Annotated in this window: 53 protein-coding genes (1 of these 53 running past the window's edge); 35 read left to right on the forward strand and 18 right to left on the reverse strand. The window is 50.0% G+C overall.

Annotation, left to right across the window (positions count from 1 at the left end):
- Positions 1 to 2: 2 nt before the first annotated feature.
- Together ACYQ2L_RS05430 and ACYQ2L_RS05435 are read right to left on the reverse strand one after the other, a co-directional pair.
- Complete coding sequence (locus ACYQ2L_RS05430) at positions 3 to 854, reverse strand: hypothetical protein (RefSeq protein ID WP_460052168.1); 852 nt, start codon at positions 852 to 854, stop codon at positions 3 to 5.
- A 560-nt stretch (positions 855 to 1,414) separates the two neighbouring features.
- Positions 1,415 to 1,666, reverse strand: a complete 252-nt coding sequence (locus ACYQ2L_RS05435) for a DUF6364 family protein (RefSeq protein WP_460052173.1) — start codon at positions 1,664 to 1,666, stop codon at positions 1,415 to 1,417.
- A 166-nt stretch (positions 1,667 to 1,832) separates the two neighbouring features.
- On the opposite strand from ACYQ2L_RS05435, the gene ACYQ2L_RS05440 reads away from it, so the two are divergent.
- Entirely contained in the window at positions 1,833 to 3,170 is a 1,338-nt protein-coding gene (locus ACYQ2L_RS05440; protein ID WP_460052176.1) for an integron integrase, read from the forward strand.
- 137 nt (positions 3,171 to 3,307) lie between these two features.
- Here ACYQ2L_RS05440 and ACYQ2L_RS05445 read toward each other — a convergent pair whose 3' ends face one another.
- Both ACYQ2L_RS05445 and ACYQ2L_RS05450 read right to left on the reverse strand, forming a co-directional pair.
- Positions 3,308 to 3,961 (reverse strand): class I SAM-dependent methyltransferase, encoded by a 654-nt coding sequence (locus tag ACYQ2L_RS05445; RefSeq protein ID WP_460052180.1) that lies wholly within the window; start codon positions 3,959 to 3,961, stop codon positions 3,308 to 3,310.
- Entirely contained in the window at positions 3,958 to 4,485 is a 528-nt protein-coding gene (locus ACYQ2L_RS05450; protein WP_460052185.1) for an NUDIX hydrolase, read from the reverse strand. The genes ACYQ2L_RS05445 and ACYQ2L_RS05450 overlap by 4 nt, the downstream gene beginning before the upstream one ends.
- 185 nt (positions 4,486 to 4,670) lie before the next feature.
- On the opposite strand from ACYQ2L_RS05450, the gene ACYQ2L_RS05455 reads away from it, so the two are divergent.
- Positions 4,671 to 5,300 carry a lysophospholipid acyltransferase family protein gene (locus tag ACYQ2L_RS05455; protein ID WP_460052189.1) on the forward strand — a complete coding sequence of 210 codons (630 nt, stop codon included), beginning with the start codon at positions 4,671 to 4,673 and terminating at the stop codon, positions 5,298 to 5,300.
- Positions 5,301 to 5,353: 53 nt separating this feature from the next.
- On the opposite strand, the gene ACYQ2L_RS05460 is transcribed toward ACYQ2L_RS05455, so the two are convergent.
- Both ACYQ2L_RS05460 and ACYQ2L_RS05465 read right to left on the reverse strand, forming a co-directional pair.
- Positions 5,354 to 5,845: a flavodoxin domain-containing protein gene (locus ACYQ2L_RS05460; RefSeq protein ID WP_460052193.1), complete on the reverse strand. Its 492-nt coding sequence runs from the start codon at positions 5,843 to 5,845 to the stop codon at positions 5,354 to 5,356.
- Positions 5,846 to 5,855: 10 nt separating this feature from the next.
- The gene (locus tag ACYQ2L_RS05465) at positions 5,856 to 6,236 is read right to left on the reverse strand and encodes a Rid family detoxifying hydrolase (protein WP_460052197.1); all 381 of its coding nucleotides are present in this window, start codon (positions 6,234 to 6,236) and stop codon (positions 5,856 to 5,858) included.
- Positions 6,237 to 6,297: 61 nt separating this feature from the next.
- Between ACYQ2L_RS05465 and ACYQ2L_RS05470 the strand changes: the two genes are divergently transcribed.
- From ACYQ2L_RS05470 to ACYQ2L_RS05485, 4 genes are all read left to right on the forward strand, one after another.
- Positions 6,298 to 7,536 carry an NAD(P)/FAD-dependent oxidoreductase gene (locus tag ACYQ2L_RS05470; RefSeq protein ID WP_460052200.1) on the forward strand — a complete coding sequence of 413 codons (1,239 nt, stop codon included), beginning with the start codon at positions 6,298 to 6,300 and terminating at the stop codon, positions 7,534 to 7,536.
- Positions 7,537 to 7,580: 44 nt separating this feature from the next.
- Positions 7,581 to 8,192, forward strand: coding sequence for a superoxide dismutase (locus tag ACYQ2L_RS05475; RefSeq protein WP_460052203.1), 612 nt, complete (start codon positions 7,581 to 7,583; stop codon positions 8,190 to 8,192).
- Between the two features lie 157 nt (positions 8,193 to 8,349).
- Positions 8,350 to 9,585 (forward strand): aminotransferase class V-fold PLP-dependent enzyme, encoded by a 1,236-nt coding sequence (locus ACYQ2L_RS05480; protein WP_460052207.1) that lies wholly within the window; start codon positions 8,350 to 8,352, stop codon positions 9,583 to 9,585.
- A complete protein-coding gene (locus tag ACYQ2L_RS05485; RefSeq protein WP_460052210.1) occupies positions 9,585 to 10,064 on the forward strand; it encodes an iron-sulfur cluster assembly scaffold protein in 480 nt (159 codons plus the stop codon). Before ACYQ2L_RS05480 ends, ACYQ2L_RS05485 begins: the two co-directional genes overlap by 1 nt.
- Positions 10,065 to 10,086: 22 nt before the next feature.
- Here the strand turns inward: ACYQ2L_RS05485 and ACYQ2L_RS05490 are convergent, their stop codons facing one another.
- The 3 genes from ACYQ2L_RS05490 to ACYQ2L_RS05500 all read right to left on the reverse strand — a co-directional run bounded on the left by ACYQ2L_RS05490 (position 10,087) and on the right by ACYQ2L_RS05500 (position 13,989).
- The gene (locus ACYQ2L_RS05490) at positions 10,087 to 12,345 is read right to left on the reverse strand and encodes a heavy metal translocating P-type ATPase (RefSeq protein ID WP_460052214.1); all 2,259 of its coding nucleotides are present in this window, start codon (positions 12,343 to 12,345) and stop codon (positions 10,087 to 10,089) included.
- A gap of 85 nt (positions 12,346 to 12,430) precedes the next feature.
- Positions 12,431 to 12,949, reverse strand: coding sequence for a hypothetical protein (locus ACYQ2L_RS05495; RefSeq protein WP_460052217.1), 519 nt, complete (start codon positions 12,947 to 12,949; stop codon positions 12,431 to 12,433).
- A gap of 32 nt (positions 12,950 to 12,981) precedes the next feature.
- Positions 12,982 to 13,989, reverse strand: a complete 1,008-nt coding sequence (locus tag ACYQ2L_RS05500) for a glycoside hydrolase family 3 N-terminal domain-containing protein (protein ID WP_460052221.1) — start codon at positions 13,987 to 13,989, stop codon at positions 12,982 to 12,984.
- A 269-nt stretch (positions 13,990 to 14,258) separates the two neighbouring features.
- On the opposite strand from ACYQ2L_RS05500, the gene ACYQ2L_RS05505 reads away from it, so the two are divergent.
- Positions 14,259 to 15,188 carry a tetratricopeptide repeat protein gene (locus ACYQ2L_RS05505; protein ID WP_460052225.1) on the forward strand — a complete coding sequence of 310 codons (930 nt, stop codon included), beginning with the start codon at positions 14,259 to 14,261 and terminating at the stop codon, positions 15,186 to 15,188.
- Positions 15,189 to 15,289: 101 nt separating this feature from the next.
- Here the strand turns inward: ACYQ2L_RS05505 and ACYQ2L_RS05510 are convergent, their stop codons facing one another.
- Genes ACYQ2L_RS05510 through ACYQ2L_RS05525 form a run of 4 tightly spaced genes read right to left on the reverse strand, consistent with a single transcriptional unit; the run spans position 15,290 to position 21,132 of the window.
- Positions 15,290 to 16,024, reverse strand: a complete 735-nt coding sequence (locus ACYQ2L_RS05510) for a lysophospholipid acyltransferase family protein (protein WP_460052229.1) — start codon at positions 16,022 to 16,024, stop codon at positions 15,290 to 15,292.
- Positions 16,025 to 16,073: 49 nt separating this feature from the next.
- Positions 16,074 to 19,736: a CotH kinase family protein gene (locus tag ACYQ2L_RS05515; RefSeq protein ID WP_460052232.1), complete on the reverse strand. Its 3,663-nt coding sequence runs from the start codon at positions 19,734 to 19,736 to the stop codon at positions 16,074 to 16,076.
- Complete coding sequence (locus tag ACYQ2L_RS05520; protein WP_460052236.1) at positions 19,733 to 20,455, reverse strand: polyphosphate polymerase domain-containing protein; 723 nt, start codon at positions 20,453 to 20,455, stop codon at positions 19,733 to 19,735. Before ACYQ2L_RS05520 ends, ACYQ2L_RS05515 begins: the two co-directional genes overlap by 4 nt.
- Positions 20,455 to 21,132, reverse strand: coding sequence for a DUF4956 domain-containing protein (locus ACYQ2L_RS05525; RefSeq protein ID WP_460052238.1), 678 nt, complete (start codon positions 21,130 to 21,132; stop codon positions 20,455 to 20,457). The genes ACYQ2L_RS05520 and ACYQ2L_RS05525 overlap by 1 nt, the downstream gene beginning before the upstream one ends.
- A gap of 146 nt (positions 21,133 to 21,278) precedes the next feature.
- Between ACYQ2L_RS05525 and ACYQ2L_RS05530 the strand changes: the two genes are divergently transcribed.
- Genes ACYQ2L_RS05530 through ACYQ2L_RS05540 form a run of 3 tightly spaced genes read left to right on the forward strand, consistent with a single transcriptional unit; the run spans position 21,279 to position 25,439 of the window.
- Positions 21,279 to 21,758: a divergent PAP2 family protein gene (locus ACYQ2L_RS05530; RefSeq protein ID WP_460052241.1), complete on the forward strand. Its 480-nt coding sequence runs from the start codon at positions 21,279 to 21,281 to the stop codon at positions 21,756 to 21,758.
- A gap of 10 nt (positions 21,759 to 21,768) precedes the next feature.
- Positions 21,769 to 23,403: a hypothetical protein gene (locus ACYQ2L_RS05535; RefSeq protein WP_460052246.1), complete on the forward strand. Its 1,635-nt coding sequence runs from the start codon at positions 21,769 to 21,771 to the stop codon at positions 23,401 to 23,403.
- A gap of 50 nt (positions 23,404 to 23,453) precedes the next feature.
- Positions 23,454 to 25,439 (forward strand): alpha-amylase/4-alpha-glucanotransferase domain-containing protein, encoded by a 1,986-nt coding sequence (locus ACYQ2L_RS05540; RefSeq protein ID WP_460052250.1) that lies wholly within the window; start codon positions 23,454 to 23,456, stop codon positions 25,437 to 25,439.
- Positions 25,440 to 25,473: 34 nt separating this feature from the next.
- On the opposite strand, the gene ACYQ2L_RS05545 is transcribed toward ACYQ2L_RS05540, so the two are convergent.
- Positions 25,474 to 26,832 carry a tetratricopeptide repeat protein gene (locus tag ACYQ2L_RS05545; RefSeq protein ID WP_460052253.1) on the reverse strand — a complete coding sequence of 453 codons (1,359 nt, stop codon included), beginning with the start codon at positions 26,830 to 26,832 and terminating at the stop codon, positions 25,474 to 25,476.
- Positions 26,833 to 26,912: 80 nt separating this feature from the next.
- On the opposite strand from ACYQ2L_RS05545, the gene prfB reads away from it, so the two are divergent.
- The 12 genes from prfB (at position 26,913) to ACYQ2L_RS05605 (ending at position 41,178) form a co-directional block, all read left to right on the forward strand.
- A protein-coding gene (gene prfB, locus ACYQ2L_RS05550) for a peptide chain release factor 2 (RefSeq protein ID WP_460052256.1) occupies positions 26,913 to 28,002 on the forward strand; the annotation gives its coding sequence in 2 pieces (ribosomal slippage) (positions 26,913 to 26,981 and positions 26,983 to 28,002; 1,089 coding nt in all).
- 23 nt (positions 28,003 to 28,025) lie between these two features.
- Positions 28,026 to 28,403, forward strand: a complete 378-nt coding sequence (locus ACYQ2L_RS05555) for a response regulator (RefSeq protein ID WP_460052261.1) — start codon at positions 28,026 to 28,028, stop codon at positions 28,401 to 28,403.
- Entirely contained in the window at positions 28,403 to 29,896 is a 1,494-nt protein-coding gene (locus tag ACYQ2L_RS05560) for a hypothetical protein (protein WP_460052264.1), read from the forward strand. The genes ACYQ2L_RS05555 and ACYQ2L_RS05560 overlap by 1 nt, the downstream gene beginning before the upstream one ends.
- Positions 29,897 to 29,923: 27 nt before the next feature.
- A complete protein-coding gene (gene ftsY / locus ACYQ2L_RS05565; RefSeq protein ID WP_460052266.1) occupies positions 29,924 to 30,808 on the forward strand; it encodes a signal recognition particle-docking protein FtsY in 885 nt (294 codons plus the stop codon).
- Complete coding sequence (locus tag ACYQ2L_RS05570) at positions 30,801 to 32,027, forward strand: hypothetical protein (RefSeq protein WP_460052268.1); 1,227 nt, start codon at positions 30,801 to 30,803, stop codon at positions 32,025 to 32,027. Before ftsY ends, ACYQ2L_RS05570 begins: the two co-directional genes overlap by 8 nt.
- Positions 31,990 to 33,249 (forward strand): ABC transporter permease, encoded by a 1,260-nt coding sequence (locus tag ACYQ2L_RS05575; RefSeq protein ID WP_460052270.1) that lies wholly within the window; start codon positions 31,990 to 31,992, stop codon positions 33,247 to 33,249. Before ACYQ2L_RS05570 ends, ACYQ2L_RS05575 begins: the two co-directional genes overlap by 38 nt.
- Positions 33,242 to 33,931, forward strand: coding sequence for an ABC transporter ATP-binding protein (locus ACYQ2L_RS05580; RefSeq protein WP_460052273.1), 690 nt, complete (start codon positions 33,242 to 33,244; stop codon positions 33,929 to 33,931). Before ACYQ2L_RS05575 ends, ACYQ2L_RS05580 begins: the two co-directional genes overlap by 8 nt.
- Entirely contained in the window at positions 33,928 to 35,250 is a 1,323-nt protein-coding gene (locus tag ACYQ2L_RS05585) for an ABC transporter permease (protein ID WP_460052276.1), read from the forward strand. Before ACYQ2L_RS05580 ends, ACYQ2L_RS05585 begins: the two co-directional genes overlap by 4 nt.
- Before the next feature lie 18 nt (positions 35,251 to 35,268).
- The gene (locus ACYQ2L_RS05590; protein ID WP_460052280.1) at positions 35,269 to 36,654 is read left to right on the forward strand and encodes a hypothetical protein; all 1,386 of its coding nucleotides are present in this window, start codon (positions 35,269 to 35,271) and stop codon (positions 36,652 to 36,654) included.
- Positions 36,647 to 39,175 carry an ATP-dependent Clp protease ATP-binding subunit gene (locus tag ACYQ2L_RS05595; protein WP_460052284.1) on the forward strand — a complete coding sequence of 843 codons (2,529 nt, stop codon included), beginning with the start codon at positions 36,647 to 36,649 and terminating at the stop codon, positions 39,173 to 39,175. The genes ACYQ2L_RS05590 and ACYQ2L_RS05595 overlap by 8 nt, the downstream gene beginning before the upstream one ends.
- Positions 39,176 to 39,192: 17 nt before the next feature.
- On the forward strand, positions 39,193 to 40,671 hold the full coding sequence (locus ACYQ2L_RS05600) for an NAD(P)/FAD-dependent oxidoreductase (RefSeq protein ID WP_460052287.1): 1,479 nt from the start codon (positions 39,193 to 39,195) through the stop codon (positions 40,669 to 40,671).
- 84 nt (positions 40,672 to 40,755) lie between these two features.
- On the forward strand, positions 40,756 to 41,178 hold the full coding sequence (locus tag ACYQ2L_RS05605) for a response regulator (protein ID WP_460052291.1): 423 nt from the start codon (positions 40,756 to 40,758) through the stop codon (positions 41,176 to 41,178).
- On the opposite strand, the gene ACYQ2L_RS05610 is transcribed toward ACYQ2L_RS05605, so the two are convergent.
- Complete coding sequence (locus ACYQ2L_RS05610; RefSeq protein ID WP_460052294.1) at positions 41,147 to 42,856, reverse strand: ABC1 kinase family protein; 1,710 nt, start codon at positions 42,854 to 42,856, stop codon at positions 41,147 to 41,149. The two genes, ACYQ2L_RS05605 and ACYQ2L_RS05610, sit on opposite strands and share 32 nt — an antisense overlap.
- A gap of 96 nt (positions 42,857 to 42,952) precedes the next feature.
- On the opposite strand from ACYQ2L_RS05610, the gene ACYQ2L_RS05615 reads away from it, so the two are divergent.
- The 13 genes from ACYQ2L_RS05615 to ACYQ2L_RS05675 all read left to right on the forward strand — a co-directional run bounded on the left by ACYQ2L_RS05615 (position 42,953) and on the right by ACYQ2L_RS05675 (position 54,755).
- Entirely contained in the window at positions 42,953 to 43,504 is a 552-nt protein-coding gene (locus ACYQ2L_RS05615; RefSeq protein WP_460052298.1) for a hypothetical protein, read from the forward strand.
- A 60-nt stretch (positions 43,505 to 43,564) separates the two neighbouring features.
- Positions 43,565 to 43,756 carry a DNA-directed RNA polymerase subunit omega gene (locus tag ACYQ2L_RS05620; RefSeq protein ID WP_460052303.1) on the forward strand — a complete coding sequence of 64 codons (192 nt, stop codon included), beginning with the start codon at positions 43,565 to 43,567 and terminating at the stop codon, positions 43,754 to 43,756.
- Positions 43,734 to 44,693: a tRNA (adenosine(37)-N6)-dimethylallyltransferase MiaA gene (miaA, locus tag ACYQ2L_RS05625; RefSeq protein ID WP_460052307.1), complete on the forward strand. Its 960-nt coding sequence runs from the start codon at positions 43,734 to 43,736 to the stop codon at positions 44,691 to 44,693. Before ACYQ2L_RS05620 ends, miaA begins: the two co-directional genes overlap by 23 nt.
- A gap of 365 nt (positions 44,694 to 45,058) precedes the next feature.
- A complete protein-coding gene (gene folP / locus ACYQ2L_RS05630; protein ID WP_460052310.1) occupies positions 45,059 to 45,895 on the forward strand; it encodes a dihydropteroate synthase in 837 nt (278 codons plus the stop codon).
- A complete protein-coding gene (gene cdaA, locus ACYQ2L_RS05635; RefSeq protein ID WP_460052313.1) occupies positions 45,892 to 46,692 on the forward strand; it encodes a diadenylate cyclase CdaA in 801 nt (266 codons plus the stop codon). Before folP ends, cdaA begins: the two co-directional genes overlap by 4 nt.
- Entirely contained in the window at positions 46,682 to 47,665 is a 984-nt protein-coding gene (locus ACYQ2L_RS05640) for a CdaR family protein (protein ID WP_460052317.1), read from the forward strand. The genes cdaA and ACYQ2L_RS05640 overlap by 11 nt, the downstream gene beginning before the upstream one ends.
- Positions 47,662 to 48,030: a holo-ACP synthase gene (gene acpS / locus ACYQ2L_RS05645; protein WP_460052321.1), complete on the forward strand. Its 369-nt coding sequence runs from the start codon at positions 47,662 to 47,664 to the stop codon at positions 48,028 to 48,030. Before ACYQ2L_RS05640 ends, acpS begins: the two co-directional genes overlap by 4 nt.
- Positions 48,031 to 48,921, forward strand: coding sequence for a DUF2225 domain-containing protein (locus ACYQ2L_RS05650; RefSeq protein ID WP_460052326.1), 891 nt, complete (start codon positions 48,031 to 48,033; stop codon positions 48,919 to 48,921).
- Positions 48,918 to 49,688, forward strand: coding sequence for a tRNA pseudouridine(38-40) synthase TruA (truA, locus tag ACYQ2L_RS05655; RefSeq protein ID WP_460052329.1), 771 nt, complete (start codon positions 48,918 to 48,920; stop codon positions 49,686 to 49,688). Before ACYQ2L_RS05650 ends, truA begins: the two co-directional genes overlap by 4 nt.
- Positions 49,685 to 50,515 (forward strand): uracil-DNA glycosylase, encoded by an 831-nt coding sequence (locus tag ACYQ2L_RS05660; protein WP_460052332.1) that lies wholly within the window; start codon positions 49,685 to 49,687, stop codon positions 50,513 to 50,515. Before truA ends, ACYQ2L_RS05660 begins: the two co-directional genes overlap by 4 nt.
- A 29-nt stretch (positions 50,516 to 50,544) precedes the next feature.
- A complete protein-coding gene (priA, locus tag ACYQ2L_RS05665; RefSeq protein ID WP_460052335.1) occupies positions 50,545 to 52,488 on the forward strand; it encodes a replication restart helicase PriA in 1,944 nt (647 codons plus the stop codon).
- A gap of 13 nt (positions 52,489 to 52,501) precedes the next feature.
- Entirely contained in the window at positions 52,502 to 53,398 is an 897-nt protein-coding gene (mutM, locus tag ACYQ2L_RS05670; RefSeq protein WP_460052339.1) for a bifunctional DNA-formamidopyrimidine glycosylase/DNA-(apurinic or apyrimidinic site) lyase, read from the forward strand.
- Between the two features lie 46 nt (positions 53,399 to 53,444).
- On the forward strand, positions 53,445 to 54,755 hold the full coding sequence (locus ACYQ2L_RS05675) for a PTS sugar transporter subunit IIA (RefSeq protein ID WP_460052342.1): 1,311 nt from the start codon (positions 53,445 to 53,447) through the stop codon (positions 54,753 to 54,755).
- Here the strand turns inward: ACYQ2L_RS05675 and ACYQ2L_RS05680 are convergent.
- The 3 genes in view from ACYQ2L_RS05680 to ACYQ2L_RS05690 are tightly spaced (at most 44 nt apart) and all read right to left on the reverse strand, a layout consistent with a single transcriptional unit that may run on beyond the window.
- Positions 54,742 to 55,851, reverse strand: coding sequence for a sensor histidine kinase (locus ACYQ2L_RS05680; RefSeq protein ID WP_460052346.1), 1,110 nt, complete (start codon positions 55,849 to 55,851; stop codon positions 54,742 to 54,744). The genes ACYQ2L_RS05675 and ACYQ2L_RS05680 overlap by 14 nt on opposite strands.
- The gene (locus tag ACYQ2L_RS05685; protein WP_460052350.1) at positions 55,848 to 56,501 is read right to left on the reverse strand and encodes a cobalamin B12-binding domain-containing protein; all 654 of its coding nucleotides are present in this window, start codon (positions 56,499 to 56,501) and stop codon (positions 55,848 to 55,850) included. Before ACYQ2L_RS05685 ends, ACYQ2L_RS05680 begins: the two co-directional genes overlap by 4 nt.
- Before the next feature lie 44 nt (positions 56,502 to 56,545).
- A protein-coding gene (locus ACYQ2L_RS05690) for an adenylate/guanylate cyclase domain-containing protein (RefSeq protein ID WP_460052354.1) crosses the window boundary here: on the reverse strand, positions 56,546 to 57,671 show its 3' portion. 737 nt of this gene lie beyond the right edge of the window; the window shows 1,126 of its 1,863 coding nt (coding positions 738-1,863); its start codon lies off the right edge, out of view; it ends in the stop codon at positions 56,546 to 56,548.

Consider the following 57,671-nt stretch of genomic DNA (forward strand, 5'->3'; position numbering starts at 1 on the left):
ATTTATTCTCTTCTTCCAATATTAAACAATCCATTAGTTCTTACAGGATATATTTTGTCATCATACATTTTAAGTAGTTTTAAACTTATTTCTTTATCTAAATTCAATATTTTTTCATAAATAAAAACAGAGTATTTTAATACATCAACATCATAATTAAATTCAAATCTAGTAATGTCTCTTTCATTGGGATTTATGGGTAGTTTTCCGTAAATAAACCATTTGTTTTTTAGCTTTATTGCTTCAATCGATAACACAGTATCAACTGGAGTATAATGAATAAAACAATCCCTATAATCCTTCATTTTCGAAACCCAACCATCCTTTTCAGAATTTAGAAAACTGATAATTCCATAAGTATCATTTTTATTCTTACAAGCTTTATTAAAATTCGGTGGTAATTGTTCCTTAAATGCTGTACTTAATATTCTTGCCGTTATGTCCAAAGAAATATTAGCTGATGATAACAAGGATTCAAATTCCCAATACATTACTTTCGTTTTAATATTAGACAACGCCATTCCATTTAGTTTAGATTTTTTTAATTTCCCATATTCTTCACACGTAAGATTGCAATTTGATACATCAGGTAGTTCAGCATCATGGTTATTTAATCTATTGGTAAATTCTTTATGAGCTTCAACATAAATTGCGTGAACATTACCAAGTCGATATACAAAACATTCTAAATGGTGTCTAAATATTCTTGGATATTCTCGTAGAAACCAACAAATCTCATTATATTGATCATCATTCCTTTTTTCTAATTCAAACCTAATTTTATTCAAAGATAATACTATATCTGGTGATCTATTAATAATATTTAATGGTTGAATCGCTTGTATAGTTTTCATTTCTTTCTCTTCTGCCCGAAGGGTCAATCTAACATATTTGCTTGCAAGATTCTAATAAAAAAAATCAATTTGTCATTTCTCATTATGGTGAAGGAATATAAGCTATTTCAACATCAGTAAATGTTGTAAGAATGCAATCATCAGTGCAAATACGGGCAGAATAATAGAAATCTTCTGCTTATTACTACCAAGCCCAGTAGAATATGTTTTCGACACGGACGATCTCTTAATCAGCTCGCCCTTAAGCTGGCGCGATTTTTTGGCCGGCGAAAGCCGGAAACAACAAAAATCATGACATTAGGCGAGTGTATTTAATGTACTTGTTATCCTGCTTTTATTATAGTTATAAACTCTTCTGCATCCACAATAGTAATAGTATTTGATCGAAAATCTTTTTTATTTCTTGTGATAATAAATTCTACATTTTGTTTTTCAGCTATTACAATATGCAAATCGTCCTCAAAATCTTTATATCTATTGGCTAGTGCAGATTTAATTATTTGGATATTATATAATAACAATTGGCTAATGTTAATGGAGAAATAAATCTTAATATTGTATCATTTTGCATGCTTCTCAAATAAATAATTTTTCTTTGTATTATCAATTTCAGTATTATATTTTATTATATCTTTATACTTTTTTGTAATAGACGAGTAATTGTCTTCTTGCAGGGCATAATTCTCTTTAACCAAATACATTTTGTATAGTTTTTCAGCTAAATCACTGACTGATTGGTTATGGATAGAGGCATATATTTTTATTCTTTCAATAACGTCTTTGTCTAATCTTAAAGTTAGTTTTGTGTCCATATAGGCCTCCGTGACGTATATAAATTAAATATCCGTCATATTAGCATCATCGTCAATTAATTTATAATCAAGATAATCACCAAGAGTGAATACATAAATTCCGTTTGAGTTGTAAATTTACCCTTCCGGATGAAATTATCTGTTGTAATACCTGGTAGGGGGAATAGTGAATAACTATCTGGATCAATTCAGGTTGTATATTGCTGACTCATTGGGTCTTGGCAATAAAATAGCCGAGTATTCCTGCAATTGGGTTTCATATTATCTACGTATGGCCCCTGATCTTCCGGAGGAAAGAGAGCAGTCTATTGAGCAGTTTGCCATTGCGCTGAGTAGAAGAAAGCCGGAGACGCATGTCCAGTATGCAGTCGAAGCTCTGCAGCGTTATTTTCTGTTTATAGATCTGCTGGAGCGTTCTATAGATCCGGATACGGCTGCTGCTGACAACTGGCAACAGAGAACTGCATACCTCGAGAATCAGGTGAGGGAAGTACTCAGACTGAAGCATCGATCATACAAGACAGAAAAATCGTATATTTCCTGGCTGCATCGCTTTTTTTCATTCCTGTGTGAACACCGGGGATTCCCCGATTCACGGCAGTTTTCAGCTGCTGATCTTCGTGCATTTCTCGGGTGGCTGGCAGCTGAGCAGCATGTTGGCTCAGGAACCCAGAATCAGGCTTTCAACGCCTTGCTGGTGCTGTATCGCTCGGTAATCCAGGTGGATATTGATGGTCTCCAGTCTGCACTGCGGGCGAAACCAAAACGCAGGCTGCCGGTTGTCCTGAGTAAGCCTGAAGTTTCGACTGTGTTCTCGCTTATGTCAAACCCTTATCGTCTCATGCTACAACTTATTTATGCAGGAGGGCTCAGGCTTGAAGAATGTCTGTGTTTGAGGATCAAGGATCTGGATTTCGAGAATGCGATGTTGACTGTAAGATCCGGGAAAGGTGACAAGGATAGGCTGACTCTGTTTCCGCCTGTGCTGCATGAAGATGTACGGCATCATATAAAAAGTCAGCGTGAAATCTGGGAGCGTGATCGTCGCGAGGGAAATCCCGGTGTTGCGATTCCGCAGGCCATTGCCAGAAAATATCGTGGCGTCGACAAGGACTGGAACTGGTTCTGGTTGTTTCCGGCATCCGGGTTCTGTACCGATCCCCGTAGTTCCAGGAAGGTTCGGTGGCATATTCATCCGTCAGTGCTGCAGCGGCAGGTTCGTAAGTCCTTGCAGGATGCTGATATTTCCAGACCTGCCTCGGTTCACAGCTTCCGACATAGTTTTGCGACGCATCTTATTGAAGACGGTTACGATATCCGTACGGTGCAGGAACTGCTTGGTCATAATAATCTGAAAACTACCATGATCTATACGCATGTGGCTGTACGTAACAAACGGGGTGTTCGAAGTCCGCTGGAAGGTGTTGCTGCCTGCAGAAGAGAATCTCCGGATCGCCCTGACCTGTATTCCGGGCACAGCGGGGCAATTCTCGAAGGTATATGAGAATTGCTTCATGCTCTCTGTCTGGAGCGCACTGCTCTGTCCGGCGGACCAGGAGGCAGAGTATGCGGTACCATTTTTAACTCAGTATAGGGGATGTTTCTCATATTGCAAGAAAATGACGGGATTTTGCATGTGGTTTATAGCTTGCGGAAAATAATTATTCTGTTTTTGACTTCCTGGATTATTTGAAGCGAGAATCTGGCGGCGACATAGTCCATTGTCTGCCGGTGGAAATATGAGCTATGGCTGGGGTCGGTGGTATAGTACCATTGCCGGAACTGCGGGAGGTCCTGCCATTGCTCGGTCATGACTGCAAGTATTCCGTCCTGTTTCAGCAATTCAGTTATCTGCTGAATGTCATGTACGGGTTCATAAAAATGCTCGAAGCACTCGGTTGAGAATATAAAGTCATAGGGTCCTTGAGGTTTCTGTGGTCTGAATAACGGATCATAATCATCACAGTGCATTCCTTCCCGGCGAAGGAGTTCGGAAAGGGTGGGGCCGGGTCCGCAGCCGTAGTCGAGTCCCCGCATGCCGGTTCTGAGCCAGGCTAAGGTAGGTGTTATAATCTGCTGCAGAAATCTGACATAGCCTGGCTGTTCTATGCTGTTCTCATGGGTTCCGTAGTACGATTTTTCGGCTTCGGGGGTGAGTCTGCTGGCAGGATCTATAAATATCAACCGGCAGGTGGGGCAGAGAAAATAGCGGCGTGTGTCTTTCCCTTGTACCTGCTGTTTTTCCTGCTGATCGGCACAGAGGGGACAGCTTATATGCGGTGACTGCGGGTTCATGCGAATAGCCTGCTCATAGTTTCAAGGGCAAGTATTTCCCGTTGCAGCCAGCTTGGGCTTTCGGTGGTCGGGTCATTCAGGATTGCATTATTGGCTGTCAGTGCTTCCTCCAGACTTACCCAGCGACTGACAAAGCCGAGTTCCTGTTCATATTTTTCCAGCTCAGGCTGAACGGTTCTGCTGCTGATGCTGCAGCTGTAGTAGGCTGATTTCATGACAAAGGCGGTGTCTGAGCTTTCACGAGCCTGGCTGAACTCTTCTATTACAAGCAGCTTTGGTCCGATTTCGGTGGTTATGCAGCCGCATTCTTCCTGTAGTTCACGGCTGAGAGCGCTGGCAGCATCCTCTCCGTATTCGATGCCACCACCGGGGAACTTGTAGTCACCTATCTGCTCTGAATACACCATAAGAAAGTTTTTTCCCTGGTGAATTACTGCCCGCACTGCACAGCGTTCGACACGTTTTCTGAGTTGTACAGCAACGGGATTGTGAATTATGTTCAGACAGTGGGAGTGTTCTTTCATGTCAGATGTATAATAGCATATACTGCGGGGTATCTAAAGGAAAACATACAGTGTGTTGTCTGTTCTCTCCTGTATCAGGGTATATTAGAAAATCAATAATAAAAATATTAAGATATTGTTGTGCCGTTTTTCGGAATCCCGTACTATAATGCCCCTGTACAGATCAGATATTTTGCGGAGGAATCATGTTTCAACTGAGTGTACGCAGGTTTTCCTGGCTTATTCAGCAGATAATGAGGGCGGATTTATTTTTCAGCCGTTATAGGGATATTAACAGGAAACAGGCAGAAGATGCTATGAAAAATGGCGGGCTGCTGCTTGTCTGGCACCAGAATTTATGGGTGGTAATACTGCAGTGGCGGAAGTCGGGCTATACTGCATTGGCTGGAATCAGTCGTGAGGGCCAGATTATCGGTCAGACTCTGGAGCGGATGCAATGGGATGTAGTACGGGGATCCAGTACAGATAATTCAGTGAGCTCGATGCGGAGTATTATCAATCTTCTGAAGAAACAGAAGATTGTTGCTATTACCCCTGACGGGCCAAGCGGCCCTCCATACAAGACCAAGCTGGGGCCGATTCTCATGCAGCAGCTGACTGGAGTTCCAATCATTCCGGTAGGGGTTCATTCTACGGTGAATTATACCAGCAGGAAGGCCTGGGACAGCTCGATTGTTCCTTTGCCCTTCAGCCGGGTTACCTTTTATTACGGTGAGCCGATAACTGGTCTGGCCGGCATGGATCGTGAAGATGCTGCTGAACTGGTTAACAAGGCGATGGAGGATGCCAGCAGGAAGGCGCGCTGGGCCAGATAGTGACTGGACTGATTGGGTCCGGTTACGTTACCGGACCCAATGATTGCAGTGGCTCAGGCTATGCTGCGAGCCCAGTCCCTGACTTCCTGGCAGTCCCGGATGTCTGCTGGTGTCTGCTTGGAAATACCGAACAGCAACCGGGCTGCTCCTGGCATCTGCTTGTCTATTCTTCCCTTGAAGTGAACGGTTCCGGCTGCTCCATACTGGTTGGCGAGGGTATCCATGCCCTTGGTCACCACGTTGTGCCAGAATTTCCGCCCACTGTGCATGACATAGCCGACACTGTACAGGTAGACCTTCCGGCTGCCGAGTTCGCTGGCATAGCTTTCCAGAAAGGTTTTTCCTTCTTCTGCCCAGTTCATTCCATGGATCGGTGCGCCGATTATCAGACTGTCAAAACCTTCAAAATCGGCGGCTGAGTGAATGTCGCTGATTGCACGGATGCTGCAGCTGTGCCCCTTTGCTTTCAGTTCCTCACAGATAAGTCCTGCTGCTTCTTCGCTGCTGCCTGTCTTGCTGTAGTAGGCAATTAATGTGTTTTCCATGTGTTCCTTTTCAATCGCGGATTGCGATAGCTTCAATTTCTATTCCGGCATTCTTCGGGAGTGCGGCGACTGCGTATGCGGCCCGTGCCGGGTAGGGTTCCTGCACGTATTCTGCATAGACTTCGTTTACTGCTGCAAAATCGTTGATGTCTGTCAGCAGTATGGTACATTTTACCAGATCTCCCCAGCAGAAGCCTGCGCGGGTCAGTATGCGTCCTATGTTCTCCAGAGCCTGTCGGGTCTGTACCTGGATGCCACCCGTCACAAGTTCGCCGCTTTCAAAGTCGAGCGGTATCTGTCCGGACACAAACAGCTGATTTCCGACCTGTACGGCGGGAGAGTACGGGCCGATTGCTGCATTATCCAGGGATATTACTTGTCGTAAACTCATGTTTTCAGTACTCCTTTAGATAGTGTATATTGTTCAGATAGTATCATGAGAGGAGCAAACCGTGAAGACTCGCTACAGCTATGTTATAGTCGGTGCTGGCGCTGCTGGAACTGCAGCAGCCCGCGCTATCCGCCAGGAAGATCCGCAGGCGCCGCTGCTGGTAATCAGCAATGAGGATCGCTTTCCGTATCATCGCACCCAGTTATCCAAGAATCTGGTCCATGGATTTGAACGCGATCAGTTTGCGCTTGAGGATGCAGGTTTCTGGGAACCGGCTGGTATCGATCTGCTGACAGATGTACAGGTAATCGGTATTGATCCCGAGACAAAAACACTGGCTTTGAGTAACGGTTCGGAGTTCTCCTATGAACGCTTGCTGCTGGCGACCGGCGGCCGTCCGAGGCTTTCCTCCCGTTACGGCATAGATACCGACGAGCTGACTGTTTTGCGTACCGCAGAGGAGGCCGAGGCTCTTATACTGACTGCATCCTCGGCTACTTCGGCTGTTGTGGCAGGTGATGGTGTTCTGGCTGTGGAGCTTGCTGATCAGCTTGCGCAGCGCGGTCTGCAGGTGGTTCTCGGGACTCGTGGCACGAGACTTATGCAGAAGCGTTTGAGTCCGCGGGCATCTGAACTGCTGCAGCAGGAACTAAGCGCACTCGAAATCAAGCTGGTGATGCAAAGCGAACTGGTCCGGGTTGAACAGAACCGCCCGGGTGTTCCGCTTCCCAAGCTTTCCGTAAGTCTCGGCGGCGGGGTGAGCCATGGTGAGGGTGAATTCCATGCCGATATTGTGGCGGTAGCCTATGGTATTGAGCCGGATGTCAGTCTGGCATCGGATGCTGGCATCGAGACAGATCGCGGTATTCAGGTTAATAAATACCTCGAGACTTCCGTTTCAGATATCTATGCTGCTGGTGACTGTGCGCAGCATCCTGACGGCAGTCTGACGGGTGTCTGGCGTGCTGCAGATGCCCAGGGTACACTGGCAGCCCGCAATATGATTGCAGATAGCAACCACGACCAGTCCGGACGCAAAGCCTGGGACAATCCGGTTTTCCGCCTGAAGTTTACTGCGAACGGAAAGCTGTTCTGTACGGTTAACGTTCCACAGAACCCTGCTGCATTCCAGCTGCATGAGGTCGAGCAAAACGGCATATACCAGGCCTGGTATGTACAGGATGGTATCGTGAAAGGCAGTGTTTCGGTTGGTGATCCGGATCGTATGCAGGACTATGAAGATGCGGTCCGTTATGAGCTTTCTCTGGATGATGCCTTGAAGAAGCTTGCCGTTTCCTGAGCAAAATCAGTATGTTTTGAGGAAGGAACATAAAGGAGATTATTATGGCTTTTACGACACCTGATTTACCATATGCTTTCAATGCGCTCGAGCCGCATATCGACGCCCAGACCATGGAAATTCACCATGACAAGCATCATGCTGGCTATGTTGCCAAACTGAATGCTGCGGTTGAGGGAACTGAATATGCTGACTGGGATGCTGAAACCCTGGTCAAGGAAGTAAATACCCTACCGGAAAACCTGCAGACAGCGGTCCGCAACAACGGTGGCGGTCATGTGAACCATAGTCTGTTCTGGACGGTTATCGGTCCCGACGGCGGTGGTAAGCCTTCCGGTGAACTCGCGAGCAGGATAGATGCGGCCTTCGGCAGTTTCGATGCCTTCAAGGATAGCTTTGCGGCAGCAGCAGCTGGCCGTTTCGGTAGCGGCTGGGCATGGCTGGTTGTGAATCAGTCCGGTGATCTTGAGGTTACCAGCACTGCCAACCAGGATAACCCGATGACCTACCACAAGACTCCGATTCTTGGTCTGGATGTTTGGGAACATGCCTATTATCTGAAGTACCAGAATCGCCGTCCCGAATACATCAATGCCTTTTTCGAGGTGGTGAACTGGAACGAAGTGGCGAAGCGTTACGCGGCAGCCAAAAAATAAGGCGCTGGCGGCTGTCCGCGTGTCGGACTGAGTCCGCCCCATGCGTTAATTATGGGCACAGCAGAGCTGTGCGCGCAATTTCTCAAAAGACCCGGTTCTACCGGGTCTTTTTTATAATAATCTTCCCTCTGAGGATAAATTAGGGTACCCTAATAGTATGTATGTAAGTGATGCGACAATAGAGAAGATTCGGGCTGATTTTCCGATTCTGCAGCGTTTGATGCGCGGCAAGCCCCTGGTGTATCTGGACAACGGGGCGACGAGTCTGACGCCGATGCAGGTGATTGAGGCGGAGTCGAGATATTACACCGAGTACAATGCCAATATTCACCGAGGCCATTATGAATACAGCGAGCAGGCGACGGTTGCTTTTGACGAGACGCGATCGCTGCTGAAGGAATTTCTGCATGTTCCGGACGATGGTCATATAATTTTTACCAAGAGTGCGACCGAGAGCAGTAATCTGGTAGCCTACAGCTGGGCGCGGAAGTTTCTGAAACCGGGGGATGTGGTGGTGACGACCGAGCTTGAGCACCACGCGAATCTGGTGCCCTGGCAGGCGGCGGTGCAGGCGACGGGGGCTGAACTGCGTTTTATTCCCCTGACGGCGTCGGGTGAGCTGGATATTTCCGATCTCGATTCCTTGTTTACAGATAAGGTGCGGCTGGTTGCGCTGAGTGCGATGTCGAATGTGACCGGGTATATGCCGCCGCTTGAACCGATTATTGCGGCCGCCCGTGCGGTCGGGGCGCTGGTTTTCCTGGATGGGGCGCAGCTGGTGAGTCATTATCCGGTAGATCTGCGGAAGCTGGATGTGGATTTCCTTTCTTTCAGCGCGCACAAGATGCTGGGGCCGACGGGGGTCGGGGTGCTGTATGGCCGGGAGCAGGTGCTGGATGCCATGGATCCTTTTCTGTACGGCGGTGACATGATTGAGTCGGTGTTCCGTGATTATTCTACCTATGAGCGCTTGCCGCAGAAGTTCGAGGCGGGGACGCCGAATATTGCGGGGGTGATCGGTTTCGGGGCGGCTGTTCGTTATCTGCAGGGGGTGGGCATGGAGGCGATTGCTTCTCATGAGCATCGCTTGCTGGAGATTATGCTGCGCAAGGCTGCGGAGCGGCCCTTTATGGATGTCTATGGCTGCAAGAATCCTGCCAGGAGCGGGGGGATTTTCAGCTTTAATATTAAGGGTGTGCATCCGCACGATACGGGGGCTTTGCTGGATAGTCAGGGAGTGGCAATCCGTACGGGGACTCACTGTGCCCAGCCTTTGATGCGTCACTGGAATATTCCGGGGACCTCGCGTGCGGTGGTTTACCTGTATAATACCGTTGATGATGTCGAGCGCTTTTTTACGGCAGTTGACCGGGCGCAGAGTCTGTTTGCCTGATGTACGGTAATTCCGAGCGCAGCCGTAAGCTGATGGAGCGGTACCGGAATCCGCAGTTTGCCTGCCAGGGGAGTGAGGTCGACAGCGCCGTGGCTGCGGGGCTGAATTCGAGGCCGGCTTCGGGGGCTGTCGCTGCGGGGGCTGGATCTGCTTCGGCGGTCAATGAGCGCTGTGGGGACTCCGTAAAGCTACATGCAAGGTGGGAAGGTGAGGGGGCTGACCGTCGTCTGGCGGATCTCTGTCACGAGACCGAGGGCTGCAGTATCTGCCGGGTTTCGGCAGATATTATGTGTGCTGCGGCTATCGGGCTTGGCCCGGATGAACTGCGCTTGCTGGCCGACAGTGCCGAGGAATGGCTGCTGGGCTCGCGGGATGTTCCGCCGGCCATGGATCTGGATCTTCTGCAGGAAATGCGGACCAGCAGGGCCAGGGCGCGCTGTTTTCTGCTGCCCTGGGAGGCCCTGGCCAGGATCTGCTGATTGTTCCTGCTGATTCCGGCCCTTAGTCCCTGTCCAGCGGGACTTTTCTGAGGCGCAGGCTGTTATAAACTACATTCAGTGAACTGAGACTCATGGCGGCTGCTCCAATCATGGGGTGCAGCAGTCCGAGCATTGCTACGGGCACTGCGGCGACATTATACATCCATGCCCAGAAGTAGTTCTCCTTGATTTTCCTGAATATTGCCCGTGACAGTCGTATGGCGTGTACCAGGTTCTCGAGGTCACCGCGGACCAGGGTGACATCGGCGGCTTCGATTGCGATATCAGTACCGGTTCCAATGGCTATGCCGACGTTGGCTTGTTTGAGAGCCGGGGCGTCATTTATGCCGTCACCAACCATGGCCACGTAATCGTGGGTCTGCTGCAATCTGGTAATTTCGTTGACCTTGCCGTCAGGCAGGACTTCGGCAATTACCTGACTGATTCCGGCCTGGGCTGCGATTGCATGCGCTGTTCGCTGATTGTCGCCGGTGATCATGACGGTAGAAATTCCCATTGCCTCAAGCTCTGCGATTGCCCTGGCTGAATCCTCTTTTATGGGGTCAGCAATGGCGATTATGCCGAGAATGCGGCCGGCTCTGGCAATAATTACCGCGGTTTTGGCTTCATTTTCGAGCCGCTGCATGTCCTGCTCGAGGCTGCTGGGGTCCATTCCCTGGCTGTTCATGAGTTTTCTGGTTCCTGCCAGAATGATCTGACCCTCAGTTGTTCCCTGTACTCCGGCACCGCTGATTGCTTCGAAATCCTGTACCTGCTCGGGCTTTATGCCACGGGATTCAGCTTCCTTGATTATTGCATGTGCCAGGGGGTGCTCACTGGCGTGCTCTATGCTGGCTGCTGCCTGCAGAATATCTGATTCACTGGCTCCCGGAGAGGGGATAATATCGGTTACCGCGGGCTTTCCTTTGGTAATGGTACCTGTTTTGTCGAAGGCAATTATAGATATCGATTTAAGGGTCTGAACGGCTTCACCGTTGCGGATCAGGATTCCGTTTTCAGCACCGACTCCGCTGCCGACCATGAGGGCCGTGGGGGTTCCAAGACCAAGGGCACAGGGGCAGGCGATTACCAGCACTGCGGTTGAAGTGACGAAGGCCAGGGTGAGACGGCCGGCTTCAGGGTTAACCCAGGGCAGGAATCCTGCTCCCCAGTTCATGATCGCCAGGTGGAATTCAGGGAAAATCAGAAAGCTTGTAAAGGTCAGGGCGGTCAGGCCTAAAATGACGGGGACAAAATAGCCGGTTACGCGGTCAGCAAACTCCTGTATTGGAACCTTGCTTCCCTGGCATTCCTCGACCAGACGGATAACCTGGGAGAGGAAGCTGTCATCGCCGGTTTTACTGACCCGTACCTGAATACTGCCGTTCTGATTGACGGTAGCACCGATCACCTGGTCGCCGACCTGTTTTTTTACCGGTACCGATTCGCCGGTTGCCATGCTTTCGTCTATTGTGCTGCTGCCGCTTACAATTTCTCCGTCTCCGGGGATTTTTTCACCGGGGCGGATCAGCATTATGTCACCGACGGCAAGGTCGGCAACATCGATTTCTTTTTCTACGGATGTGCTGCCGTCCGGACCGGATACAAGAATCCGGGCGGTTTTGGCTCCAAGCTCGAGGAGTTTCTTGATTGCCTGTGAGGCGCGGCCCTTGGCGCGGACTTCCAGGTATTTCCCGATCAAATGGAATGTCATAATTGTGGCGGCCATTTCAATGAAAGTCTGTATGGGAAAGAAGAAGCCAGTGAGCCCAATAAAGAAGGGAGGCAGGGAGCCGAGTGAGACCAGCACGTCCATATTCGGTCGGCCACTCCGCATGGCGGCAAATGCTCCCTTGTGCACGTGAAATCCTGCCCATAGGACGACCGGAGCTGCCAGAATTGCAGTTATGACGAGGTAGCCGGGAATAGCCTGTATAAACATGTGAACTATCATGAGCAGCATTATGCTCGAGCTCAGGCTTGCCGAAACGATGAGTCGCATGCGTACCTGGCGGGCACGCTTCAGATCCTCTTCTTCCTGCTTCTGACTGTTGGCTTCTGTCAGCGTATAGCCGGCCCTGGCGACAGCCTTCTTGAGGTCTGACAGGCGTACCTGGCCCGGGTCAAAGCTTATACTTACCTTTTCACTGGCCAGGTTCACATTGGCCTGCTGAACACCGCTGCTGCTGTTCAATGCCTTTTCGACACTGCTTGAGCAGCTGGCACAGGTCATGCCCTGCACGTTCAGGGTGATTTTTTCTATGTTAATCGGATGATCCATACGTCCTCCTGTATCTTCTACCTAAAGGTAATATACCCCCTGGGGGTATGTCAAGGAGGAATTACGTATTTTCGGCTGTGAGCCCTTAATTATCCGATTCTATTGATTTACTGCCGACGTGGCGCATGCCGGTATTTTCGTCTGTAGTGACAGTGTGTTCCGTATTCATGCTCCCGGCATTCAGGCTTTCTGCTCGTCTGCGGTGCAGATTGCGAAGATACTGACCGCCGCCGATGGCTGCTGCAGCGATGGCTGCTCCGGCCGGGTGGATGTTTCCACCGCTGACCCAGCTGATTGCACTGCTGCCGGCAAGTACCAGTATGCATCCGCTGAACCAGAGTGCTGCGCGTCCCTGTTTGAGGTAGGCAATACCGGCTAGTCCGAAGAGTGACATAAGCAGGGAGAGTGCACTGCCTGGTTCGGTTCTGTTTGCCTGTTGACCATGCTGAAGAGAAACCCACAGCATTGAGGCCAGAGAACCGCCGATAATAAGCATGTTCCAGGTAAAAATAATAGATCCGCCAATGTAGAGGGCTTCAGTTAATCCTGCACCGCCGAGCAGGCGGGTAATAAAAAATATGGTTCCGATTATTATTCCAGTCATTAGCTGCAGTATAACATGTTTCGGATGGGCTGCTAGGACTGGTCGCTGTAGAGCAGTCCCAGTCGTATTTTTTCTGCAATGATTCGCGCATTTGCTTCAATGAGCCGTTCCCTGCGGAGCTCACCGGATTTCACTGCCTCAATAATCGACTGATGAATGAGGTCATATCTGCTCCCCATGGCAAGCAGCATGTCTGCACCGGCGGCGAGTGCCAGAACGGCTGTTTGTTCCGGTGCATAGCGAAGCGTCATACCGCGCATATACAGATCATCGGTAATAATGAGTCCGGAGAAGCCGATTTTTTTTCGCAGAAGATCCTGAATTACCGTCGCTGATATTGTTGCCGGCAGTTCCGGGTCAATGTCCGGAACCATGACATGTGCGGTCATTATTGCCGGCAGTTCAAGTTCGCGTACTGCCCGGGAGAAGGCGACCAGTTCTGTCTGCAAGGGATCGTTCATGGGTTCGCTGATTACAGGCAGCACATAATGGGGGTCTCCATCACCGCTGCCTGGAAAATGCTTTCCGACAGCGCTTACCCTTGTCTGCTGCATGGCGGTAATCATTGCGCCAGCTCTTTTATAGACTTCCTGTGGATCATGTGAGTATGAGCGGTAGCGCAGAAATTCCTGGTTTTCCTCGGTCAGGGGCTCAAGAATCGGAGCAAAATTCATATTGAATCCCAGGGAGCGGATTTTTTCCATGGACTCAAGATAGAGTGTGTGCAGTTCTTCATGACTGTACAAGTCGGTTTCAGAAGCATTGGGCAGGTTGTCGATAATACCCCGCAGGCGGAATACCGTACCACCTTCATGATCAATAGAGATAAACAGGGGAAAGGCACCTGCCGCAGCTGAAGCTTCCTGCAGTTCCCTGGTGTAGGACATGAGTTCATCTGCATTGCCGGGTATGTTGTAGCCGAGGAAAATGACTCCTCCGACGGGAATGGCTGCGAGTCCTGTTTTGAAGCTCTCGCTGGCGGATCGGCTGAAACCAGGGCTGACGATAAGGGGCTGGGCGGCCAGTTCCGGCAGGCTCATGTCTTCCACCAGCTGCTGGGCATGAGCGTTCAAACTAAGAGGGCCGTATTCAATCGGACTCGAATACAGAGGGAAATGGAGTTCGGTATTTTGCGGAGATGAACTCAATGGATTTTCTGGGTTCTCACTGCAGCCTGAGAGCGATGTGAATAGCAGACATAAAAATAAGTATAGGTAATTCTTGCACACAGCGTCTAAAATACATGCTTGCTTGATTTCTTGCAATATAATGTCTTTCCTTGCCTGGTCAGCTTGTGTACATTGAGCATATGAAGAAATATACTTTCGGCTTTCCTGCTTTTCTTTTACTGTGTGTCCTGCCGTTTTCCGTTTCTGGCTTGTCCAGGCAAGCTTTTCCGACTTCGCTTCCCGTATATCCGGAGTTGAACTCCATAGACTGGATGATTACCAATGGGGAATTCGACTCTGCAATTGCTGAACTTCGTGCTCTGTATGATTCCGGGCAGGAAACTGTACCGCTATTTGAAATCAGCTGGCGTTTGGCGCAGGCCCACATCTTTTCTGCGGAGGATGTACTTACGCGGACTAAGAACAGGGAGGAGGCTTCCCGTCGCTTTGACGAGGGTGAGTTCTGGATCCGTCGGACAATCGAACTGAATCCGGATGACCACATCGGATATTTCTGGACTGCTGCCCTGATCGGTCAGCGGGGTATGATGGATGGTGCTCTCTCATCTCTGCGCGGCGCAGGTGACATGCGTACTAATCTTCAGACTGCAGCGGCCTTGAATCCCCATGCAGCCCATGTCTATTATACGGCCTCTATTTTATACCTTGCCTTACCCAGGCTGATTTCTTTTGGTGACCGTGATGCAGCAGTTAATTTTGCCAGGGCTGGGGTGGATCTGCAGCTACGGGTATATGAACTGGGCGGAATAGTCCAGATCAAGGAAGATTTTTATCTGCAGCTGGCACGTTCACTCTGGGACAGAAACTGGAATCACCGCCGCAGGGATCGTGAGCGGACGGCTAAAATCAACAGTATAGAGTCACATGAGCATCCTTTTGACAGGGCAATGCGCTATGAGGCCAGAATAGAGCTTCGTCCACTTTCGGACCGGGAGGAGGCTCTGGAAATTCTCAGGCAGGTGGAGACCAGGCTGGCTGGCCGGGAGCTGAACTACAGTGATCAGCGGGACTGGGATGAACTGCAGAGTCTGAAGGCTGAGTGGCAATAAGCACAGCGGCTGCCCGTGCTTGTCGGCTGCCGCCTGCAAGAAGCGGCCGCCTGAACAAGCTGCCGCCGCTGGCAAACCAACGGCTCGAAATCAGGAAGAAATCAGGAGGGCAGATTGGCCTTGATCAGCTCGAACGACTTCTGTGAAAGCTCGGATGTATCCATTTCAGCTACGGCTTCCCTGCTGATTTCCGGCAGGACGCGTACCTGTATATGGGTTCTCTTGCGCATAATGAAGCTTTTTTTCGGCATGGATGTATAGGAGCCGTCAATTACAACAGGGATAATTGGTACACCGGCTTTCTTTGCAATTACGAAGGCGCCTTCCTTGAACTCCTGTATATTGCCATCCGGAGTGCGGGTACCTTCAGGAAATATAACTACCGAGCTGCCATTCTTGAGGGTTTTTATTGCGGTCTTCAGCATTTCAAACTGGCTGCGGCGATCGCTACGGTTCAGGGAGATGTAGCTGTTCAGCCGCATGTGCCAGCCAAATACAGGAATCGAGAACAATTCCTTTTTTGCCACCCACTTGAAGTGTTTGAACAGCCGGTACAGCACCAGAATATCCACAAGTGACTGGTGGTTGCTGACGATCATATATGTTTCACCCCTGCGGATGTTTTCTCTACCGCTAATGCGTATTTTCCAGAATGGATTGATCCAGGTATAGATGCTTGCCCACAGGCATGAATACTGATGAAGTAGTTTTTTCTGCCGGTCGAATGGATAGCTTACAGCCAGAAGCAGACAGGCAATTATGAATAAGGGAATGGCGATAAGTATGCAAAACAGCCAGACAAAAGATGATACGATAAGTGAAATCAAAAACTTCATGTACATTCCTCCTGAATCGTTCATATCTTCTCGATAAATACCTATTCTGTCAATTGAGGACGGTAGTCTCCTGCCGAAAAACCGGGCTCAGTCGAATGTCCCGGCTGACCTGAAGTGTTATCCGGGGCTCATTTCTTTGATTGCTGTCCAGGCGGCCTCTCCAGCTTGAGAATTCGTAATTATCATCCGGGACGGCTGTGATCTCCAGCGGAATGCCTGCAAAATAGCTGCCGCTCCAGATATGGTCTTTACTGTTCTCGGGAAATCCAGGCAGACTGGGTTCAAGATCTATGCTGTGTACCCGGATATGCCCTCCATAGACAGGGATCTCAATCTCCAGGGTATACATGCTTGAAGGATTACCGAAGCGACTGCGGAAGTAGTCAAGGATATGGCTTCGCTGAATATCCGGCCGATCACGTACAAAGTCAAGATTTGCAGCTACATGATTTTGCCAGGCATTGTGGCTGGCAGGGTAACCCCAGCGCTGAATGTGGCGATTCATTTCCTCATCGATCAAGGAAGCGGCATGCTGAATGGCTTCCGACATCTGTTCCGGCAGAAAAACAGTGTTCAGCAAATCAGCAAAACGATTGAGAAAACGGAAACGAAAACTATCGTTCTGCAGGAGTCCGGTCATAAGTGCGGTATAGTCCGGGTGACGCACGGTCATCACAGCTGCTGGTTTTCGAGCTGCTTCATCACCGAGGAGCTCGCTGTCCACTTCCTCAGAACCGTATTGCTGACGGTAGTACTCGTCTACATAGTCCTGCTGATGACGGTCATTAGCGTAATAGGTCATCATGTCATTTCTGACGAACATCAGGGCATTATCATAGTCCCAGCTGTGCCATCGCCAGCGTGTATCCAGTCCGGCTCTATCTGCTGCTTCTGTCTGCTCCCGCAGACGCCACATGGCTACATGCTTCGTCACTCCATCAGGGTCGCCGGAAAAGATCCGGCTGATGTTATAATCAATAAAACTGTCTATGTGTATCCGGCTGAGTATATGTTCATAATTTCTGGTCTGTGTCATATCACGGCGTACAACAAAGTCCAGAATTTCCCGGTAGTCCAGGTGGTCACCGGGCATACCTGCCTGCAGCTGACTTTCGTAGCCCATGGGACCTTCAAGAATAATAACATTTTCTGGATCAACATTATAACGGGCTGCGATATAATACTGATCAAAGCGTTCTCTCAGATTCTTGATCCCCCAGTACTCGCCATTGATGAAATGAATTACCGGCCGATAGTCCAGTAAATCCACTGCCAGGTGCGGTCTCAGATGAGCCTGTATGACTGCATCCTGTAGATGGCTTCTGAACATACTCTGTCCGCTGCGCAGCATAAGCCGTTTATAATCGCTGACCAGCTGATGTTCCTGATTAACTGCAGTGTCGCTGAAAAAAGGGTAATCAAAAAATCTGTCTATGTCATAGTCTTTGCGGGCATAGAGACGCAGGGATTTCATTGGGTGTGAGCGTGACCAGCCTCCATGTATGCGCATGCCGGCGTCACTCTCAACAGCCGGAAAGCCGTCCGGTTCAAAAAAAGCAAGATGTATAGGGGCTTCGATCCTTTGATGATAGTTCGCAGGGTGGCGCATCCAGTTCTCCTGGAAGGATATATTATCATCGTAAATTTTTCCTGGTACATACATCCCATCTTCATAATCGAAAAGATCACGCGGATCAGCAGCAATTGTCATAATGCCGAGTGGATAGTCATCCGCGGTGCCGGGAATGAACACGGCACTATAGACTGAACCGGCAGCTTCGCCATCCCATGCCAGGGCACGGACAACGGTGGCTCTCGGGAGATTGTCCGGAGGTTTGATCCAGAACCAGAAATCGGCTCTTGGCACCCCTGTCTGAATATCAGAAACGGCAGCTGGCAGGCCGGGTTTGTTGAAGCCGGGATCGGGAGAGATCTGCAGGGCCTCATTATAGCTGTAGGTAATGCTGCTGCGGGTTTCAAGCCGTCCGGTTTCATAATTCATAATGCGGTAGCTGCGTTGCGGGTTCACAGGATCCGGCTCAGATCCGTCGAGCGTGAAGAATATATCCACTCCGGGTCCGCTGGATAGCTTCAGCAAAAAATCATCGTCAAAAAAAGCTGATTCATGTGAGAAATGTACCGGATGATAGGCTTTCCCCAGTGAATTATCCGTTCCTGGACTGGATTCCCTGAATATGATCCAGCTGTGCTCCGGATCATCCGGATCATTTTGATCTTCCGGAATGTCAGAATTACGTCCGTAGCTGGTATTTCTGGGTATCTCCGGTACCTGTACGAAGTCAAGCAACTCCCGCCGGTCATCAGCATACAGGGATAATTCAGATCCTCTGGGTGATAGTCTGAAATCTGCGTGGATAACACCAGGGACAGTAGCCTCTGAAGTCTCACGGCCGCTGGCAGCTATCAGGAGATACGCACCGGGAAGTATCTCGGTACCCTCAGGAAATCTCCAGGGGAAAGACTGATCCTGTGAGGAGGATAAAAAAAAACCACCAACATATACCGCTTCTGTACCGGGGTTGTGGATTTCTATCCAGTCATAAAAATCTCCGTCTATTGCTACATCCCGATTAGAAGCCATCACCTCGTTGATAAGCAGCCGCCCGCTGGCGCTGCGAGGTAGTCTCTCGGGGTATCTTTCTCCAATGCGGTTCCAGTAGGGAAGCAGAAGGTCGTAGCCATATGGACCGCGGGAGGCATCGGACTGCACCGGATTATCCCGGATATCGACCGAGGCAGTCCGTCCGTTGTTTATCTCATCCTGGAGAGCGCCTCTGCGCATCAGCTCAGCCAGCACTCTCAGGTCATGCACTCCCGTATTGCGGATATTCAGTCGCATGAGTGATTCCATGCCGCTGAGCACATGTATCTGATCGCCAAGCGGCACATTGCGGAGTATGAGGGTTTCGAGTCTTGTCAGTTGCTGCAGAGGATCCAGGGAGCTTATCCCACTGTTTGAGTGCAGGTTCAGGTAACGGAGCGTTCTGAGCCGGGACAGTACGGTAATATCCTTGATACCGCTGTTCCGCAAATTCAGATATTCAAGTGAGCGCATAGCCGCGAGTGGCTCAAGGCTGCTGTTATGAAGCCTGGTTTCTCTGAGATCAAGAATCCGCAGCCCCTGTAGTTCCGATAGATAATCCAGTGTACTGATACCTGTATTCCTCAGGTGCAGTTCGCGAAGACGCTGCATGTAGCTGAAATCATTCAGGCTCCCAAGTTCCGGGTTGTGACTCAAGTCCAGACTGGTCAGCTGTGGAGGAAGATTGTCCAGGAGACTGTTGTCCTCCAGTTGAAGCTGTTCCATATTCTGAAGTGAAAGTTCCTCAAGACGACTGAGCGAGGTCAGTGGACTGAGATCATCAACCGGATTGCCCGATAAATCGAGTATTCTCAGATTGACAAGCAAATCTATCTGCTCGATGTGCTGTATGTTGCTGTTTGCAGCATCAAGGTAAGTGAGTTCACGAAGAGCTGACATAGGAATTCGCCCGTCAACTTTGCCGATAGCCCTGCGTAATGCAGTTTCCAGACCAGGGTCATGAATTCTGGCATGGTTCTCTACACGGTAGAGAAAGGAATACGCGATAGCTGTAACGGCCAGAAAAGCAGCTGCAGCAATGCAGATACGCAGTACTGGTGGTAATGCTTTTTTCTTCGGCCGGGCTTTTTTCTTTTCTTTACTGCTCATAGGTCATTCAGCTCCGTAACCAGCAAGGGGCGTACAATCTCTATACCCTGTACGTATTTGCTGTTGGATACCAGCTTGAGTCCATGCTCACGCACAATGTGCTTGAGCCAGGCAGGTTCCTGATTATTACTCGTCTTTATTTCGAGTACGATACTTTTCGGGCGGTGAGCCTTGAGTATCATAGAATCGGGAAACAGCTCGGTTGCTCTCGTGCTGCTGATGTTATGGTCAAGGGTTATCCGGATCGGTCTCCCTTCACGGCACCGGTAACCCTCACGAAGATATTGTACAAGAAGCTGCGGACGGAGACAACGGCTTCGGTACAGGCGTTCAAACTCAATGAGGACAGGGTCTGCCGGTCCAAGCCAGCTTGAATGTTTCAGAAAGTGCATATATCTCGAGTAGGGAACGAAGCTGCTGTATTTTTCCATTACAGCGCCTTTTTTGGTCTTCAGTTCGACCAGCAGCCTGGGCTCGGAATCAGCAGAATCAGTGTAACTGCGTATTCTCAGCTTGATCCTGCCGTAATTACCGTTATTGCGTTCGTGAAAAGCAGAGAAGTCAGGACTGTCATAATAAAGGCTGCGGACCAGATAGCGGCCGCCGGCAGCAAGGCTGTAGGAATCAGGAACCAGAAATGCTCTCAAGGCATTCCTGACCCGATAGGATTGTGCAAGGTCAAGATGATATTTCCGTTCAAATCTGCTGCTGATTCTCATTACATCGGCAGGGTCAGCTGTGGGCTCAGCAGTGAAACCTTGCGTACCCCCTCAACACTGTGTACATCACTGGCTATCTGCTGAATGCGGCGCTCGATTTTGACATCGAACCTGAACTCATAGGTGAGCTCCCAGCTGTCACCATCTATTTCATGACTGCGCAGCTGCACCTGTGCATCGGTATGACTTACCAGGTGATCAATTGCGCTGAAGTTATGTGGAGTACCGCCACTTATGATCAAAATATACTCATTGTGCAGCTGACGGCCGTATTTAATGTAGTGAAACAGGGTCAGCAGTAGGGTTATAAACAGGGATGCCAGAACGGTGTAGGTCCACTGCATTGTTCCGGAACCAAGACCAGCCGCAATTGACCAGAACAGGAAAACCATATCCCGCGTATCCTTGATCGGTGTGCGGAAACGAATGATTGAAAGAGATCCGACAAGACCTAATGATAAAACAAGATCTCCCTGAATAAAGAACATTACCATGGTAACAATCGGGGTAAGCAGTACCAGGGTGGACATGAAGCTGCTCTCATAGTTCATGCTTCGGTGTGTATAACGGTAGACGGTTGCCACACCAAGCCCGAGCAGGGCCGCAAGCAGCAGTGAAAAACCGAACAGCATAAGTTGATCGGCCGGAATAAGAATAACACTGATGAATCTGTGCACAGGGAACCTCTATCGACATTGTAGAGCAAGTTCCGCGATAGCTCAAGCTTTCTTGTTGTCGTGGGATGCCAGGCAGGTAAATATGAATGACTTAAACCCCGTAATATGCTTGACAAAGGATTCATGCCTGCTCCAAACTACAAGGTATGCCCGAAGCAATAACTGCTCAGATCGCTGGACTGATGCGGAACCCGGTATTCCTTTCCACTTTCTCCAGCTGGCTGACTGCTCAGATTATAAAAACATTAATAGATATCATCCGCCGGCGGACCGATTCGACGCGTGATGTTGTGGTAACCGTACTATGGAAAACCGGAGGCATGCCCTCTTCTCATTCATCAATGGTAACCTCACTTGCGCTTTCCATGGGATTCACCTATGGATTCCAGAGTCCATACTTCCTGGTAAGCTTCTTTTTCGGTTCTCTGGTCATACGTGATGCGATGGGCGTCCGTCTGGCAGCAGGCCGACAGGCCCAGGTACTCAACCGACTGGGAAATCTTCTGAAAGACCGTGATAAAATTGATTTTTCTCCTGTCAAGGAGGTGAACGGGCACACCCCGGCCGAGGTTTCTGTAGGTTGTTTTATCGGGTTCTTCATGGCAATTGCGTTCTATTTACTATAGGGGATTTTTAGTGGAAGAAAGGGGTTTCCGGGATATATCCATAGTAAAAAGACGCAGAATAAAACGCATCCTGCAGTTCCTCGGTATATTGATTACCTTGTCACTGACAATTCCGGCGCTGTATCTGCTCGCACCAGAGCCGCCCGAGAATCCTGCTGCCGGCTGGGAAGGAGCTTTTCCTTTGCTGATCCGCAGGGCCGGTATGGATGTTCCGCCGGAACAGCTTCTGCCTGCCTCTGATGACGATTTTGTGCTCAGCAGACAGAATGTCATGGTCTCTTTCACCGTGTTTGGCGGAATGGAACAGGTGTCTCTTGCAGAGCTTCCGCAACGGCTGCTGCCTGAGGATCCGAGATATGACCCCTATATGAAATCAGTTGAAAGGTTTTTCCAGTCGCCGTCACATCCAGACTGGGAGGTAGTATATTATGTCTCGGAGCTTCCCGAGCCGCAGTTCGTGCGGCATATTTCAGCTTTGCAGAGTGAATATCCTGAAGGAATTCTGTATGTCAGAAACCGCAGTCTTCCGGCATGGGTGCGTCCCTTTATTTATGTTGCAGGACTAAGCCTTCTGATTCTCAGTCTTGTCAGCTCCGGCAGGCATCGCTTCTGGGTTACATTGGCTGGCGTTCCACTGGTAGTTACGGCACATGCCGGGAATCCTGTTGTGTTCTGTAGTATTGCTGTAGCCTTCTGTATCTGGCAGCGGGGGTATATTCAGCTTGCTGAGAGATTGCGTTTCGTCCAGCACCATCCCGGCACACGATTCTCTAACCCCGGCACAAGACGGGCAATTGTGTCCGGTGTACTGCTGCTGCCTGCACTGCCTATCGGAGTCGGCTATTTCAGTGGTCAGGCCATACTTGTGGCGATTATTCTGCTCACACTGGTGCTTCAGATACTCGTAAGCATTCTCGGATTGGCATGGATTCAACTGTTGGAGCAGCGTCGGGATCATCGTATTTTTCTGCCGGTTTCAATTCGGCCGCGATACAGAATAAGGCTTGTAGAGTTTGCACCTGTGCTGCTGCTTCTCTGTGCCGGCAGCATGTTTCTGTTTATTCTCGGTGAGGGGAGAGGCAATAGTCCGGGATGGCAGGCGATGAAGATTCCTCAGCCAGTAACAGAAAGTCTCCAGGCGGAAACCGACCAAAGCCTGGAAATAGATGAACTTGTTGCAGGTATTGCCGGTCTGGCCGCACAGCAGGGACTGGTGCAGTATGGAGGAGCCGCTTTACCGGGACTTGCTGATTTTGTTGCCCACCGGGCGTATCAGACTGCATTTGCATACGGCAGGCCCTATGTATTCCCGCAGCTCGATGAATCTGTACTTCTTTCCGGCTTTCAGCGCAGCGGTTCTGGGCTTGAAATGCGTGAGGAAGTCAGATTTCAGTTTACGAACAGCTGGCTTTCCGATACAGTGCAGCAACCTTCGGGGACAATAGAGCAGCTTCTGTTGAAACAGGGGTACTCAGCGGTATTTCACAGCGAAAGGGTGGAACCGGTCTTTTTTGATGTGCCTGCGATCAGCTGGACGCTGATTCTTGCTCTTGCAGTACTGCTTTTTCACCTGCCATGGAAGGGAATTGTTTTTTTTAGCGGAATTCCACGTCTTGCAGTTGCTAAATCCAGTGCTGTCGCATAATCTGAATATGGGGGAACTTGTGAGAGGGGAAACCGATTGGTTTGGGATTGATGAAGAATAAACTAATATTTGGCACATACAATTCTCTACCGGTCGGTACTTCTGACGATGTGCTCGAGGAGCACTATCAGTCAGCATATAAACCATTCATACAGCAACTGTATACCCACAGGGAAATTCATGCCGTCGTATACTATTGCGGAATATTGCTCGACTGGCTTGCTGCCAATCATTCGGAATTTATCAATGTTCTTTCCGAAATGGTCAGTCGCCGCCAGATCGAGATAATCGGCGGCGGTTTTTACGAGCCAATTTTTACCATGATTCCAAGACAGGATCGGGTTGGTCAGATTGAGCTTATGACCACTATGATCAGAAAGCAGTTCGGCAGACGCCCGAGGGGCTGCTGGATTCCGGAGTGCGTCTGGGAACAGGGACTGACTTCGAGCCTCTGCAGCAGTGGTATGGAGTACACCTTTCTCGAGGAGTCTCAGTTCGCTCTTAGCGGCCTCCGGGGAGACAGCCTGTACAGACCAGCAATTACCGAGGACCAGGGTAAAACAGTAATCGTATTTCCCCTGCATTCGGCCGGCAAGACAGCTTTTCTGCCTGATCGTTCTCTGTTCAGCGGACTGGACAAACAGGAAAGGTTGTTTGTCCGCTTTGTACCTGGAGAAACAATCGGTCTTGAAGGCTTGAATGATGTAGTGAATGCAGTCGAGGCAGGTCAGATTCAGAGTATACTTCCCTCGCGTTATCTCCGGACCAATATCCGTCGCCAGCGAATTTATTTTCCCAGTTCGAGCTGCGAAGCCATGCAGCACTGGGCTCATGATATACAGCCGCAGCGTGAACGCCAGCAGGCCGAACAGGTGCTGCAGGAAAATGATCTCCAGAACGTATCTCTTTCCGGTGGATTCTTCAGGAACTTTCTGACGCGTTATCCAGAAGTTTCCCGGCTCTATGCCAAAATGCAGTATACCCACATCGTTGTGAATCAGATTCGTGGAGATAAGCAGAGAAAACAGGCCGCTCGTGAAGAGTTGTGGCGTGGACAACACCATTCCGCGTACTGGCATGGAAGGGGAGCAGGTGTCTACGATGCCGCCATTCGCAGCGAACTTTACCGCTCGCTGATTCAGGCAGAAAAAATGGCGCGTGAACGTGGAATTTTCAAGCCTTCAATCATCAGTCTGGATTTTGATATGGATGGCAGCGATGAGTATCTCTACCAGGGAGTCGGACTGAATGCCTATGTTCACAGCCTTGGCGGCAGCCTGTTTGAGCTTGACAGCCTGGATACCCAGCAGAATTATATTAATACCATGTCACGGCATCCTGAGGAGTATCACAAGGAAGATGCCGTTGCATACGGCTATGACGCTTACAGCAGAACAGCTTTTCTGGATCACTTTGTCGATCCTGCAGTTAATCATGAAGATTTCGAGTCAGGCAACACCGATAAATGCAGTCGCTTTCATGATAAAGCCTATGAAATGCAGGAACTTAACCGTGATCAGTTTCAGATTTCTTTTCTTATGGATGGACCGTTGTATCCGGGATCGGATCACCGAGTAGAAATCGGAAAACAGTATTCATTCACCAAAGACTCGGTACAGGTAAGTTATTCGCTTCATAACTGCGGTGACAGGTCTTTTTCTACTGTGTTTATGCCAGAGATTAATCTTTCATTTCCTGATTTGAGTACAGCCTGCCTGCGTGTGCTTGGCAGAGATTCACGGGAAAGTGAAGATATCTCCCCTGAACGGAGATTTTCCGGACGTTATACACAGGTGCAGTTCATTCATCAGCCCCTTCAACAGAATGTTATTCTTGATTTTGATGAACCTTGTGAAATATGGGGGAATCCAATGAAAACCATGTGCCGGCAGAACGGCGGAGAGATTGCTTTTTTCCAGCAGGGCTGTACGGTACTTCCCCGCTGGATCATTGAGATCCAGCCTGGTGAAAAATGGAAAACATCGGTACGGCTTCAGCTGAAAAAGAGCAAGCGATCAGGGGCTACAGATAAATAGCCCCAGTTACTGCGCTGACCAGCTCAGGTAATATTCAGCGCAGGTGATACAGTGATGAGTATATAAAAGGCATTGTTTCTGCATAATACCTGTCCCTGGCAAGAAGCAGTTCGAAAAAAGCCTCCTGGTAGTTCCCGGAAAAATACAGACTCTGACCTCTATAGAAACGTGCATAGTCCTCAAGTTCTTTTGAAATGTTACCTTTCAGATACTCTTTCAGTTTCTCCGCAGCCGCACTCCAGTTTTCCGACAAGAAATCTTCCTTGATCATCTGCTCCAGACTGGATGAGGAGTACACGGGTTCATGTTCGATTCCGAGTATATGAACTGCAGGTTCAGGAAGCGATGTCTGATATCCCCCGTTTCTGAGCAGAGTGTGCAGCTGTTCAAGCGCTTCGGGAGCTACAGGACGGGATTCTGGTATCATCTGAGGGAATCCGTCGAGGCTGAGATGCCGGGCTGCTCCACCGACAGATTGCAACCGCGGGAGCAGTCTGACCCTGGAAACTACACTTGTCTCGGGTAACCTGAAAGATGCAGTCTCGGTCTTGACTTCTGGTTCCGGTTCTGGTGCTGGTTTGGCTTCAGGTTCCGGGACTGGCTCTGGCTGTACATCCACAGGTTCTTCAGCAATGTATACCGGCTCCTGAGCCTCAATAACAATCGCTGTTTCCGTTGTATTGCTTCCGGGTATGATCTGAAGTTCATCGGAACCGACCAGATCGGCTTCAAACAATCCGTAATAATAGGCTATGCCATGAGGAGGGAAATCATAAAAAACACGCTCATCCCCGATGGAAATCAGTGTAGCAGACGCCAGCGAATCCATATCACGCAGCGGCTGAGTCGATCTGAATAAAGCCAGCCGTTTTCCCTGCTCATACGGTTCATAGCTGATTTTTATCCCTTGCTCTTCGCTTTCTTCGACCGCAATATTTTCGACAGTCCTTGAAGGTGTTTCTACCGGAATCTCGGGGACGGTTACTGTTACCGGTCTGACTGTCTGGTTCCGGAAAGGAATGAGGACAGCCAGGGGCTCACCCGAACTGCGCTCGGTAAGAACTGCGTAGTAATAGTTGCCGCTGCGTTGTGGCTTGTCGGTAAAAACCTCGCTGCCGGATGCTGTTGTTCCTGCAAGTTCCGCATATCTGAGATTGCTTTCACTTATAACCTGATGGTGTCGGTATATACGGTAATTACCGTTGTAGGCTGGGACATCCCGCCAGGTCAGCCTGACACTGTCATCACGCACAGCTACCCGAAGACTGGAAATAAACGGAAAGAAAGGTTCGTCCTGGGAGCTGCTTGTCTGCCCGGTGAGAAGGGCAGGAAGAAGACAGAAGAGGAAACCGGCTGCGACAAGGCAGCGTAATCTGAATGGTACAGCTTTCATATCCCTAACAGTATCGGTTTTTTCTGCTTCCGGGTAAAGCCTCCTTTGCATTCCTTTCCCATGTCGCTATACTGGGGAACATGATAGAAGAATTAAACACACCAATCAGCGCGTTGCGCGAAAACATCCTCGAATCATGGAGGCATCTTTGACCCGGATGCCATTGAAGCTGAAATAGCAGAGTACGAGCGCCGATCTTCGGATCCGAATCTCTGGAATGATAAGGATGCCGCTGAACAGACCATGCAGAAACTCAAAAACCTGCAGGATCAGCTGGCGCCATGGAAGAAAATTCTGCAGGAAAGCGAGGATCTTGTCGAGCTTTACGAGCTCGCCAAAGAAGAGAACGATCTGAGCCAGGAGAAGGAAATCCGTGAGATATTCGATAGTCTCAGTCAGGAATACGAGCGGCTACGGATTCTTGAGCTCCTGAACGAGCCTCATGATGCTGCTGGTGCTATTCTGACCATTCATGCCGGAGCAGGCGGAACAGAGGCCTGTGACTGGGCAAGTATGCTGTACCGGATGTATTCACGCTGGATAGAAAAACGAGGATACACTGCTGTACTGCTCGATTTGCTTGAAGCTGAGGGCGGTATTAAATCTGTAACCGTGGAGGTTACCGGGGTGTACGCCTTCGGCTACCTGAAAGCGGAGAATGGTGTACATCGGCTTGTAAGAATTTCTCCTTTTGATTCGAGCGGAAGAAGACACACCAGCTTTGCCTCGGTTTTCGTTTCTCCAATAGTGGACGATAATATCGAGATCGAAATAAAGCCCGATGGTATACGTATAGATACCTATCGTGCCAGTGGCGCAGGTGGTCAGCACGTCAACAAGACTGATTCAGCAGTCCGGATAACTCACCTGGAAACGGGAATTGTGGTCCAGTGTCAGAATGAGCGCAGTCAGCATAAAAACAAGGCCAATGCCATGAAAGTTCTCAAGTCCAGATTGTACGAAGAGCGACGGGAAGAGCTTGAGAAAGAGAAGGAAGCCAGTGCCGGTGAGAAACGGGAAATCGGCTGGGGAAGCCAGATACGCTCCTATGTATTTCAGCCTTATACCATGGTCAAGGATCACCGGACAAAGGTTGAAACCGGCAATGTCCAGGCTGTAATGGAAGGTGATCTGGATCAGTTTATTGAAGGCTACCTCAGGGGATACTGATTCCAGTAGAGAAGGAGTTTGGCATGAAGCATCCGACAGTTCTCATAGTTGATGACCTTCCGCTTTTCCGCTCCGCTGTGCGGAAGGCTGTTGAGCGTTTTGGTGCGAAGGTGCTGGATGAGGCTGAAAACGGCCGTCAGGCTCTGTACCGCTATGCGGAACTGCGTCCGGATGTGGTGTTTATGGATATCACTATGCCGAAAATGGATGGTATTACCTCACTCCGATGGCTCAAGCGCTATGACCCGGATGCCTGTGTAATTATGTGCAGCTCCATAAGGGACAGTGAAATGATTTTTCAGGCGATACGGCTTGGAGCCGTGGATTTCGTACCAAAACCCTTTACCGATGACCGCATTGCAGAAGCCCTGACCGCAGCTATGGACAGGAAGGGTAGCTGATGCAGCGCAGAAAGTATCGAGTCTTATGTGCAGTGTTATTGTTCACTCCGCTTCCGATGCTGCAGGGATTCGAGTTTCGGGGGAATTTCAGTTCATCCAGTCATGAAGCCAGAATTATGTCCCAGATCGAACTTCTGGATTATCGTGTCCCAGCAGATTCTGTCCGCGAGCTCAAGATCGGCTTCAGCGAATTCAAGGCGGACAGGACCGGGGACAGACTCTCTGCAAGTCTTCCCCTCCAGATACTCCGCGGCCTTCCCGACGATCTGCCCTCAAGAAGTCTGAGTGACCAGGAAATGAGATCGATACAGGAACGATTGCTGCGTGCGCAGCGAACCTCTGCGATCAGAGATGTGAACACGAGCAGAAACAGGCTCGATGATCTGTTGTTTTCTCTTGATTCTGCCCAGGAACGGCAACGTAAAAGGATCGACCTGCAGGCTGAACTATCCAGAAGACGTGAGCGACTTGCGCTTATCGAGACCCTGCCTTTGTCAATGGTTTCGGTGCATGACACCAAGAGGCTGCTTTTGACCACGCCCCGCGACCGCCAGCTGTATCCGCAGTACAGCACCAGCATGCCGGCTGACCTGAATATTCTTGTGAGCGGAGAAGTTTCCAGAATTGGGGACTATGTTGAAATTCTGATCACTCTACGCTTTTCAGAGCCTGATGATTTATCCATGGAAATTTTCAGGGATGTTGTTCATCAGGATGACGTGTTCAATCTTGTGCCGGAAATGCAGTATGCCTTGATCCAGTCCCTTGCACGTAGGGATATAGCCATGGTGCGGTTTACATCGGCACCATATGCATCGTCTGCAGTTTATATCGGTGAAAACCGGACAGCGGTGGATATTTCCCAGGCCTTGTTCATTGAACCGGGGTTTTTACCGGTATTACTGGTTACACCTTATGGAAGTGTACAGCGCAGTAATGTCGAACTTGTCCCTGGAATACAGGAAGTGGAACTCGATTTTCCTGTGCTGCCGGAGGGGAGCATAGCCCTGAATGTCGAACCTTACGCAGTGTCAGTGTACAGGGGAGGCGAATTCATAGGTAGAACACCAATGGAACTCCCTGTGTTTGATACCTCGCAGATTATCAGTCTGCACCGTGAGGGCTACCGGGAGAGGCTTTTTCTGCTTCCCGGGGGCTCTGATCAGGTTCAAAAAAATCTGCTCCGTGATACATTCTCTCTGAATGAGGAACTGCGGAGTTCCAGAGATGATTTCTATGATGCGCTGGGACTGTTTGCCCTCTCTGTTCCCTTGTGGGTGCTGAGTACTGCATCCATGAATCACATCGTAGCTCTAATCAATGATGCTGAAGCCGCGAATGCGCTGGATTCATCTATGTTTTTTTGGGGAAATGCAATATTTTATTCCAACATTACTTTCAGGTCTGTTTCGATTGCCCTGGGGATTAATGCTGGATTCCGTCTCGCGCGTTATATCAGATTCGCACAGGCGGAACACACCGGCAGATACTAAAGAACGGAATTACAAAAGGGGAACATAATGTTCTTTACACGAAGAAAAAACAACAACAGGGGAGTTCGCGGTATTCTGGGCAAACTCACCGGAGCAGGGATTCCGGAAGAAGCTATCGAGGAGCTTGAGGAAATGCTGCTGGCCAGTGACATCGGAGCACGAACCGTTGATGATATTGTGGAAGCTGTACGCACAGAAGTGAACCGGACAAAGAATCCGGATGAGCTTCTGAGAGTCGCCGCTTCTATCATTAAAGCACGCGTAGAATCGCGCATACCGGATATCCAGGCAGACGGACTGCATGTTTTTCTGGTGCTTGGGGTTAATGGCGTCGGCAAAACAACCAGCATCGCAAAAATGGCTCACTGGTATCGTAAACATCAGGGAATCGACAACATTGTTCTCGCCGCAGGTGATACTTTCAGGGCAGCAGCTGTCCAGCAGCTCCAGCTTCACGGGGAGCGTCTTGGTATTCGGGTGGTCGCCCAGGGAAACGGTTCTGATGCAGCTGCGGTAATCTATGATGCCCTGGCCAGCGCCCAGGCCCGTGGTGATCGTCTGCTCATAGCCGATACAGCCGGCAGAATGCATAACAAGAAGCATCTGGTAGAGGAGCTTGCAAAAATTCAGAGAATCATAAGCCGACAGAGTCCTGAAGCCCACGTACATCGCATTCTGGTGCTTGATGCAACCACCGGACAGAATGCCTTGCGGCAGGCAGAAGTCTTCCATGAGGCTGTTGGAGTCGATTATGTCATTCTTTCCAAATATGACTCTTCCGCACGGGCAGGGATTGCTGTCTCCCTCTGTCGCACACTGAACATCCCGGTTGCCTTTCTGGGAACCGGGGAATCCTACGATGATATTTCACCCCTGAATATTCCGGAATACGTGGAGGGGCTCCTTGCTTAGAGCAGCCCTTATCTCCCTGCTGTTTCTCTCTGTTTTTCCTGCATCTGCCAGAGATGTTCAGTCTGTCCGGCTGTCCTCCGCAGAACGCCAGAACTATCAGTGGTATGCAGCAAATTCAGTATGGATGCAGGGCCCCCCGATCGGTTGGGTTCAGTCGGGAGATCTTGCCAATGCAGTAGGACGTCATAAAACCGGAGCCGCTGCTGACTGGAACCGGCTGGTACCAGCAGATTTCCTCGACACAGTACGTAATCACATAAGCGAATCGTTCGCTGCAGCAGATTTTGTACAGAATGAATGGCTGTACATCAGTCACGGCATGGTTGCGGCCGAACGTACTGAGTGGAACGATGGACGGGGACGGCAGCGAGCTGAAATAATCCTGTTCACTTCCGGGCGCAGTGAAGACAGCTACCTTCGATTCTACAATAGTTCGGGAGCAATGCTGCTTGAACTTGCTTTCCAGGGAGAGCATCAGCTATATCTCGATATTTTCGAGTATAGAGGCACTCAGCTGCAGCAGGTCAGCAGGTTTGACAGCCACGGAGAGGTTGAATATCGCGACTCCTTCGTCTACCGGGATGAGGGCGCATTAAGACAGGTAGAACGCCGTTATCCGGATGGAACGAGCAGGAGTTCGCAGTACAGCTTCCATTCCGGGGTACTCAGAGATGAACTGCATCGGCTTCCTGACGGGAGTATGCTTCTGGTACGCTTTGACTCCGGAGGCAGAATAAATCAGGAGCGGATAATCAGAAACGAGACCATAGTCGAGCAAACTGTTTTTCACTATGAAAATTCTGCAATACGTCAGCCCCTGAGGTCAGAGACTGATCTGTTCGAACGCAATCGCAGGATCCTCCGTAACTATGAGGCCGGGTTGATTGTCAGTGAAATGGAGTACGCAGGCAATGATCTGCTGAAAGAATCCGGATGGGAGTACTCTGAAGAAAGAAGAATCATCAGGCGCTGGACCGAGAAGGCTGGCCAGCGCGAAGTTCGTGAGTTTGCCTACGCGGAAGACGGAAGCCTTTCAGAGGAAAGATTACTGATTGACAGCGAACTGCAGGAAATACGAAGTTATGAGGGGCAGTCCGAAATTCTGGAGATGTACCGCAGATCTGAGGCAGTTTTAAGAGTATATTTTTCTGAAGGACGCCGTATTCGCGAGGAGGTGCTGCATGCAGGAGAAATCATCCGGGTACGGGAATTTGAGTAGTGGACAGTCCAGAGCCTGGAAATGGATTATACTGTTATCCTGGCGCAGTCTGCGCTCCAGGCGCCGGGAAAAAAGTAATATAGCCGGTCTCATGTCGGTTGCCGGCATAAGTGTAGGGGTAGCTGCGCTACTGGTGGTACTTGGAGTCATGAACGGCTTTCAGTCATCTACTATCTCGAATATTCTGGAACTGAATTCCTATCATCTGAGAATAACCGCCGACGACCAGGGTAATGTGCCGGATGCAGATCTGGTAGCTGGCATTTCCGGTGTCCGCAGCGCAGTGGTTTTTACCGAAGTTCAGACATTGGTGCAGAGCGGAGTCGGACAGCCCAGGGGAGTGATGGTTCGCGGGATTCCCGGGGACTATATGCAGCGCGATCCAGGTTTTGCTTCACGTATAAGACTGCAGACCGGTGGCTGGTTTACAGATGAGAATCAGACTGTTATCGGATCTGATCTCGCCCGACAGCTGGGAGTGCGTGTCGGGGACGTTATCTATCTTGTACATTTTACCGGCAGCGGGGTCCTGCGCCCGCAGGAAGCTGAGTACAGGGTTTCTGGAATCTATCGAAGCGACTACTACGAATTTGACAGGGGCTATATCTTTGTTTCCCTTGAGCGGGCTCTGACTCAGCTTGGGGCCGACCGGGCTGTGCTGGGAATCAAGCTTCATGATCGATTCACTGACCGGGAAATCGCCCGTAAAATTCTTGCTGATTTCGAGGGGGATTTCGGGGTTCAGCGATGGCGCGATTTCGACAGGGCTATTTTCGGAGCACTGCAGCTTGAAAAATGGCTTATGACCCTGCTGCTCGGTATGGTTTTTGTGGTGGTTGGTATCAATATCTATCAGTCACTGCGGCGCAGTGTAATAGAGCAGACGATAGAGCTTGGAGTGCTGAAAGCCCTTGGAGCAAGTCCATTCAGTGTGCAGATGATTTTTGTGATTGAGGGTGCACTCATCGGTTTGAGTGGAGCTTTTTTCGGATCACTGCTGGGCTGGTTCCTGGCACGGAACCTGAATGAGATAATCCGCATGTTCAGACAACTGGTCGGAAGTATCGGGCCGATGATCTGGGGTCCTGTTCCGGTTCTGATTTTTCCTGCTGAAGCGGCAGCAATACTGCTTTTCGCGATCGGCAGTACGCTGCTTGCAGGATACGCAGCCAGCCGTAGAATTTCCGCAATCCTGCCCTCGGAGGTATTACGTAATGAATAACACACAGCACGTTCTGGCTGAAATGAAAGGTCTGTACAAACAGTATAAAACCGGTGACGAGATTCTGGATATTCTTGATGACGTCAGTCTCGATATTTATGAAGGTGAGACAGTGGCCATTACCGGTGAGAGCGGCAGTGGAAAATCAACACTTCTTAATATGCTTTCCGGACTGGACAGGCCCAGCAAGGGTAGCGTTTTTGTAGGTAATATTGAGGTTTCCTCTCTGCGCGAACAGGCCGCAGGCTACTTCCGCAGCAAGGTGCTCGGAATGGTTTTTCAGTCACATCATCTGCTCAAGGATTTTACATTGCTTGAGAATATTGCCCTTCCCGGAATGATTGCCGGGTTCGATAAGAAGGAAGTCTATGAGCGAGCGGCATACCTTCTTGATCTTGTTGGTATTGCCGGCAGATCCGGGCATTTTCCGAATGCGGTCTCTGGCGGTGAACGCCAGCGGGCTGCAGTGGCCAGAGCTCTCATTAACAAGCCCGGACTGCTACTCGCCGATGAGCCGACCGGAAATCTTGACGAGAAGCATTCCGGTGCAGTCCAGGATCTGCTTTTCGATGTGGTTAAACAGAGCGGCGCCAGCCTGGTGCTGGTCACCCATGATCGTAATTTTGCCGCCCGTGCTGAACGGAAATTTATCCTCAAGCATGGAAAACTGGAGCTTTCATGACCTGGCAGCGTAGAATTTCACTGGCATGGCGGCTTACCATCGGCAATCGTGCCGGAGAGGGAACACGTCCGAGCGGTGCTGTAATCGGAATAGCAATAGCAATAATCCCCATTATGGTTGTGGTTCATATTGCCAGCGGAATGATAACCGGAATAGCGGAACGATTTATCGAAACCGGAACATACCATATTCGCGCTCATGCACGCTCGGAGGGTATGCCGGATTACGAAGATCATCTCTCCAGTCTGGCTGCAATTGAAGGAATTCGCTACGCAGGTATTGAGCGCACAGGGTACGGGCTGATTTATACTGCAGATGCGCGCTCCGGGGTGCAGATTCGGGCTGTAGATCCGGGAATTTATGAACTTGACAAGGGATTCAGCCGCTTTGTCGAGCTGGACAGCGGTGAATTCCGGATTGCCGGGGACAATGAACTTGTTATCGGCCGCAGTATTGCTGAAACCTTATCCCTGAATACAGGTGACGAAGTCCGTGTGCTGACCCTGCGGAGTCTGCCTGGCGGTGGAGTCATACCCAGGGTAAGCACATTCATAGTCAGCGGTATCGTCTCCACGGGATATCAGGAACTCGACCGACTCTGGGCATTTATGAATTACGAACGAGGCAGTCGTATACTTCCCCCGGATGAAAGCCGGGCTGTAATCGGTATAAAGGTTGATTATCCCTTTGCCTTGCAGAATGATCTGTTTCGGGATAGCCCTGAACGTATTGCTGCCATGGAAGAAACCTGGTCCGGAGTTATTCAAAACCTCGGACGCGATTTCCGTGTCCGCAGTTGGTTTGAGGAAGAGCAGTCGAGGTATATCTCCTTCGGAACTACCAGATCTGCTCTGATCGTTGTCATGGTCCTGATTATGGCCGTCGCAACCGTAAATATTTCGAGTTCCATGGTGCTGCTTGTGCTTTCCAAGCAACATGATATTGGAGTCATGAAGGCCCTCGGTGCAAGCCCTCGGGATATTCAGTCCATATTTATGCTTGTTGGCTTGTGGGTCGGAATAATAGGCGCTGTAATCGGGAGCTGTATAGGAATCCTGATAGCATTGTTTATTAATGGTATAATGCGTTTGCTTGAGATAATTGTTGGCCTGGTTACAGCCCTGTTCAGTGGGGGTGGGGTGCAGGATGGTTCAATAATTGGCGGCGAGTTTTATCTTGAAACTATTCCGGTTGAACTGCTCCCGGGCAGTATACTGCTGATTTTTTCGGCAGCCCTTGTGCTGGCTGTTGTTTCAAGTATTGTTCCATCATGGAAAGCAGCCCGTGTGAGGCCGCTTGAGGTTTTTTATCGCCGCTGAGAAGCGCAGGAGATTGTTATGAAATGTCAGCGATGTGCGGAATATGAATCAGAAGTACGCTTGCTTCGTTCGCAGGGAAGCAGCACCGAGTTATATATATGCAGTAACTGTGCCGATGAGCTTGATATCTCGGCAGACGCCCGGGTCATTCCGCTGCGTATAGATGATATTCTTGATTCACTGCTCGAGCTCCCTCAACCCGAGCCCTGCGGTACCTGCGGTACGGAACTGGAGGCTGTGTTACGCCTGGGAAAACTTGGTTGCGCGGACTGTCTCGACAGTTTTGGTGAAGAGCTGGCTGAACGCCTGCTCAGCCGGAGCGAACGGCAGGAGCATGCCCTTACCATACAGCCGTACCACCGCGGAGGACTTCCTGATTCGCTGGAAGGGCTGCGCGATCTCTTGATTGGCAGCATGAATGATTCCGGTACTGCCACCGCAGATCAGGAAGATCCAGCTATTGAGAAAGCCACTGAAAGAGCTAGTCTTTCTGCTGCATCCACCTTTGATGTAGTGATCTCGAGCAGACTTGAAATGGCACGCTCGCTTGATGAAGGGAATGCAGCCCGGAACAGCGAAGAATCCGTTTCCTCATCTCTGGATGGCTATGCTTCAATAATCCATGAACTTCCGCTTCCTGACTTCAGGAATGAAATGAAAACAGACAGTTCTTCTGTATGGCCGCAGCCGAAGTCTGACACTCAGGAAAAGACACCTGAATTTCAGCTGCAGAGGGATAATGCAGGATTTTTTCTGTACGGAGATGAAGATCTCTGCTGCATAATCGATGGATTCGGATACTGTATTTCAGATCTGACTGAATATGCGGAGACACTGGCTGGCACAATTGACTCACGCTTCCCGGTCAGGGCAAGAATCGATTATGGGTATATTACCCGTTCTGTCAGACTGCTAGGCAGCGGCATCGGGCTTTCCGTGCAGCTGCATCTCTGGGCCCTGGATACCCTGGGAATTCTCCATGCAAGCCTGAATGATTGCGACAGGAGTCATTTAGAGTGGGAGCATCTTCCCGGATCACGTGTTATACTGAGGATCAGAAGCGGTTTCGGGAAAAAAACAGGTGAAATGACGGAAATCCTTGAAGCTGCGGTGCTTGCATTGGTACATTATGAGAGAGTCGCAAGAAGTGATGTACTACAGCACCGTCACAAGGAATGGAAATCAATGCTCGATGAACGGATATCGGACATCAATAAAAGCGATACCGAAATGCATGAGCTGGTCAGCGATCTTCTGCCGGCAGCGCATGCAGGTTTCTGGAACGGAATGGACTGCCGGGAACTGGTGCAGGCATGGGCCAGAGCCGATATTGAAGGCTGGGACGCAGTTCGCTGCGTAATTGCCGCAGCAACTGCGAACAGCAAAGAGGAATACGATGTTTAAAGGATTAACACAGAGGGCACAGAAAGTACTGACTATTCTGGCACAGGATGAGGCAAAACGCTTTCATGCTGACCAACTATTGCCCGAGCACATAATTATTGCACTGCTCAAGGAAGGCGGAGGACTTGGCTATAAGGCTCTGCAGAAAGCCATGATTGATCCGGCCAATATGCTCATGGATATTGAAAAGGCAGTCCCGCGCAAGCGCGGTGGCTTCATTCTCGGTGATATACCTCCATCACCACGTGGAAAGCGGGTTCTTGAGGACTCGGCAGAAGAAGCAAAGCGGATGGGCCATGAATACATCGGTACTGAGCACCTGCTTCTGGCATGTGCTCGTGATCCCGAGGGACAGACCCGCCGTTATCTGCTGCAGCACGATGTCGGTGAAGATCTTCTTCGTGAGATAATCGGAGAGCTTTCAAACCTCGGCGGTCTGGCTGCCCAGAGCTCATTCCAGCCCTCATCAACGCTCGGCAAGCGAAAGCCGTCGATACCCAGCGGGCCGCCAGCAAAAAAAGCAACTCCAACCCTGGATGAATTTTCCCGGGATCTCACACGATATGCAAGGGAAGGCAAACTCGATCCCGTAGTCGGGCGAGAAAAAGAAATCCGGCGCGTAATCCAGATTCTTGCACGCCGTACCAAGAATAATCCGGTACTGATTGGTGAGCCCGGAGTCGGAAAAACCGCGATAGTCGAAGGCCTGGCCCAGAGTATTGTTGACGGCACTGCTCCGGAGGTTCTTGTAGACAAGCGAGTCATGACGCTTGACCTTGCCAGCCTCATTGCCGGTACCAAGTACCGGGGTGAATTCGAGGAACGCCTGAAGCGCGTCATGAAGGAGATAACTACCTCCGGAAATATTATTCTGTTCATCGATGAGCTGCATACAATAATCGGGGCCGGTGGAGCAGAGGGAGCAATTGATGCATCCAACATGCTCAAGCCCGCCCTGAGCCGCGGCGAAATTCAGGCCATAGGTGCTACCACTCTGAATGAATACCGTAAATATATCGAAAAGGATGCTGCCCTGGAGCGCCGTTTCCAGATGATTTACGTCGAAGAACCGACAGTCGATGACACAATACATATTCTCAAGGGAATACAATCCCGTTATGAGGATCATCATAATGTAACCTACACTCCTGGTGCGATCGAGGTGGCCGCTGTTATGAGTCATCGCTATGTCGCAGATCGTTTCCTTCCGGATAAGGCTATTGATCTTATCGATGAAGCCGGGGCACGTAAACGTATTCATTCCAGTGTCAGGCCTACCGAGCTTGCTGATCTTGAAAAAGAAATTGAACGACTGAATCAGGAAAAGCTAAGCCTGGTAAATTCCCAGAACTACGAGCGGGCGGCCGCTGTCAGGGATGAAGTGCGAAGCCTCCGTGAGCGTGTCGAACAGGTAAGAACGGAATGGAAGACAGCTCTCAAGACCGAGCGGAATGTGGTGGACAGCGATGATGTTCAATATGTCATTTCAGATATAACCGGAATACCACTGAACCGCATTGCACAGAGCGAAGGCGAAAAGCTTCTCCAGATCGAGAATCAGCTGCACAAGACCGTTATAGGCCAGCATGAGGCTATAATGGCTATTTCCTCGGCTATACGACGATCCAGAATCGGACTGAGTTCTCCGAATAGGCCTCTCGGTTCCTTTATTTTTCTGGGGCCGACCGGAGTCGGTAAGACCTTGCTGGCTAAAACCCTCGCAGAATTTATGTTCGGAAATGCGGATGCCCTGATTCGACTGGATATGTCGGATTTTATGGAAAAACATAATGTAAGCCGGCTGGTTGGTGCTCCTCCTGGCTACGTAGGTTATGAAGAAGGCGGTCTGCTGACAGAGAAGATACGCCGTAAACCCTACAGTGTAGTGCTGCTCGATGAGATCGAGAAAGCGCATCCTGATGTTTTTAATATTCTTTTGCAGGTTCTTGAGGAAGGAGAACTCCAGGATAACCTCGGACATACTGTTTCTTTCAGAAATACTATTCTGATTATGACAAGTAATGCCGGGGCCAGGGAGATTACCCGTGAATCCGCAGTCGGATTCCAGACCAGTGGAAAAATGCTGGATTACCAGGAAATCAAGTCCTCCGCGCTGAATGAACTTCGTCGCGTATTCCGGCCTGAGTTTATCAACCGGGCGGATGAAATCGTAGTTTTCAGCAGTCTTACCGAAGCAGAGCTGCAGCGTATTCTGGATATTCTTCTTGCTGAGGTTCAGCTGCGTCTTGGGGAGAAGGAAATCAGTCTGGAGGTTTCAGAATCGGCCAGGAATTATCTCATTCAACACGGCTATGATCCCAAGTATGGAGCCAGACCCTTGCGCCGCCTTATCCAGAAGGAAATCGAGGATCCACTTGCAATAGAAATCCTCCGGGGAAGATTCGGAGCTGGAAGCAAAATCCAGATGCAGATGCGCAAGGATAAGATATCGTTCAGGGAACGAGGAAATCCTGCAGGCAAAGATAAAAAAACCGAGGAAGCAACCGAGGTGCATATATAGTACATCCCGGAGGGTGAATGCAGAAATATGATGTAGCGATCATAGGTGCCGGGGTAGTAGGCTGTGCCATAGCCAGGGAACTCAGCATGTATTCCCTGAATATCCTTCTCCTGGAAAAAGGGAATGATGTCAGTCTGGGTGCAAGCAAAGCGAACTCCGGAATAGTACATGGCGGATATGATGCTCGCCACGGGACACTCAAGTCACGTCTCAGTTATGCTGGAAACCGCAGATACAGTCAGTGGGAATCCGAGCTCTCATTCGGTTTTGAAAAACGAGGCTCTCTGGTTCTTGCTTTCGACAGGTCCCAGCATAAGCGCCTGCTTGAACTGAAGCTGAACGGGGAGAAAAACGGCGTTCCTGATCTGGAACTGCTGAAAGCAGATCAGGTGAAAACCATAGAACCGGGAGTGAACCCGGCGGTCTATTCTGCGCTTCATGCCCCGCATGTCGGAATATGTTCTCCTTATGAACTGACTGTTGCATTGGCCGAGAACGCTGTGGCGAACGGCGTAGATCTGCGTTTGTTCAGTGATGTTGTCGGTATCAGCAAACTGCAGGATCATTTCCGGATTCGTACAAGTGAAGGAAGAAGCTATGCAGCAAACCGGGTCATAAATACCGCTGGACTCGGAGCTGGCAGCATAGCTGCTATGGTCGGCATTCAAGACATACATATCCGTCCTCGTAAGGGGCAGTATCTTCTGTTCCGTAAAGGAACCGGTGATGCGGTCAAACATGTCTTGTTTCAGGTTCCGGGTCCGGCCGGAAAGGGTATTCTGGTAACGAGCACCTACCATGGTAACTTGATGATTGGACCGAATGCCCAGGAAGTTGATGATTCAGGGGATACTTCTACTGATCTGGAGAATCTCCGGTACATATATGAACAGGCACGGATCAGCTGGCCGGAAATTCAGCTTCGGGACTGCATACGGAGTTTCTCCGGATTGCGTGCCGGATCTGCTGATCATGATTTTATTATTCGGCATGAAGACTTGCTGCCGGGTTTCTTTCAGGTTGCCGGCATTGACAGTCCTGGTCTTACTGCCGCCCCGGCCATTGCGGACATGGTTATCCGCCTGCTTGCCGACAGCGGTCTTGAGCTATTGCCTGATCCCGAGGCAAACCGCTATCGGAAACCCCTTATCCGCCGGGTTCTCTGGCAGGATATGCTGCCAATGAAAGAAGCCAACAGACTGACACAGCTTGAATACGGTGATCCTGACAGGATTGTCTGCCGTTGCGAGCAGGTCAGAGAAGCGGAAATACGTGAATCCTTACAGAGGGGAATACGCATTCACAGTACAGATGCAGTCAAACGGCGGACGCGTGCTGGAATGGGAATGTGTCAGGGAAATTTCTGTGCTTCAAGGGTGACCGAGCTCATTGCACAGGAATACGGCATTGATCCACTTACGGTTAGCCAGCGGGGATATGCTTCTGCACCTGACCCAGCCAGGATATCGGCTCCAGAGATCAAGAAGTCTATATAAGCACATCATCATCCCTTGCTATCTCCTGCCGGTTCAGGTTACAATTAAGGCAGGAGAAGGTTTGATGGTCTCAATGGAGTTTCTGTGTCATCCGTAGCAGATGGTACCGTGCGCCCTTTGCGTGCGATGGTTGTCGAGGACGAAGCTATAATACGAACATTCATCACATTTGCGCTCCGCGGATTGGGCTGTAATATTATTGCAGAGGCATCCTATGGTGAGCACGCCATAGAAACGGCCCGCAATGAATCGATCGATATTATTTTTATGGATATTCGTCTCAAGGGAAACCTGAATGGTATTGAGACTGCACGCAAAATCAGTGAACTGAATAACGCAGCAATTGTATTTATGTCAGCTTATGAGCGTACCCGGATGGGTGTCACCGATGATTTTCCCAATATGGCAGGCTACCTTGTCAAGCCGGTTCACACCGCTGATATAGAGGATATCTATACCCGAGTGAGCAGGAAAATCAACGCTTGTACAGACGATGCAGGTGTCTGATAATCAATCCTCCCAGATAAAGAATACTTACCAGGCCTGAAATCAGGTAGCCGATCAAGCCAAACAGTGGAACCCCATTCCAGAGGGGAGGAATGTTGGCATGAATAACCACAGATGAACTGATTATGACCGATGCCAGCAGAAGCCCGAAAATCAGCCTGTAGCTGATTATGTCCAGACTCGTGCGCAATGGTTCAAGATTTTCTACAAAGAAATGCATGCGGAGTTTTCCGTGTTTGACGGTCTCAATTAATTCACGGGTGTCTCTGGGTAAGGACTGCATCAACTGTATGAAATCGCGGCCTGAAGCCATGGTTTCCCGTTTTATTCTCGAGAACTGATGCCTGGTACTTAGCTGCTCTGCAGCAAAAGGTTTGAATATAGTCATTGGATTGACCCTTGGGGCCAGACCCCGGATTAGTCCATCGAGGTGGAGAATCGTTTTACTGAAGAGTAGCAGACTGCTCGGCACCTGAATACCCCTTGAAACAGCCAGTTGTATCAAATCATTCAGTAGTGCTTCTGTGTGCAGTTGTTCGAGTTCTATGTCCACATAACGCTCTACAATATCGAACACTTCTTCGTCTATATCTTCCCTGTGTATTCTTTCATGACTGGCAGTGAGTCTTAGCAGTGCTTCGGAGACTTGTGCAGAATCCTTATTTATAATTCCGATCAGCAGCCATGTAAGGTATCTGACATCCCTTGGGCGCAGTCTGCCTACAATACCGAAATCAAGGAAGGCAATAGAATCGTCTTCAAGCAGCAGAATATTCCCTGGATGAGGATCGGCATGAAAAACACCATGAACAAAAATCTGCTGCATAAGGAGATTACTGATATTTCTGGCTACTCTTTCACCTCTATCAGCCGGCATCTGGCCGTTCAGGCAGGCACTCAGCTTCTGTCCGTGTATATATTCCATGCAGATGACGCGCTCGGTACAGTAATCATGGAAGATCATTGGTATGTGTATCCCTGCTTGATCTGCAAATCTTCCTCTGAATTCCAGAATACTTGCTGTTTCCTTGCGAAAATCGAGTTCCTCAGTCAGGTTGCTGCGGAATTCACGGATTAATTCGAGCGGCTGGAACATTCTGCTCTGCGGAATGTAATGCTCGACCAGGTAGGCGATGGCGGTCAGAATATCCAGGTCTACAGCTATGGTCCCGGCAATATCCGGACGCTGTATTTTCAGAGCGACCTCGAGTCCGCTGGGAAGTTGTGCCCGGTGTACCTGGGCAATTGAGGCTGAAGCTGCCGGAATTTTGTCGAACACCGGAAACACATCTGCAGAAGGCCGGCCGAATTCCTCCTCGATTATTGATGCAATTGCTTCAGGTTTTTCTGGCTGAACGTTGTCCTGCAAGTTGCTGAGCTCATGCAGCAATAATGGAGGTAGTATGTCCGGTCTGTTGCTGAGAAGCTGACCGAGCTTGATAAATGTTGGTCCCAGACGCTCCAGAGCCATACGGATAAGCTTTTCCCTGGGAATGTCCGGTGGTGGTGACAAAGGACCTTTTCGCAGATGTCTGCGGATAAAACGGAAACGCCGATCCAGTCTCAGTACAGTAAAATAGTCCGTCAGTCCATACTCGATCAGTACCAGGATTATCTCCTGGAAGCGTTTGCTGTGTTGAAGTGTCTGTTTAAGAATGCCGGTATGTGTTCGAGCCATACCTCAAGTATACATGTTTTTGCTTGAATATTAAAACAATCTCAGGCAGGAACACATGTACTTGCATGTGGTGTTATATACGGCAAGGAGTCAGTAATGAAAAAGTTGACAGCATGTATAATTATAGGTTTGTGTATTCCTGCTTTTACCTTCGGCCTTGGCGGCGGAGGAATATTCTGGGGCGAAAGCCATGTGATTCCAAATTATTTATTCGATGGAGAACTGCAGAATACCTCTGCTGAGTTCACCTACCGAGGAGGCTACGGCTATGGTGTGAATCGCTACGGCCAGCGCAACGGTGGTTTCGGTATGATTATCAGCTCCGTCGATACTTCTGCAGCAAGCATTCATGGTGTTTTCGGCGGTGGAATGACCGGCGGCCAGCTCCGGCTTGGGTTGCTGACATTAAGTGCAAATATGTATGCTGGAATCGGTCATCTCGGCGGGCCGCTGCTTGGAAACCGCAGTGGATTTGCAGTACTGGGAGAAGTGAACGCCGAGGCCGGAGTGCGCATTACCAGCTGGATGCAGGTATCTGTATACGGCGGAATGCAGGGGATGTCCAGATTCGGCGCGCCGAGCAGGGTAGCAAACACTGCAGTGTACTCACCGGTTATTGGTACACGTTTGACATGGGGTTCCTTTTAGGGAACCCTGTATCCCGTGCCTGCTACTTGCAGAGACCATATAAAAAGTGTAATGTGAGCCATGATCCTACCATTAGATTTATTGGAAAGTGCTGATACTAATATGTATGAGCTGACAGTTGCTGCTATCCGTCGTGCCTATCAGCTTACCGTAACTGGTGACGAAGAGTTGGCGAAAAATGAAGGCAGGGTTGTGCCGACTGCTATCAAACAGATTCTGACCAAGAAAGTTGCATACCGAATCGAAGACTGAATTACCCTGTATTGTCCTGAGCGGGCCGACAGCTGTTGGCAAGTCGGCATCGCTCGGTGTTTTGCGGGCAGCCGTCCGCGAGTTTTGCTCGAGTGAAATCGAGGTTATCTGTGCAGATGCCTTTCAGGCTTATGCCGGCCTCGATATCGGTACAGCAAAGCCGTCCCCCGGAGAGCGCAGAGAATATTCCTACAAACTTATCGATATACTTCAGATTAATGAACAGTATTCGGCAGGTATGTTCTTCGAATATGCAGATGCTGCCTGTCGGGATATTCTGTCCCGCGGACGCATTCCGGTAATGGAAGGGGGGTCGGTATTTTATATCTACACCTTTCTGACAGGGCTTCCTGATGCTCCGAAGACTTCGGATGCGACTCGTCAGCAGCTGCAGATGGAGATAGAGCAAAAAGGTATTGAATGGTTGCGTCAGGAGCTTGAACGAATTGATTCAGCTGCTTCGCAGCGTATACCCTCAGGCGACCGGTATCGAATTCAGCGGGCGGTGGAAATTTACCGTGAATCGGGCAGGCTGCCTTCAGAGTTTCTCGGTTCTGCCGGACTCAGGGATAACCTGAATGCCTGCGTACTCGGGCTGGAACGGGAGCGGGCAGTGTTGCACACCCGTATTGCCAGGCGTGTTGAAGAAATGTTCGAGCAGGGCCTCAGCAATGAGCTTGAAGGTTTGCTGGATCAGGGCTTTGGTCCGAAGGATCCTGGACTGCGAGCGATCGGATACCAGGAATTCTGGCGTGACGACGGGGATCGGGAGACTGATTTTCTGAAAGTGTCCGAACTTATACAGAGAAATACAAGAAGACTGGCAAAACGCCAGATAACATTTCTGCAGCGTATACCTGGAATTAAAACAGGTGCTGCCGAATCGAACGAGTGGCTGCGGAATGAGGTCCGTACTTTTGCAGAGACCCTGCACTGAGTACTTGACCTAACCGATCAGAGATGATAGAAATGTCCACTCATAAACGGAAAATTTGCCTGAAGGGAGTGTGTCCAAGTGCCTTGTGGAAGAAAAAGAAAGCGAAAAAAAATCGCAACGCATAAGCGGAAGAAAAAACTGCGGAAGAATCGGCATAAGAAGAAGGGCAAATAGACCCCTGCGTATTCGGCTGCTCGATCGGACTGTTCTTTTGTAGCAGTCCGTCCACAGTTAAGAGATTGCTATACCTGCAACCGCGGGTTATACATGTATAAAAGGCTGCGGCTTTCCGTTCTTACGGAAGGTACTCAGCCTTTTTTCATATGGATATACATATCGCTCTGTGATACAATGCTGATTGCATCATGAAACAAGCGTCTTTCACCCTCATGGGAATCGTAAACAGAACCCCGGACTCATTTTTTGCCGCCAGCCGATCAATGCCCGGAGAGATAGATGTCCAGCCGGCTCTGGATATGGTCAGACATGGAGCTGATATTCTTGACATTGGCGGTGAGTCATCCCGGCCCGGAAGTGAGTATGTGTCAGCGGAGGATGAGATTCAGCGGGTAATTCCGTTTGTACGGGAACTCAGGAAACACTGCAGCATAGCTGTCTCCGTCGATACCCGAAAGGCTGTAGTTGCCGAAGCGGCCTTCAAGGCAGGTGCTGACTGGATCAACGATATTTCTGCCCTGCGGGATGATCCCGATCTGGCCTTGGTAGTCGCCGATCATGCTGCCCCCGTTGTACTTATGCATATGGCAGGAACTCCCCGGAATATGCAGAAAAACCCGGAATACAGGGATGTTGTAGCAGAAGTTGAGGCTTTCCTTATTGAAGCTGCGGAAAGAGCTGTTCAAGCGGGGATCAACCCCGGGAACATCATTCTGGATCCCGGAATCGGTTTCGGCAAAACCCTGGAACATAATATTGCCCTTATTCAAGCTATTCCTCGATTCAGGAAACTTGGATTCAGAATTCTGATTGGTCTGTCGCGAAAGACAATGCTCGGCATGCTGGCAGGCAGCCGTGAAGCACCGCTCCCTCCGGAGCAGCGTTTTGCAGCAAGTATCAGCGCGCAGCTTATCTGTCTGCAGTTAGGTGCCGATATTATACGCGTACATGATGTTGCCGCCATGCGGCAGGCTATGGACACAGCCCTTGCCCTGTGGCCGTCATGGAACGGGGTCAATGCATGAATATGTTCGAAAATTTCAGTATCTTTACAGAAATACTCCTTCCCGCACTGGATATACTGCTGCTGGCATTTCTGATCTACAAGGGTTATCAGATTCTGCTGCAGACTCGTGCAGTTCAGCTGGTCAAAGGGGCTCTGTTTCTGGTTGCTATGTATGCAATCGCTTTTTTCCTGAACCTGCGTACAGTGCTTTTGATCATGAATACAATTGCTCCCAGTCTGGTTATTGGTATTGCCATAATATTCCAGCCTGAATTGAGAAAGATATTTACCCGCATCGGTCAGGGGAATTTTCTGTCTTTTTCACGCAGATCAAAACCATATCCCATAGATCAGGTAGTAGCTGCAGCCGAGACACTTGCCTATAACGGGAGAGGCGCACTTATCGTTTTTACCAGAAGTGTCGGGCAGAAGAATATTATCGAAAAAGGCACGCTCCTGAATGCCGAGATAAGCAATGCCCTGCTGGTTACGATTTTCATGCATGATAATCCCCTGCACGATGGGGCAGTTGTACTGCAGGGCAGCACTCTTGTTGCCGCCGCCTGTTTTCTTCCGCTCAGCGAGCAGCTGGATATACGTCGGAGCTTTGGAACACGACATCGGGCAGCTTTGGGTCTCGCCGAGGAAACCGACGCAGTAGTGCTTGTAGTCTCCGAAGAAACCGGAGCTCTCTCTCTGGCCCATGATGCTAATCTGCATTATGATTTGAGTGTTCCTGAACTTTACGCTCGATTGAAGGATGCACTTAATCTGCGGGATGCCGAGGAAACTGAGGTGGTGCAGCTTGAACAATAAGATTTTTCAGTTTGTCAGCCATAACTGGGCAGCCAAGATTCTGAGTCTTGCAGCCGCATTCCTGCTTTTTTCTCTTACAGCCCTGTCTCAGCTTGAAGAGCGCTATATAACCGTTCCTCTGGAAATCAGAACAGATGAGAGTATGGCTATCGCCTCCTCGGTCCCGAGAACAGTACGTATAGCATTGCGGGGTGATGCTCAGATAGTAAGTTCACTGCGTGAGGAAGAGCTTGAAGTATATGTTGATCTCACGCAGGTCCGTCAGAGCGGTGCCGCGCGTGGTCCTGTTCTCATCCGCAGAAACTCCGAGACAATAAATCAGCTTGAGATCCGGATTGAACCAAGTGAGGTCAGCCTGCAACTTGAGCCGCGTTACCGGAAAAGCGTTGAGGTTATTCCTTCTATTACAGACACCCCCGTGCATGGCTTCGAGCAGCGTCAGTACTTTGTGACTCCTTCGCTTGTTGAAATAGACGGTCCCCGTTCGCGGGTCGAAGCGGTGGAAGCTGTAAACACCGAGACCATTTCACTTTCGGGCAGAAGGGAAGATTTCAACAGCCGGATCCGCCTCGAGCGGCCGGATCCTTATATCAGTTTCCCTGGTGGGGATACCGTGGACTACCGTGGTATAATCGAAGAGCGGGTGCTTCTTACTACCTTTATGGATGTAGATATCAACATAGTTCAGCTGGACTCCAGCCTTGATCTTGTTTCCAGTGTTCCTGCCGGTAGTGTACGCGTACAGGGCAGTCAGCTTTTCCTTGAAGCCCTCAGGGAAGATGCCATACAGCTTGAGGCTGATGCCTCCGGCATACAGGAGCCGGGAACCTTCGAACTGCCCGTCAGACCAAGAGTTCCGTCAGAACTGCTGACATTACGCTACGAGCCGCTTAGCCTGCAGCTGCGTTTTGAAATGCCTGACGGACCTGATGCAGATCAGGAGCAGGATACCGTGACTGGAGATACGGAGTGATTTTCGGTATAGGTACAGATATTGTAAAAGTCGATCGCTTTGATAAATGGATGGAAAGCGGAATAAGCAGCCGCTGTTTTCATCCTGATGAGCTGAATTATTGCCTTGGCAGGGGACTGAAGGCGGCGGAGGCAATGGCGGCACGTTTTGCAGCCAAGGAAGCCTTCGGAAAGGCTTTGGGAACCGGCATCCGAGGATTTGCACTGAGGGAAGTAGAAGTCCGGCAGACGGAATCCGGCCGGCCATTGCTCAAGCTGCATGGGAAGGCTGGTGAGCTTGCTGCCTCTGTCGGTATCGTTAATACTCATGTCTCCTTGTCGCATGAGCGGGAGTATGCAACAGCAGTCGTTGTATTGGAGGGATAGATGGCCGGAACCGCAATTCAGGAAGTGACATTTTTTACCAAGGATCTGTTGTTCTGTCCTGTGTGCAATGGTGAGTACAGAAGAGAAGAGCTCCGTAGTGGACGGGGCCGTCTGATCGCTGGAAGTCTTACCCCTGAACTCCGTCGATTGTATGAGCCAAGTCAGAAATACGGAGAAGTGTATCCACTGCTTTATCCGATAACTGTCTGTCCTCACTGTCTCTATGCTGGAATGATATCCGATTTTGATTCAATTCCGCAGCTGCTGGCTGACGAGCTTGAAGACAAGCGCGATGAGCGTATCAAGGAAATCAGAAAACTTTTCCGGGACCTTGATTATCGCGAACCGCGCCGTCTTCAGGAAGGAGCAGCATCCTACATACTGGCAATAATGTGCTATGATGTTTTTCCAGCTGACTATTCACCGGTTATTAAACAAGCGGTTTCTGCATTGAGAGCGGCCTGGCTCTGCAGCGATCTACACCGCAAGAATCCCGGTGACAATTATGACTATCTCAGACATATTATGTACCGTAAGGCATGTTTTCTGTATCGGAGGGCGATAGAGCTTGAACAATCCGGAGAACAGGGAATCGGCGGATTGAAGCATCTGGGGCCGGATCTGGATAAAAACTATGCATATGATGGTGCCCTGTACATAATGGGTCTCCTGGAATACAGATATGGGCCGCGTGAAGATACTGCTTCACGTCTTAAATCTCTCAATACTGCCAAGCGAACCGTGGCACGGATCTTTGGAATGGGGAAAGCCTCGAAGAACAAACCAGCGGCGATTCTGGATAATGCCAGGGATGTCTACGATCAGATTAATCAGGAAATTTCCAGACTTGGCGGAGAAATCAACGATACAGAGGACAGCGAACAAGAATGATATCCCGGCAAAGAAATATCTGTCTCGAAATTCAGTATGATGGCACAGACTTCTGTGGCTGGCAGGTGCAGCACAATCAGCGAAGTGTACAGGGCGAAATCGAGAAGGCCCTTGCCAAACTTCATCGTAAGTCCGTTGATCTCTATTCAGCCGGGAGGACTGATTCCGGTGTACATGCGCGTGCTCAGCGGGGAAATTTTTTCAGCTCCATGGATTCGGTACCAGCTGAAAAATTCGCATCGGCCCTGAACAGTATGCTCCCGCAGGACGTGAGGATTCAGCGCAGCTGGCAGGTAGCAGATGACTTTCATGCTACCAGGGATGCAGTCGAACGGCGTTACCGTTATTATATGTATCCCGGCAAATTCGCACAGCCGCTGCTCGACCGTTACCGGCTTAGACTCCCTGTACTGCCGGACATTCTCGAAATGAATCGCATGGCTTCTCTGCTTGTCGGAACCCACGACTTCACCAGTCTGGCCTCATGCAAGAATGAAAAAACCATGATTCGAACGGTCTATTCCGCGCATTTCTTTTACGATGATCATGGAATGGTCTTTGAAATATCCGGCGCCGGGTTTCTATGGAAAATGGTTCGCAGTATAATCGGTACAATGCTCGCTATAGCTGATTTTGATGACCCGGCAGGGACTTTCAGCAGAATTCTGGAGGCCCGTGACCGCAGTGCTGGAGGGAAAACAGCTCCTCCCCACGGTCTGGTATTGTATAGTGTAGCGTATCCTTCGCATAAGGAGCAGACCGAATGACACAACAGGTATGGGAACTACTGAATGATCTTGAAGATATAATGAATACCGGTTACAGAAGTGAGCACAGTCCTCCTCCTGACCCGTCTGCTGTTAAGCCTGATGCCACAGTCGCGGCTTCAGCCTCAGCCGCAACGGATGTCTCAACAGCTCCTGGAACTAAGACTGGAAGTATGGAAAGAGGTGCCGCAGTCTATGCACAGCCCGGGTATGAACCTGCCGCTAGTGGCTCACCTGCCGCAGCTGCCGAAAGCATTTCCGAGCTGGCCGAACTCATACAGGGCTGCACCCTCTGCGGACTGTCCACTCATCGCGATCGGACGGTACCCGGAACGGGAGCCCTGCACCCCCTGGTTTTTGCCGCAGGTGATGCGCCGGGGGCAGATGAAGACCGGACCGGTCTTCCTTTTGTCGGTCAGAGTGGAGAATATCTGGATAAATGGCTCAAGGCAATTGATCTCTCCAGACACAAGAATGTGTTTATAAGCAATGCACTGAAATGCCATACTCCTGATTACCGGAGTCCTGGTGAAGGGGAGCTGAACTGCTGTTTTCCGTATCTGCAGAAGCAGGTCGAGCTCCTGCAGCCGGCGTGTATTCTTGCCCTCGGCAGGACTGCCGGAGGCTTGCTGACCGGCAGAATGAAGCCCTTGTCTGCACTCAGAGGCAGTGTTCACAGTTACCGCGGTATACCGCTTATTGTCACCTATCACCCGAATGCCGTACTTAAAAACCAGGCGCTGCGTTCCGAGGTGTGGGCTGATCTGCAGCTGCTTCGGGATACCCTTCGTAAACTACGAAGCGACTATCGTCCGCTAATCCGCTGACCGGAATTCCATGTCTGAAAGGAGCGCCCTTGTACTATTATGAGCTGGCATTCTCACTGCCCCTGCATCGGACATTCAGTTACAGCTGGCCGGAAAAAATCGAGATTGGATCCCGCGCAATAGCCCAGTTCAGAAATCGGTCTCTGCAGGGAGTTGTAGTTTCTGTAAGTGAAACGGCACCTGTGGGTTACAAGGTTAAATCTATTGAAAAGGTTCTGGATGAAGAAGCCGTACTTACACCCGGACTCATCGAACTCGCCCGATGGATGGCAGGGATGTATTTTGCAAGCTGGGGTGAATGTCTCGGGACCATGATGCCCAGCGCAAAAGAGGAGCGGAAGGCCGCCGCACTCGGAGGTGCCGAGCCGATTGTCCTTGAGCATGCAGTAAGTTTAACAGAAGACCAGAACGAGGCAATCAGAGAGGTAACTTCCGGGAGTGGAACCCGATTCTACATATATGGTGTTACAGGCAGCGGAAAAACAGAAGTCTTTCTGCAGAGTGCTGAGCACTTCCTGTCCCGGGGACAGGGAATCATCTATCTCGTTCCGGAAATAGCCCTGACCCATCAGGTTGCAGAGGTTCTGCGGATTCGGTTCGGGGATAAAGCCGCAATCCTGCACTCGCGCATGACACCTTCCCAACGACTCAGTGAGTGGCGCAGGATCAAACGTGGAGAGGCCAGCATGGTCATAGGTGCCCGCAGCGCTGTATTCGCTCCCGTACAGAATCTTGGTCTGATTATTCTGGATGAAGAACATGAGGGAGCCTACAAGGCCGGCGACAGACCCCGGTATCATGCCAGGCAACTGGCCATGAAGCGCTGCAGCAGTGAGCAGGCTGTGTTGATTATGGGCAGTGCAACGCCATCTGTGGAAGCAATGCATCTCATGAATACAGGCGGGCTGAGCTGCCTGCGGTTGCCTGACAGGGTGGCTGGGGGCGGTATGCCGCAGATAGATATTGTTGACATGCGGCGTGAGCAAAATGCCCTGTCGCAGCGTCTGCTGCAGGAAATGCAGGAGACCATGGAAGCAGGGAGACAGACAATCCTCTTTCTGAACAGACGGGGTTTCTCGCATTTCTTTCACTGCCGTAGCTGTGGACATGAAATGCAGTGTCCGCACTGTTCTGTCGGTCTTACACTTCACAAACAGCGCGGTAGAATGGTCTGCCATTATTGCGGCTATACCACCCGGCCCGTGGATGTCTGTCCCGACTGCGGCTCGCTGGATGTGGGATATTCCGGTTTCGGAACCGAGCATATTGAGGACGAGGTTCGCAAGCATTTTCCTGCTGCGGTAATAGATCGCCTGGATACCGATACTGCTGCCAAAAAAGGTGCCGCAGAGCGGATACTCAGGGAATTCCGGGATGGAAAGACCGACATACTGCTTGGAACACAGATGGTAGCCAAGGGACTTAACTTTCCGAAACTGCGGCTGGTCGGAATTGTACTCGCTGACACCGGGCTACATATGCCGGACTTTCGCGCTGCCGAGCGGACCTTTACCCTCATAACCCAGGTTGCCGGCCGGGCGGGACGGTATCATCCCGACGGGAAGGTACTCATACAGACCTACCAGCCGGATAATCCTATAATACAGCGTGCCGCTGCTGGAGATGTAGCTGGATTCTATGATGCTGAAATCGAGGTCCGCAAGATGACTGGCTTTCCTCCGTTTTCCAGAATGATTCGTCTGGTCGTCAGAGGAAAACAGGAACAGGCCGTAGTCCAGGCCACCCAGAGCCTGGCGTCCCTGCTTCACAGCAAGGGCAGGTTTCCCGGAGATGTTCTGGGACCCAGCGAATGCCCATTGGGAAGAATTTCCGGAAACTATCGTCATCAGCTGCTTCTGAGAGGCACAGACGGTGGAGCCATGCACCGTAACCTTGCCGCTGCTCTGGACGATTTCACTCTGGCTGCCGGAATGCATCTTGAAGTAGATGTCGACCCCATAGCCCTTTTGTAGGAAGGACCAGTATATGCCGGAATTACCTGAAGTACATACGACAATTGAATCACTGAGAAAAGCCGGAATTGAAGGCCTGGAGATAACAGGCAGCTACGTTGAACGGGAGAATACCGTAGGCGGTGACAAACAAGCCTTTGCCCGTGCTGTACAGGGAATGTACATCGGCCCACTGCAGCGCCGGGGCAAGTATATTCTCATCCCTTTGCTGCAGATGCGTCCCACCGATAAACCAGGCGATAAATCTGGCGCTAAACCCGCGAATTTGCATGGCGACAAGCCCGGCGGATGGCTGCAGATTCATCTGAGGATGAGCGGAAGGTTGTTTCTTGCAGACAGTTATGAGACTGCCTATGTCCGTGCCGCCCTGGCCCTGGATGATGGACGCAGGCTCTGTCTATATGCTCCGCGTAGGTTTGCCAGAATGCTCTACAGCGCAGATCTCGCAGATGTGGAATCCAGACTGGGTGTTGAACCCCTTTCTCCGGATTTCAGCCCGGAGCTGCTTGGACAGCTCGCTGCCGCCAGCAGGAAGCCGATCAAGAGCTTTCTGCTTGACCAGCGCAGGATTGCTGGAGTCGGTAATATTTATGCCGATGAAGCCTTGTTTGAAGCCTCAATACATCCATTACGGACAGCTCAAAGCCTGGAACCATCTGAACTGCTAGGCCTGCACCACGCGATAATTGAGGTGCTTAACAGGGGAATCGGGAACCTTGGAACCAGTCTTGGTCATGGCAAGGCTAATTTTACCCTGCCTGATGGCAATAGCGGAAAGAATCAGGAGGACATCCGGGTTTTCAGACGTACCGGCTTACCCTGTCTGCGTTGCGGAACAATAGTGGAGCGCATTATAGTCGGGCAGCGCGCAACTCACTACTGCCCACGCTGTCAGGAATATACGAACTGATCCGTTCTTACTTGTATTGTGAGTCCTCTCAAGCTAATATAAAGATATGTCAATTGCTGAATACCTGAGCCCCGACCGGATAATTCTCCTGAAACGCAGCACCAAAGAAGGCGCGGTTCTCGAGCTCGTAAAAGCCCTGTGCGCCAGCCTTCCTGGACTTGATCAGGATCAGATCAGCACTGCAATATGGGAGCGTGAACAACTCATGTCGACACGTATTTCTCCACTGATTGCGGTGCCTCATGCCCAGCTTCCAGGCGTTGAAGGTAGCTATATAGCCGTAGGAAAAAGCCGCCGGGGTCTGATTTATGACGCTCGTGACGATCAACGGGTGCATCTGGTGTTTCTACTGGTAGGATCAGAGGAGAACCATCTGAAGGTTCTCAGCGAGCTTGCTCGTCTGCTGCAGCGGCAGGGACTTGTTCAGCGTCTGCTGGCCGCTGCCGGACGTCGTCAGATGTTCCAGATACTTACTGAAACCCCGCCGCGTGATCAGGCCGCCAGCAAATCCCGTACTGCTACCGTCATGGGTGAGTACGCCGGTCAGCTTGCCGAGCGGGTTCATGCCCGGGTCGTCATGGTGCATGGCGAGAGTGCCAGTTCCGGTCTGCTTGCAAATCTCCGCCGCCAGGGAAGGACGGTGGTTCTGGTGGGCAGTGAAGATGTGGGCGATGATATAGATGCTTCATTGTATGATCATCATCTTCTTGTTCCATTCAAGGGACTTAATCGCTCGAATCAGGTAGAAATTACTATGCTGATGGCGCTCTCGCGCGGGCTCATTCACAAGGGTGACAAGGTCGTCAATGTGTTCGGTCTGACAGGAGATCAGCTGGATACGATCGTCCTCAGCGATGTGGCCCGGGATTTCAAGCTGTTTTTTTCCATGCCGGCTTCCGGCAAGACCGAGGGCCTGGATCAGCAGGTGTTCATGCGTGCAATGCAGATAATGGCTGAATTGGCCCAGGAAGGCAGGGAAGGGAAATCGGTCGGTACATTAATCGTACTCGGGGATTACGAGCATGTTAAAAAACACTGCCAGCAGATGGTCATAAATCCCTTCCAGGGCTATGATGAGAGTGAACGTAATATTCTGGATCCGAGCATAACCGAAACCATCAAGGAATTTTCAAGAATAGATGGGGCCTTTGTCATACGGGGTGACGGAGTCATAATGTCTGCCGGAACCTATCTGAGAATCGACAACAATGTTACCGGCTTGACCCCGGGACTCGGTGCACGTCACACAGCTGCCGCTGGCATAACCCTGGACTGTGAAGCCCTCTCAATCTGCCTATCGGAATCAACCCGGCAGATCAGTCTGTTCCGCTCAGGTGAACGGATTATGATTGTGTGATCGGCAGACTGAAGAAAAAGACTGTTCCTTTGTCCGGTGTACTGTCTACCCAGATTCTGCCCCCATGCCCGATCACAATCCTCTGAACGATGGACAGCCCGAGACCCGTGCTGCGCTCCTCACCGAAACTTTTTGCCTTTGATTCGTGAAAGGGCACAAAAAGCTGGGCAATTTCTTCCTCGTCTATTCCTATGCCCTGATCTTCGATTGAGGTGATTACAAAGTTCCCGTCGTTGAAAGCACTGACGTGGATCTCGGTTGAATCCGGTGAATATTTTATAGCATTGCTCAGCAGGTTATTCAGAACCTGGCGGATTTTCATTTTGTCGATGATGAGTTCAGGCAGATGTGTTTCAAAATCTGTGTAGATTTTAATGTCACGTTTTAATGCCAGAATCTGATTGCTTGCAATTGTCCGTTTGAGCTCAGCTGTATAATCTATCTGTTCAGTGTTCAGATGCAGCTGTCCTGATTCGATTTTTGCAATGCTGAGCAGATCCTCCAGCAGGCTGAGCATAAACTCTCCTGATTCCTGGATAAGAAACAACAGATCTCTCTCATTCTTCTGGAGCTGATTCCCACTGCCTTGTATGAGAAAACTGCTGAGAGAACAGATCGACGCAATTGGATTTCGTAGATCATGGGCTGCCATGCCAAGGAATCGGTTTTTCTGCTGGTTGGTACGTTGCAGCTCGGCAGTCTTTTTCTGTAGATCACGGTTCAGATTGCTGAAATCGTTGTTCATCTGGACGAGATTCTGCCGCATGTCAATTATTTCGTTGTGATCAATCTCACCTATTGCAAGTATACTCTTGCCGCAATCAATGAAGCGGAAATAGTATGTCTGCGGCAGTTCTCCTTTTTGATTCAGATTACAGAGAATGCGCTCAGGGCCTTTTTCAAGCATGTCAGTAATCCGGAAGCTACTGTCAAAGTCGAGGAGGATTTCACGGAAATTGCTTCCTGTGGGGTCAGCATGACTCATGCTTTCCGCGGCAGCATTGCAGCCGAGAATTTCTCCACTGTGGTCAAGCTCGAAAATCAGTGAAGGTGATTCCTCCCTCATGTAGTCAAGCAGTGCTTTCTCACCGTTCATGCAAAGTCTTCTCTCTGTATGCAGGCTTCAAGCTCATGTGCAGAATTAATATATCTGATTTCTTCACGATGACTGCCGAGTTCAACATCTCCTTTCACAAAGGCCTGTCCACCGACAATAACAGTAAGATCAGGAAAAGAATCTTTCACTCTGTCGAGAATCCCAGCAAGGGGCAATGATTGCTCGTAGATACTTACCGACAGCCCCAGAACATCTGGACGTTTGTCGTCAATCATGTGAAGGAGGTCCTGCAGCGGAGTGTTGGCTCCCAGGAAATAGCCGTCCCAGCCGTTCAGTTCAAAAATATCAGCAATCATCTTACCGCCTATCTGATGATACTCATTGGCAATGCAGGATATAATCGCAGTTTTACCAATATGCTCAGCTGAAAAGATAATCGGATACACCAGGGGGAACATGCTCTCGGTAATCGAGGTTGCAAGATGTTCAACAGCAACAGAAATCCGGTTTTGCTCCCAGAGACTGCCGACTTCATACATGGATCGCTGAAACAGATCTGTATACAGTATCCGTACAGATGTGCCAGCATCGATTAGTTGTCTGACAATGAGATAACAGCGATTTCTGTCACCTGACAGTAAACTTTCCAGATAGTCCGGGTACACTGTCTCGCAGTTGAGATCTTTCATAATAGTACTATAGGCCATGAACTGCAGATCGTGCAAATACTCTTTTAGCTTGTTTTACCGGTGAGCTCATAGACGCCGATATGCTGTTCTCGCCCGCGGATTTTTACATTTCCCATAAAGCGGGTAACAAAACCTTCGTCCCGGATTTCATGGTAGACGCTGTCAGAAATGGTTATATCAGTACCGAACTTCTTGTTCAGCTTCTCGATTCGCGCCGCTACATTGACCGTATCTGATATTACCGTACTCTCCAGCCGCTCGAGTTCACCTATGATCCCCAGCATAATCGGTCCTGAATGTACGCTGACCCCGACGCGAATATTATCATACTGTGAATACTTCTGATTGAAATGATTTACAGCCGTCTGCAGCTCAAGGGCAGCGTTCATAGCTCCCAGAGGTGAATCCGGGAATATTCCCATAATCGCATCCCCGATGTATTTGTCAATGAATCCACCGTTTTTGCGGATTACGGGGCCGGTTTCAGCCAGAAATGCGTTGATAAAGGTTATGTTTTCCTGGGGAGTCATTTTTTCCGAGATACCGGTGAACCCGCGGATATCGGCAAAGAGAACAGTCAATGTGCCATGAATCTGATCACCGAGCTTGATATCAATAATCTCTTCCTTACCGAGATATTTCAGTACTTCCTGTGGAACAAAACGCCATAGCGAGGTATTGATTTCCTCGATGATTGCATATGCCCGGGTAAAGAGGTAGGACAGCACAATCGTCTGGGTCACCGTAAACACCACCAGCCCAAGGGTGGAGAGGTATGTCGTCTGAATCAATCCTCGATTGTAGAGAATGTCGTTCAGGGCAGTCAGGAAGAACACAATACCCCCGGCCAGCAGCAGCCTGGCACCGCTTCTGCCACGCACAGCTGCCAGAACAAGGGCATATATCACCAGAAGTCCTGTCAGAGCAATCAATAGATTATAGTAGGTGAGGATCAGGGTGAAAAATGTGGTAGGTGTTGTGATAATAATTATGGCAAACAGACCACTGAGAACAAGAATCAGCAGGTGAAGTCTTTTCTTCAGTTCGCGAGGATAAATCAGTCTGATAAAGGTAACAAACATCGGGTAGAAGAGACAGATCGTCAGGTAATCCAGCCGCTGCCCGATACCCCAGGGGAATGCCGGAAAGAAGAAGTACCAGAGACGCTCA

This window comes from Spirochaeta dissipatitropha, assembly GCF_054657935.1.

Excerpts from the sequence above, each read along its gene's own strand:
- ACYQ2L_RS05430 (WP_460052168.1), bottom strand. The coding sequence starts at position 854 with ATGAAAACTATACAAGCGATTCAACCATTAAATATTATTAATAGATCA.
- ACYQ2L_RS05435 (WP_460052173.1), bottom strand. The coding sequence starts at position 1,666 with ATGGACACAAAACTAACTTTAAGATTAGACAAAGACGTTATTGAAAGA.
- ACYQ2L_RS05445 (WP_460052180.1), bottom strand. The coding sequence starts at position 3,961 with ATGAACCCGCAGTCACCGCATATAAGCTGTCCCCTCTGTGCCGATCAG.
- ACYQ2L_RS05450 (WP_460052185.1), bottom strand. The coding sequence starts at position 4,485 with ATGAAAGAACACTCCCACTGTCTGAACATAATTCACAATCCCGTTGCT.
- ACYQ2L_RS05455 (WP_460052189.1), top strand. The coding sequence starts at position 4,671 with ATGTTTCAACTGAGTGTACGCAGGTTTTCCTGGCTTATTCAGCAGATA.
- ACYQ2L_RS05460 (WP_460052193.1), bottom strand. The coding sequence starts at position 5,845 with ATGGAAAACACATTAATTGCCTACTACAGCAAGACAGGCAGCAGCGAA.
- ACYQ2L_RS05465 (WP_460052197.1), bottom strand. The coding sequence starts at position 6,236 with ATGAGTTTACGACAAGTAATATCCCTGGATAATGCAGCAATCGGCCCG.
- ACYQ2L_RS05475 (WP_460052203.1), top strand. The coding sequence starts at position 7,581 with ATGGCTTTTACGACACCTGATTTACCATATGCTTTCAATGCGCTCGAG.
- ACYQ2L_RS05480 (WP_460052207.1), top strand. The coding sequence starts at position 8,350 with ATGTATGTAAGTGATGCGACAATAGAGAAGATTCGGGCTGATTTTCCG.
- ACYQ2L_RS05485 (WP_460052210.1), top strand. The coding sequence starts at position 9,585 with ATGTACGGTAATTCCGAGCGCAGCCGTAAGCTGATGGAGCGGTACCGG.
- ACYQ2L_RS05490 (WP_460052214.1), bottom strand. The coding sequence starts at position 12,345 with ATGGATCATCCGATTAACATAGAAAAAATCACCCTGAACGTGCAGGGC.
- ACYQ2L_RS05495 (WP_460052217.1), bottom strand. The coding sequence starts at position 12,949 with ATGACTGGAATAATAATCGGAACCATATTTTTTATTACCCGCCTGCTC.
- ACYQ2L_RS05500 (WP_460052221.1), bottom strand. The coding sequence starts at position 13,989 with ATGAGCCTGCCGGAACTGGCCGCCCAGCCCCTTATCGTCAGCCCTGGT.
- ACYQ2L_RS05505 (WP_460052225.1), top strand. The coding sequence starts at position 14,259 with ATGAAGAAATATACTTTCGGCTTTCCTGCTTTTCTTTTACTGTGTGTC.
- ACYQ2L_RS05510 (WP_460052229.1), bottom strand. The coding sequence starts at position 16,024 with ATGAAGTTTTTGATTTCACTTATCGTATCATCTTTTGTCTGGCTGTTT.
- ACYQ2L_RS05515 (WP_460052232.1), bottom strand. The coding sequence starts at position 19,736 with ATGAGCAGTAAAGAAAAGAAAAAAGCCCGGCCGAAGAAAAAAGCATTA.
- ACYQ2L_RS05520 (WP_460052236.1), bottom strand. The coding sequence starts at position 20,455 with ATGAGAATCAGCAGCAGATTTGAACGGAAATATCATCTTGACCTTGCA.
- ACYQ2L_RS05530 (WP_460052241.1), top strand. The coding sequence starts at position 21,279 with ATGCCCGAAGCAATAACTGCTCAGATCGCTGGACTGATGCGGAACCCG.
- ACYQ2L_RS05540 (WP_460052250.1), top strand. The coding sequence starts at position 23,454 with ATGAAGAATAAACTAATATTTGGCACATACAATTCTCTACCGGTCGGT.
- ACYQ2L_RS05545 (WP_460052253.1), bottom strand. The coding sequence starts at position 26,832 with ATGAAAGCTGTACCATTCAGATTACGCTGCCTTGTCGCAGCCGGTTTC.
- ACYQ2L_RS05555 (WP_460052261.1), top strand. The coding sequence starts at position 28,026 with ATGAAGCATCCGACAGTTCTCATAGTTGATGACCTTCCGCTTTTCCGC.
- ACYQ2L_RS05560 (WP_460052264.1), top strand. The coding sequence starts at position 28,403 with ATGCAGCGCAGAAAGTATCGAGTCTTATGTGCAGTGTTATTGTTCACT.
- ftsY (WP_460052266.1), top strand. The coding sequence starts at position 29,924 with ATGTTCTTTACACGAAGAAAAAACAACAACAGGGGAGTTCGCGGTATT.
- ACYQ2L_RS05575 (WP_460052270.1), top strand. The coding sequence starts at position 31,990 with ATGCAGGAGAAATCATCCGGGTACGGGAATTTGAGTAGTGGACAGTCC.
- ACYQ2L_RS05580 (WP_460052273.1), top strand. The coding sequence starts at position 33,242 with ATGAATAACACACAGCACGTTCTGGCTGAAATGAAAGGTCTGTACAAA.
- ACYQ2L_RS05585 (WP_460052276.1), top strand. The coding sequence starts at position 33,928 with ATGACCTGGCAGCGTAGAATTTCACTGGCATGGCGGCTTACCATCGGC.
- ACYQ2L_RS05590 (WP_460052280.1), top strand. The coding sequence starts at position 35,269 with ATGAAATGTCAGCGATGTGCGGAATATGAATCAGAAGTACGCTTGCTT.
- ACYQ2L_RS05595 (WP_460052284.1), top strand. The coding sequence starts at position 36,647 with ATGTTTAAAGGATTAACACAGAGGGCACAGAAAGTACTGACTATTCTG.
- ACYQ2L_RS05600 (WP_460052287.1), top strand. The coding sequence starts at position 39,193 with ATGCAGAAATATGATGTAGCGATCATAGGTGCCGGGGTAGTAGGCTGT.
- ACYQ2L_RS05610 (WP_460052294.1), bottom strand. The coding sequence starts at position 42,856 with ATGGCTCGAACACATACCGGCATTCTTAAACAGACACTTCAACACAGC.
- ACYQ2L_RS05615 (WP_460052298.1), top strand. The coding sequence starts at position 42,953 with ATGAAAAAGTTGACAGCATGTATAATTATAGGTTTGTGTATTCCTGCT.
- ACYQ2L_RS05620 (WP_460052303.1), top strand. The coding sequence starts at position 43,565 with ATGATCCTACCATTAGATTTATTGGAAAGTGCTGATACTAATATGTAT.
- folP (WP_460052310.1), top strand. The coding sequence starts at position 45,059 with ATGAAACAAGCGTCTTTCACCCTCATGGGAATCGTAAACAGAACCCCG.
- cdaA (WP_460052313.1), top strand. The coding sequence starts at position 45,892 with ATGAATATGTTCGAAAATTTCAGTATCTTTACAGAAATACTCCTTCCC.
- ACYQ2L_RS05650 (WP_460052326.1), top strand. The coding sequence starts at position 48,031 with ATGGCCGGAACCGCAATTCAGGAAGTGACATTTTTTACCAAGGATCTG.
- truA (WP_460052329.1), top strand. The coding sequence starts at position 48,918 with ATGATATCCCGGCAAAGAAATATCTGTCTCGAAATTCAGTATGATGGC.
- ACYQ2L_RS05660 (WP_460052332.1), top strand. The coding sequence starts at position 49,685 with ATGACACAACAGGTATGGGAACTACTGAATGATCTTGAAGATATAATG.
- mutM (WP_460052339.1), top strand. The coding sequence starts at position 52,502 with ATGCCGGAATTACCTGAAGTACATACGACAATTGAATCACTGAGAAAA.
- ACYQ2L_RS05675 (WP_460052342.1), top strand. The coding sequence starts at position 53,445 with ATGTCAATTGCTGAATACCTGAGCCCCGACCGGATAATTCTCCTGAAA.
- ACYQ2L_RS05680 (WP_460052346.1), bottom strand. The coding sequence starts at position 55,851 with ATGAACGGTGAGAAAGCACTGCTTGACTACATGAGGGAGGAATCACCT.
- ACYQ2L_RS05685 (WP_460052350.1), bottom strand. The coding sequence starts at position 56,501 with ATGAAAGATCTCAACTGCGAGACAGTGTACCCGGACTATCTGGAAAGT.